The sequence below is a fragment of the Microbulbifer rhizosphaerae genome (assembly GCF_014191725.1).
Lineage (GTDB): Bacteria > Pseudomonadota > Gammaproteobacteria > Pseudomonadales > Cellvibrionaceae > Microbulbifer > Microbulbifer rhizosphaerae.
This window is the reverse complement of record NZ_JACHWZ010000001.1, coordinates 57,672-115,342: the sequence shown is the minus strand read 5'-3', so window position 1 is coordinate 115,342 and position 57,671 is coordinate 57,672. Positions and strand designations below refer to the sequence as shown.

The 57,671-nt window shown below is 57.4% G+C and carries 41 protein-coding genes, 1 other RNA gene and 1 pseudogene (2 of these 43 cut by a window edge); 12 read left to right on the top strand and 31 right to left on the bottom strand.

Going from position 1 to position 57,671, the window contains the following annotated elements:
* The 5 genes from FHS09_RS00350 to FHS09_RS00330 form a co-directional block, all read left to right on the top strand.
* Positions 1 to 1,296: the 3' portion of an SIR2 family protein gene (locus FHS09_RS00350; protein ID WP_183455561.1), read on the top strand. 138 nt of this gene lie to the left of the window's left edge; only the last 1,296 of its 1,434 coding nucleotides appear in the window; its start codon lies beyond the left edge, outside the window; the stop codon is at positions 1,294 to 1,296.
* Positions 1,297 to 1,299: 3 nt separating this feature from the next.
* Complete coding sequence (locus FHS09_RS00345) at positions 1,300 to 1,782, top strand: TIR domain-containing protein (protein WP_183455560.1); 483 nt, start codon at positions 1,300 to 1,302, stop codon at positions 1,780 to 1,782.
* Between the two features lie 89 nt (positions 1,783 to 1,871).
* The gene (locus tag FHS09_RS00340) at positions 1,872 to 2,420 is read left to right on the top strand and encodes a toll/interleukin-1 receptor domain-containing protein (RefSeq protein ID WP_183455559.1); all 549 of its coding nucleotides are present in this window, start codon (positions 1,872 to 1,874) and stop codon (positions 2,418 to 2,420) included.
* 767 nt (positions 2,421 to 3,187) lie between these two features.
* Positions 3,188 to 3,652: a hypothetical protein gene (locus FHS09_RS00335; protein WP_183455558.1), complete on the top strand. Its 465-nt coding sequence runs from the start codon at positions 3,188 to 3,190 to the stop codon at positions 3,650 to 3,652.
* Positions 3,649 to 3,954, top strand: a complete 306-nt coding sequence (locus FHS09_RS00330; protein ID WP_183455557.1) for a hypothetical protein — start codon at positions 3,649 to 3,651, stop codon at positions 3,952 to 3,954. Before FHS09_RS00335 ends, FHS09_RS00330 begins: the two co-directional genes overlap by 4 nt.
* 135 nt (positions 3,955 to 4,089) lie before the next feature.
* Here FHS09_RS00330 and FHS09_RS00325 read toward each other — a convergent pair whose 3' ends face one another.
* The 8 genes from FHS09_RS00325 to FHS09_RS00290 all read right to left on the bottom strand — a co-directional run bounded on the left by FHS09_RS00325 (position 4,090) and on the right by FHS09_RS00290 (position 9,662).
* Positions 4,090 to 4,287 (bottom strand): hypothetical protein, encoded by a 198-nt coding sequence (locus tag FHS09_RS00325; protein WP_183455556.1) that lies wholly within the window; start codon positions 4,285 to 4,287, stop codon positions 4,090 to 4,092.
* 35 nt (positions 4,288 to 4,322) lie between these two features.
* Complete coding sequence (ureG, locus tag FHS09_RS00320; protein ID WP_183455555.1) at positions 4,323 to 4,961, bottom strand: urease accessory protein UreG; 639 nt, start codon at positions 4,959 to 4,961, stop codon at positions 4,323 to 4,325.
* 138 nt (positions 4,962 to 5,099) lie between these two features.
* The gene (locus tag FHS09_RS00315; protein ID WP_183455554.1) at positions 5,100 to 5,774 is read right to left on the bottom strand and encodes an urease accessory protein UreF; all 675 of its coding nucleotides are present in this window, start codon (positions 5,772 to 5,774) and stop codon (positions 5,100 to 5,102) included.
* Complete coding sequence (gene ureE / locus FHS09_RS00310; protein WP_221191706.1) at positions 5,755 to 6,207, bottom strand: urease accessory protein UreE; 453 nt, start codon at positions 6,205 to 6,207, stop codon at positions 5,755 to 5,757. Before ureE ends, FHS09_RS00315 begins: the two co-directional genes overlap by 20 nt.
* Positions 6,208 to 6,380: 173 nt before the next feature.
* Positions 6,381 to 8,096 (bottom strand): urease subunit alpha, encoded by a 1,716-nt coding sequence (gene ureC, locus FHS09_RS00305; RefSeq protein WP_343057355.1) that lies wholly within the window; start codon positions 8,094 to 8,096, stop codon positions 6,381 to 6,383.
* On the bottom strand, positions 8,093 to 8,425 hold the full coding sequence (locus tag FHS09_RS00300) for an urease subunit beta (protein WP_183455553.1): 333 nt from the start codon (positions 8,423 to 8,425) through the stop codon (positions 8,093 to 8,095). The genes ureC and FHS09_RS00300 overlap by 4 nt, the downstream gene beginning before the upstream one ends.
* Positions 8,426 to 8,435: 10 nt before the next feature.
* Positions 8,436 to 8,738 carry an urease subunit gamma gene (locus FHS09_RS00295; RefSeq protein ID WP_183455552.1) on the bottom strand — a complete coding sequence of 101 codons (303 nt, stop codon included), beginning with the start codon at positions 8,736 to 8,738 and terminating at the stop codon, positions 8,436 to 8,438.
* Between the two features lie 27 nt (positions 8,739 to 8,765).
* Positions 8,766 to 9,662 carry an urease accessory protein UreD gene (locus FHS09_RS00290; RefSeq protein ID WP_183455551.1) on the bottom strand — a complete coding sequence of 299 codons (897 nt, stop codon included), beginning with the start codon at positions 9,660 to 9,662 and terminating at the stop codon, positions 8,766 to 8,768.
* Between the two features lie 669 nt (positions 9,663 to 10,331).
* Between FHS09_RS00290 and FHS09_RS00285 the strand changes: the two genes are divergently transcribed.
* Together FHS09_RS00285 and FHS09_RS00280 are read left to right on the top strand one after the other, a co-directional pair.
* Positions 10,332 to 11,813 carry a pectate lyase family protein gene (locus FHS09_RS00285; protein ID WP_183455550.1) on the top strand — a complete coding sequence of 494 codons (1,482 nt, stop codon included), beginning with the start codon at positions 10,332 to 10,334 and terminating at the stop codon, positions 11,811 to 11,813.
* A gap of 371 nt (positions 11,814 to 12,184) precedes the next feature.
* Positions 12,185 to 13,858 (top strand): acyl-CoA dehydrogenase family protein, encoded by a 1,674-nt coding sequence (locus tag FHS09_RS00280; RefSeq protein WP_246394196.1) that lies wholly within the window; start codon positions 12,185 to 12,187, stop codon positions 13,856 to 13,858.
* A 318-nt stretch (positions 13,859 to 14,176) separates the two neighbouring features.
* Here the strand turns inward: FHS09_RS00280 and FHS09_RS00275 are convergent, their stop codons facing one another.
* The 8 genes from FHS09_RS00275 to FHS09_RS00240 form a co-directional block, all read right to left on the bottom strand.
* A complete protein-coding gene (locus tag FHS09_RS00275) occupies positions 14,177 to 16,054 on the bottom strand; it encodes an integrin (RefSeq protein WP_183455548.1) in 1,878 nt (625 codons plus the stop codon).
* A 178-nt stretch (positions 16,055 to 16,232) separates the two neighbouring features.
* Entirely contained in the window at positions 16,233 to 18,155 is a 1,923-nt protein-coding gene (locus FHS09_RS00270; protein WP_183455547.1) for an FG-GAP repeat protein, read from the bottom strand.
* An 888-nt stretch (positions 18,156 to 19,043) separates the two neighbouring features.
* Positions 19,044 to 20,057 carry a helix-turn-helix domain-containing protein gene (locus tag FHS09_RS00265; RefSeq protein WP_183455546.1) on the bottom strand — a complete coding sequence of 338 codons (1,014 nt, stop codon included), beginning with the start codon at positions 20,055 to 20,057 and terminating at the stop codon, positions 19,044 to 19,046.
* A 420-nt stretch (positions 20,058 to 20,477) separates the two neighbouring features.
* The gene (locus FHS09_RS00260) at positions 20,478 to 20,840 is read right to left on the bottom strand and encodes a SirB2 family protein (RefSeq protein WP_183455545.1); all 363 of its coding nucleotides are present in this window, start codon (positions 20,838 to 20,840) and stop codon (positions 20,478 to 20,480) included.
* A complete protein-coding gene (locus FHS09_RS00255) occupies positions 20,840 to 21,277 on the bottom strand; it encodes an RrF2 family transcriptional regulator (RefSeq protein ID WP_183455544.1) in 438 nt (145 codons plus the stop codon). The genes FHS09_RS00260 and FHS09_RS00255 overlap by 1 nt, the downstream gene beginning before the upstream one ends.
* A gap of 12 nt (positions 21,278 to 21,289) precedes the next feature.
* The gene (locus FHS09_RS00250; protein WP_183455543.1) at positions 21,290 to 22,474 is read right to left on the bottom strand and encodes an NnrS family protein; all 1,185 of its coding nucleotides are present in this window, start codon (positions 22,472 to 22,474) and stop codon (positions 21,290 to 21,292) included.
* The gene (locus tag FHS09_RS00245) at positions 22,474 to 22,857 is read right to left on the bottom strand and encodes a DUF454 family protein (protein ID WP_183455542.1); all 384 of its coding nucleotides are present in this window, start codon (positions 22,855 to 22,857) and stop codon (positions 22,474 to 22,476) included. Before FHS09_RS00245 ends, FHS09_RS00250 begins: the two co-directional genes overlap by 1 nt.
* Positions 22,858 to 23,052: 195 nt before the next feature.
* Positions 23,053 to 23,124, bottom strand: a non-coding RNA gene (locus FHS09_RS00240) — sX9 sRNA.
* Positions 23,125 to 23,234: 110 nt separating this feature from the next.
* Between FHS09_RS00240 and ytfE the strand changes: the two genes are divergently transcribed.
* Both ytfE and FHS09_RS00230 read left to right on the top strand, forming a co-directional pair.
* Entirely contained in the window at positions 23,235 to 23,903 is a 669-nt protein-coding gene (gene ytfE / locus FHS09_RS00235; RefSeq protein ID WP_183455541.1) for an iron-sulfur cluster repair protein YtfE, read from the top strand.
* A gap of 1 nt (position 23,904) precedes the next feature.
* Entirely contained in the window at positions 23,905 to 26,286 is a 2,382-nt protein-coding gene (locus FHS09_RS00230; protein WP_183455540.1) for a nitric-oxide reductase large subunit, read from the top strand.
* Between the two features lie 140 nt (positions 26,287 to 26,426).
* Here the strand turns inward: FHS09_RS00230 and FHS09_RS00225 are convergent, their stop codons facing one another.
* Positions 26,427 to 27,203: an ATP-binding protein gene (locus FHS09_RS00225; RefSeq protein WP_183455539.1), complete on the bottom strand. Its 777-nt coding sequence runs from the start codon at positions 27,201 to 27,203 to the stop codon at positions 26,427 to 26,429.
* Positions 27,204 to 27,442: 239 nt separating this feature from the next.
* Between FHS09_RS00225 and FHS09_RS00220 the strand changes: the two genes are divergently transcribed.
* Together FHS09_RS00220 and FHS09_RS00215 are read left to right on the top strand one after the other, a co-directional pair.
* Positions 27,443 to 27,829, top strand: coding sequence for a BlaI/MecI/CopY family transcriptional regulator (locus tag FHS09_RS00220; protein ID WP_183455538.1), 387 nt, complete (start codon positions 27,443 to 27,445; stop codon positions 27,827 to 27,829).
* Positions 27,822 to 29,246, top strand: a complete 1,425-nt coding sequence (locus FHS09_RS00215) for a M23/M56 family metallopeptidase (RefSeq protein ID WP_183455537.1) — start codon at positions 27,822 to 27,824, stop codon at positions 29,244 to 29,246. The genes FHS09_RS00220 and FHS09_RS00215 overlap by 8 nt, the downstream gene beginning before the upstream one ends.
* A 332-nt stretch (positions 29,247 to 29,578) precedes the next feature.
* On the opposite strand, the gene FHS09_RS00210 is transcribed toward FHS09_RS00215, so the two are convergent.
* The 6 genes from FHS09_RS00210 to FHS09_RS00185 form a co-directional block, all read right to left on the bottom strand.
* On the bottom strand, positions 29,579 to 31,468 hold the full coding sequence (locus FHS09_RS00210; RefSeq protein WP_183455536.1) for a hypothetical protein: 1,890 nt from the start codon (positions 31,466 to 31,468) through the stop codon (positions 29,579 to 29,581).
* A gap of 3 nt (positions 31,469 to 31,471) precedes the next feature.
* Positions 31,472 to 32,614 (bottom strand): PD-(D/E)XK nuclease family protein, encoded by a 1,143-nt coding sequence (locus FHS09_RS00205; RefSeq protein WP_183455535.1) that lies wholly within the window; start codon positions 32,612 to 32,614, stop codon positions 31,472 to 31,474.
* Positions 32,607 to 38,114 carry a DEAD/DEAH box helicase gene (locus FHS09_RS00200; protein ID WP_183455534.1) on the bottom strand — a complete coding sequence of 1,836 codons (5,508 nt, stop codon included), beginning with the start codon at positions 38,112 to 38,114 and terminating at the stop codon, positions 32,607 to 32,609. The genes FHS09_RS00205 and FHS09_RS00200 overlap by 8 nt, the downstream gene beginning before the upstream one ends.
* Positions 38,111 to 39,082, bottom strand: coding sequence for a hypothetical protein (locus FHS09_RS00195; RefSeq protein ID WP_183455533.1), 972 nt, complete (start codon positions 39,080 to 39,082; stop codon positions 38,111 to 38,113). Before FHS09_RS00195 ends, FHS09_RS00200 begins: the two co-directional genes overlap by 4 nt.
* A 2-nt stretch (positions 39,083 to 39,084) precedes the next feature.
* A complete protein-coding gene (locus tag FHS09_RS00190) occupies positions 39,085 to 40,977 on the bottom strand; it encodes a hypothetical protein (RefSeq protein ID WP_183455532.1) in 1,893 nt (630 codons plus the stop codon).
* A 62-nt stretch (positions 40,978 to 41,039) separates the two neighbouring features.
* Positions 41,040 to 42,302: a DNA cytosine methyltransferase gene (locus tag FHS09_RS00185; protein WP_183455531.1), complete on the bottom strand. Its 1,263-nt coding sequence runs from the start codon at positions 42,300 to 42,302 to the stop codon at positions 41,040 to 41,042.
* A gap of 563 nt (positions 42,303 to 42,865) precedes the next feature.
* On the opposite strand from FHS09_RS00185, the pseudogene FHS09_RS00180 reads away from it, so the two are divergent.
* Positions 42,866 to 43,147 (top strand): annotated as a pseudogene (locus FHS09_RS00180) (M23 family metallopeptidase); the annotation flags it as partial.
* A gap of 92 nt (positions 43,148 to 43,239) precedes the next feature.
* Here the strand turns inward: FHS09_RS00180 and FHS09_RS00175 are convergent.
* From FHS09_RS00175 to FHS09_RS00140, 8 genes are all read right to left on the bottom strand, one after another.
* Entirely contained in the window at positions 43,240 to 45,243 is a 2,004-nt protein-coding gene (locus FHS09_RS00175) for an aminotransferase class I/II-fold pyridoxal phosphate-dependent enzyme (protein ID WP_246394195.1), read from the bottom strand.
* A 260-nt stretch (positions 45,244 to 45,503) separates the two neighbouring features.
* Complete coding sequence (locus FHS09_RS00170; RefSeq protein ID WP_183455528.1) at positions 45,504 to 45,908, bottom strand: NUDIX hydrolase; 405 nt, start codon at positions 45,906 to 45,908, stop codon at positions 45,504 to 45,506.
* A gap of 122 nt (positions 45,909 to 46,030) precedes the next feature.
* The gene (locus tag FHS09_RS00165; RefSeq protein WP_246394194.1) at positions 46,031 to 47,074 is read right to left on the bottom strand and encodes a phospholipase A; all 1,044 of its coding nucleotides are present in this window, start codon (positions 47,072 to 47,074) and stop codon (positions 46,031 to 46,033) included.
* A 111-nt stretch (positions 47,075 to 47,185) separates the two neighbouring features.
* On the bottom strand, positions 47,186 to 47,914 hold the full coding sequence (locus tag FHS09_RS00160) for a hypothetical protein (RefSeq protein WP_183455527.1): 729 nt from the start codon (positions 47,912 to 47,914) through the stop codon (positions 47,186 to 47,188).
* Positions 47,915 to 48,042: 128 nt separating this feature from the next.
* Complete coding sequence (locus FHS09_RS00155; protein ID WP_221191704.1) at positions 48,043 to 48,663, bottom strand: nitroreductase family protein; 621 nt, start codon at positions 48,661 to 48,663, stop codon at positions 48,043 to 48,045.
* A 24-nt stretch (positions 48,664 to 48,687) separates the two neighbouring features.
* Positions 48,688 to 50,355: a cyclic peptide export ABC transporter gene (locus FHS09_RS00150; protein ID WP_183455526.1), complete on the bottom strand. Its 1,668-nt coding sequence runs from the start codon at positions 50,353 to 50,355 to the stop codon at positions 48,688 to 48,690.
* 161 nt (positions 50,356 to 50,516) lie between these two features.
* Positions 50,517 to 54,338 carry a non-ribosomal peptide synthetase gene (locus FHS09_RS00145; protein WP_183455525.1) on the bottom strand — a complete coding sequence of 1,274 codons (3,822 nt, stop codon included), beginning with the start codon at positions 54,336 to 54,338 and terminating at the stop codon, positions 50,517 to 50,519.
* Positions 54,335 to 57,671, bottom strand: the end of a protein-coding gene (locus FHS09_RS00140) for a non-ribosomal peptide synthetase (RefSeq protein WP_183455524.1). The gene runs 5,831 nt beyond the window's last position; 3,337 of the gene's 9,168 nt are visible here — the last part of the coding sequence; its start codon lies off the right edge, out of view; it ends in the stop codon at positions 54,335 to 54,337. Before FHS09_RS00140 ends, FHS09_RS00145 begins: the two co-directional genes overlap by 4 nt.

Sequence of the window (57,671 nt, the reverse complement as noted above, 5' to 3'; positions counted from 1 at the left end):
AATGAATTAAGTTTGGATATAGACGAGGAGCAAGATCTAGTTGGGGTAGCTCAGTTTTATTTGAATGAAAATGGGCGTAACCGCATAAGCCAGCAGTTAATGGATGAAATCGCAACTGCAAAGCAACCTACTGAGAATCACGAAATACTATCTCGATTACCGATAAAAACATATTGGACGACAAATTACGACAAGCTGATAGAAAAGTCATTGGAAAGTGTTGGCAAAATTGTAGATGTAAAATATACGAACAATCATTTGGCCACAACAAAGAGAAAAAGAGATTCAATCGTATATAAAATGCATGGCGACATAGATCATCCTGACATAGCTGTTCTAACAAAAGATGACTATGAAAAATATCCACTAAAAATGAAGCCCTACATAACCGCTTTGTCGGGTGATCTTGTTTCTAAAACATTTCTATTTGTAGGTTTCAGTTTCACTGATCCGAATCTGGATTACATAATGAGCCGGGTAAAAGCTTATTTTGAGGAGCATCAAAGACAGCACTACTGTATTTTCAAGCAATGCAGTAAAACTGATTTTGAGAATTCTCAACTTTATGAGAATGCCAAAATCAAACAGGCGTTGCTAATAAAAGATCTTTCAAGATTCCAAATAAAAACAATACTGGTTGAAAACTACTCTGATATTACTGAAATATTAAGAAGGGTTGAGCGGGCTTATAGACGTAGAACAATTTTTTTATCCGGTAGTGCCCATGAATTCACGCCATTTAACCAAGTAGATGTAGAGTCATTTCTTTGTCGCTTGGGTAAAGTCCTGATTGAGAGAAATTGTAAAATATCCTCCGGTATTGGCTTGGGTATTGGTAATGCATTTATAACGGGTGCGATACAGGGAGTATATGCCCATCACAACGGGTATATTAACGACTATCTAATAATGAGGCCTTTTCCACAGCATATAGAAGATAAGCAGTTAAGAGATGAGACTTGGAGAAAATATAGATATGAGGTTATAGGGTCTGCTGGTATCGCCATATTTTTTATGGGAAATAAATTTGAAGATGGCGATATTGTACTGGCAGATGGCGTTAGAAAAGAATTTGATATAGCCCGTGAATTAGGATTGGCATTAATCCCTGTAGGAAGTAGTGGTCATATGGCAAAGGAGCTTTGGATCGAAGTGATGGCGAATGTGTCGCAATATTATGACGAATCCAATACAAGCCTGATTGAGGCGATAAATGATCTCGGTGCTGATGTAGAAAAGCCAGAGCAGTTGATTTCGAAAATTGTTAATGTAATTGATTTAATGTCAAAGGAGTAAAAAATGGCTAGGAAACCGGTATTCTTTAGTTTTCACTATGATAACGATGTTATGCGAGTCCAACAAATTCGCAACATCGGTGCTCTTGAGGGAAATACACCTGTATCAGCTAATGATTGGGAGACGGTAAAAAGAGGTGGTGACGCAGCGGTAAAAAAATGGATAGATGACAACTTTAAATATAAACAATGTGTAATTGTTCTTGTTGGTGAGGAAACTTCCAATCGTCCATGGGTGAAATATGAAATAGAAAAAGCTTGGAATGACGGAAAACCAATATTTGGTATATTTATTCATAATTTAAAATGTCCACGAAATGGTGTTAGCCGTAAAGGTAAAAATCCATTTGATAATTTCAATTTTAAAGATGGGAGGGCGCTATCTAGCGTAGTTAAATGTTATGATCCTTCTACAAATGACACATATAACTATATAGTTAAAAACATGCAAGGCTGGGTGGATGCAGCGATTGTTCAAAGGGAATGAATTGATAAAAGATAGTTCTTAAAACTATTTTTTTATCTTTGTTGAATTTCGTATAGTCATGTTCATATAAGAGCGATTATGGATGAAATATGGTAGATTTTGTAACATTTAATGATCTTAAAAGATTTAATGACGATCTGACTATAAATGAGCAGGCGATAATTAAGTCCCGATCTAGCTCAAGATCTAGCAAGGATACATTTCTATCACACTCATCTAAAGACTCAGAATATTTGCCTGGTGTCGTTAAACTACTGGAAAACCATGGAGCCTCTGTTTATTGTGATTTAGGAGACGAAAGCCTCCCTGAAACCCCAAGCACAGAAACAGCAAAAATAATTAAAAATCAAATACATGAAAGTCGTCGATTGATTGTGCTTGTCACTACGAATAGTAAAGATTCTAAATGGGTTCCTTGGGAACTTGGAATTGGAGACTCTAGGTTATCGACAGCAAATGTCGCTTTGTTTCCTGCTGCTTCATCTAGCTATGAGCAATCTTGGGCTAAGCAAGAATACCTTGGTCTGTACAGGCATATCGTTTGGGGAAGAATTCAAGGGGAACCAAAACCTTTATGGATGGTTTATGATCATCACGCAAATACAGCCACTAAATTATCCGAATGGTTGAAGGGATGACTGCACCTAACGAGTGGGTGAGGCTGACCCGGTACTACGCTGCGCTCCGTCCCGGCAGCTTACCAAAGGCGTTATACGCATAGAGAGCTGAATGTCATTTTTAAAGAAACTCAGATTTGATCTTTGGATAAAAAGAAATCTGGCAAGAAGAATTGCCGGCCTGTTTCGGCGTGGAAAATTTTTTAAGGCCTGCGCAACGGTATTGACTTTTCCTCTGATAAATGTATTTCTGATCTCATTTTTTTGAATTACGCAAAAGATAAACCTTATGTAAGTAATCTTGGCTTCAATATTGAAGTGGTGCGGATATCGCTTCTACTGATACTGAGCGTAATAATCCTTTCCAAGAGTTCATACTTCTGCTATGCGAAAATAAAGAAATATAGGACGCGGTTGTGAGCTTATAGGAGGCGCGTATAACAAGACCAATCACGCAGATGTCAAATTTCCCGCATAAATGACTGCAACAAATTCGCCACTAGTGTTGGCGGCGTTAGGAGGCCAAAACACGGGCCACATCTTCCGGGGACTCTCCCTCCTGAACGGCGGTGATGCCTTGCTTTCGAAGCTCTGTCAGCTCCGTATGGCTCAATCGACATGCATCTGTAATTTTTATGTGAATATTGTACAAGGACAGAGTTTCATGTTTAAATAATTATGAGGCAGTTAATAAACCATAGCTTCTACAAGCTGAGGTCCATATCGTACAACAATGCCAGCCAAGGCGACGTTAGGAACAATTAGCTTATCGAAAATATAGGGAAAAAATGGAACAATTTAGGATAATTCAAGATATTCGAGAGTATGTTAAAAGTTTAGATACTTTTTTCGCTAGACCTACGACGAGAGGAGATCATCCAACTTTATATATGGATGATAAACAGGGGAAGACGTACAATAATATTAGGGAAAAAGACTACCTTTTCTCGCAATGTAAAAATTGGGTTTTGCCACACTCTCAGATGGGATTGTCATTTTCCGCCAAATGGCAGCATTTAAAAGATAAATACAAGCTTAAGAAGAAATGGTCATCTGGAAACCCTGTGGATGTGCATTGGGTTATCGAGAATTGCAATGTCCCAAAAGGTCTAAAATTTGTTATAGACGAAAAAGACAAGGAGCATGCATTTCTCACAGTCGAAGAAAGAATGACGACAACCCAGTTGCGAACCAAGTTATTGGAATTGGCGGATAGAATGTCTGTTATAAGGGAGGTTCAAGACGCACTATGATTAATTATCGTTTTGAAAAAGAAAAAGAAATTTCCCTGCATTATGCTCATAAGCTAGGAAATATCGAGGCAGTTAATATTCTAGTCAAAGGTGAGGCTTCCAACTCAGAAGAGGCCGTAATTTTGGCGAAGTTTTTCTGGTTGATGGTTGATTCTCTTATAGAAGATTCAAAAAACTCTATAGAAGTTTGCGGGGAAGTCAATTTAGAAGAGTGGAGTGAGTGTTTATTCAACTCTTTCAGAGCGTATTTTAAATCCAGTGGTTTTAGCTCGGAATGGGATTCAGAGTCCGACATGGCCTAATCGTTCAACTAGGCAATGCAATCGACGGCTAAGTTTGTGCACTTTGTTGTGCTGTCGCTACGCTCCATTATTGCGCAAAAAGCGCACAAACTTATCCGCAGTTGATTGCGGCATTATGTGAAGATGGCAGTATTGCTAATCGCGATCTCTTTTGCGCTGCCGGTGCCAGAAAATCAACACGGCACCGATCGCCAACGGCATCAGCAACCACAGCAGATGATGCAATTCATGTATGGGGCCGGGAGGAGCATGGCCTTCGTGTGCCCAGCCGAATACACAGAAGCCTGCGGAAAACAGCGCTAGTAGTGCGGAAAAAATATGCTTGTTGGTCATTGTCGATCTCTCTGCCGGAGTTGTTGAAAAGGAGCCTAAGCCGTCAATGCCGGTTTGTCGTCCAGCATGCCCTCGCGGACAATAAATTGGATGATGTCCTGCAGCCCCTCCCGGGACTTCAGATTGGAGAACACGAATGGCTTCTCGCCGCGCATTGCTTTCGCATCGCGGTCCATCACTTCCAGTGAGGCTTCTACCAGGGGCGCCAGGTCAGTCTTGTTGATAATCAGCAGGTCGGAACGGGTAATACCCGGCCCACCCTTGCGCGGGATCTTGTCACCGGCGGATACGTCGATGACGTAAATGGTAAGGTCGGACAGTTCCGGGCTGAAGGTTGCGCTCAGGTTGTCGCCACCGCTCTCCACGAACACCACATCCAGATTGCCGTGGCGGGCCACCAACTCGTCGATGGCCGCCAGGTTCATGGATGCGTCCTCGCGGATCGCCGTGTGCGGGCAGCCGCCGGTTTCCACGCCGATAATGCGATCGGCGCTGAGCGCTTGGTGACGGGTGAGAAACTGGGCATCCTCCTGGGTATAGATATCGTTGGTCACCACGGCGATGTCGTAGTGGTCGCGCAGGGCCCGGCATAGCTCTCGCAGCAGTGCGGTCTTACCCGAGCCCACCGGTCCGCCCACGCCGACCCGCAGGGTTTGGCTGTTGGCCTGATTCATATTTCCTCCACAATATTTCTTGATCGATCATAACTACTCTCCCCCGTTTGCGGGGGAGGGGGGCTTTGATCAGGCGCCCCCTCTCCCTAACCCTCTCCCCCAAAGGGGGAGAGGGGACTGTTGGAGCAAGTAGTCCAATCAGGATCGAAACAACCGGGTGTACATGTGTTCGTGTCGCGCACTGGCGATGGCCAGTGCCGGCAGTCCACTGCCCAGTTCGCTGTCATCCAGACTACGCGCGCATTCGATGGCGGCGGGCACCTGCAGTTGCAGTTCTCCCAACAGTTTTTGCGCCTGGGTCTGGCCCAGGGGTACCAGCTTGGTGGCCGCGGCGACCTGGTTTTCCAGCCAGGACCACACCAAGCCGGCCAGCGCCGCATTTTTGTCGATCTGCCAGTGGCGGGCAGCCAGCGCGAACGCGGTAACGAAACTTACCTCCGTCTCCGCCAGCGGATCGGGGACTTCCAGCTGCGCCAGCAGGCGCATCAGCGCATTGCCGGTAGCGGTATCGGTCAGCAGCAGTTCCCGGGTTTCCCGGCATGCCAGCGCGTAGCGGTTCCAGTAGCGCAGCCGGTCCATCGCGCCCTCTTCCAGCGCCTCGTAGCAGCGCAGCAACAATGGGCAGTCCACCCGGGCCAGGCCGTGGCGCAACTGCAATTCCAGCCATGCGCGGGTTTCCTCCGCGCTGCGCACCCAGCCGGCGTCGACGGCGTATTCCAGCCCTTGGGAGAAAGCGTAGCCCCCCACCGGCAGGCTGGCGCTGGAGAGTTGCAGCAGCCGCAGCAGGCCCGCGTCAGTGGTGGTGATCGCCATGGCTGTAGGCGCCGGACTCGGGGACGAATACGTCTTCTTCACGGATCAGGTCGAGGCCCAGCTGCACGAGCATTTCCTCCAGCACGTGGTCCGGCTTGATGCGCAGCCAGCGTTCGCCCACCTGCAGTTTCACGTGGCGGTTACCCAGGTGGTAGCAGGCGCGGCTGAAGGTCAGCCAGTCGTCGCTGCGGGCGGTGGTCACGGCCTCTTTCGCTCCCTCCACCAGGATGTGCCTGCCGCAGGCGCTGCGCAGTACCTCGCCCACTTGCAACGGCTTGCCGCGCTCGAGGAATATCCGCACTTCCTGCCCCTCGCTCGATTGCACCCGCAGCCGCCCCTTGTCGCGCTGCAGGTGGTCGAGTACCACGCGCACGTCGATGGTTGGGGGCGTTTGCGTGTCGAGGCGTTGGTAAATTTCCAGCATGGTGTTCATCTCTCAGGCAATTCTTTACAAGTAACTACTTGCGCCCTGTAGGAGCGGGGGGGGGGACGGCCATCCGCCCATGCCCGCGAACAGAGGCCGATCGCGGGCATGGCCCGCTCCTACAGGGTGGTTCCCTTGAACCGGTGCGGGTTCCCTGTGGGTGAGTAGTTACCTCTATCACATCAGAACAGGCAGTAGCGCTGCGCCAGCGGCAGTTCGCTGGCGGGCTCACAGGTGAGCAGTTCACCATTGGCACGCACCTCGTAGGTCTGCGGGTCCACGGTAATTTCCGGCAGCCAGTCGTTCAGCAGCATGTCGCTCTTGGTGATTGCGCGGGTGTTCCGGCAGGCCACCAGGCGGCGATGCAGGCCGAGGGCCTCGCCGATGCCGGCATCCAGCGCAGCCCGGGAGGTGAAGGTCACGGAAGTCTTGGCCGCGGCAATCCCCAGGGCGCCGAACATGGGCCGGTAGTGCACCGGCTGCGGTGTGGGAATCGAGGCATTGGGGTCGCCCATGGGCGCCGCGGCGATCATGCCGCCCTTGAGGATCAGCGATGGCTTGATGGCGAAAAACGCCGGTTTCCACAACACCAGATCCGCGAGCTTGCCCACTTCGATGGAGCCGACCTCATGGGCGATACCGTGGGTGATGGCGGGGTTGATGGTGTACTTGGCCACGTAGCGCCGCGCGCGGAAATTGTCCGCGCCCTCGGTCGCGCCGCGCGCATCCTCGGCCAAGCAGCCGCGCTGCACCTTCATTTTGTGCGCCGTCTGCCAGGTGCGGGTGATCACCTCCCCCACCCGCCCCATGGCCTGGGAATCGGATGCGATCATGCTGAAGGCGCCGAGGTCGTGCAGTATGTCCTCCGCGGCGATAGTCTCCTTGCGGATACGGGAATCGGCAAAGGCGATGTCTTCCGGAATACTGGTATCCAGGTGGTGGCACACCATCAGCATGTCGAGGTGTTCATCGACCGTATTGAGGGTGTAGGGCCGCGTCGGGTTGGTGGACGAGGGCAATACATTGGGCGAGGCGCAGGCCTTGATGATATCCGGCGCGTGGCCGCCGCCGGCGCCCTCGGTATGGTAGGTGTGGATGGCGCGGCCCCCGAAGGCCTCCAGGGTATCGTCGACGAAACCGGACTCGTTCAGTGTGTCGGTGTGGATCGCCACCTGCACGTCGTAGCGCTCGGCCACGCCCAGGCAGTTGTCAATCGAGGCCGGCGTGGTGCCCCAGTCCTCGTGCAGCTTGAGCCCGCAGGCACCCGCCTGCAGCTGCTCTTCCAGCGAAGCCGGCAAACTGGCGTTGCCCTTACCGAGAAAGCCGAAATTCATGGGCAGGCTGTCGGTGGCCTGCAGCATTTTGCCGATATTCCAGGGGCCCGGGGTGCAGGTGGTGGCATTGGTGCCCGTGGCCGGCCCGGTGCCGCCGCCGATCATGGTGGTGACGCCGGACATCAGCGCCTCTTCCACCTGTTGCGGGCAGATGAAGTGGATATGCGCATCGATACCGCCGGCGGTGAGTATGGAACCCTCGCCGGCAATCACTTCTGTGCCCGGGCCGATGACGATATCCACACCATCCTGTACGTCCGGATTGCCCGCCTTGCCGATGCCGGCGATGCGGCCGGCCTTGATGCCGACGTCGGCCTTGACCACGCCCCAGTGATCCAGGATCAGCGCATTGGTAATCACCAGGTCCGCGGTCTCTTCAGAGCCCAGCTGGCTCTGCCCCATACCGTCGCGGATCACCTTGCCGCCGCCGAATTTGACCTCGTCCCCGTAGCGGGTGAAGTCTTTCTCCACCTGCAGCCAGAGTTCGGTATCCCCCAGGCGCACCCGGTCACCGGTGGTGGGCCCGAACATCTGCGCGTAGCTGTGCCTGTCCATGCGGCTCACGACGGCTGTACCTCCGCAGTTTCATCCAACTGTCCCATGACTTCGGCGCGGAAACCGTAGACCCGGCGCGCGCCGGCGTAGGCTACCAGTTCCACCTCGCGCCCCTGCCCCGGCTCGAAACGCACCGCCGTGCCGGAGGCAATATTCAGGCGGAAACCGCGGGCTTTTTCCCGCTCGAACCTGAGCGCCGGGTTCACTTCGTAGAAGTGGTAGTGGGAGCCTACCTGCACCGGCCGGTCGCCGGTGTTTTCCACTCTCAGGGTCACGGTCGCGCGCCCCGGATTGAGTTCGATGTCGCCTTCGGCGACCTGTATTTCCCCTGGAATCACTGCCGCCTCCTCAGGTAATCGGGTTGTGCACCGTGACGAGCTTGGTGCCGTCGCGGAAAGTGGCTTCCACCTGCACTTCGTGGATCAGCTCACTGACGCCATCCATGACCTGGTTTGCGCGCAGGATTTCCCGGCCGTAACTCATCAGCTCAGCCACCGTTTTGCCGTCGCGGGCGCCCTCGATAATTTCCATGGTGATCAGCGCCACCGCTTCCGGATAGTTCAACTTGAGCCCGCGCGCGAGGCGGCGCTCGGCCAACAGCGCCGCGGTAAACACCAGCAGCTTGTCCTTTTCTCTCGGCAGTAATTCCATAATTCCCCCAACAGATAACCGACAGGTTCAGGTCGACCAGATGCGCGGCGGGCAGGCCTCGCGCCCCAGCAGCGGGGGCCGCAACAGCGCCCAGAGTCGCGCCAACAGCTGCCGTACCGCAAAGGCGCAGCGGCCCAGGCAGCGCACCACCTGGAATTCCCCCACCGCTGTGATCGCCCCCAAACAATCCGGTGCGGTTTCCCGCAGCAGGGTGCGGCACTGCGCCAGCACAGATTCGTCCGGCGCCCGAGCGAAGGGGCCCATTACTAACAGGCCGGTGACGGGAAAGCCGCGCAACCCGGCCGCCGCCGATAGCAGGTCCGCCCCTGCGCCGTTCTGGTCAAGGTCGAGGCGCTCCACAAACAACGGCAGCCCGTCGCGGCGGATTTCCAGCCGCTGGGTCAACGCACCCGCGCCGAAACTTTCACCACAGGCCGGCAAACCCAGCGAGGTGATCTCCCAGCCGGCAAAGCGGCTCTCCCCGGTGAGTTCCACAACTGTGTCCAGGCGTCCATCGGCTCCCGGGTAGACAATATTTTCCAGCGGCAGCCATTCCAGCGAACTGCCCGCCGCGAGCCGCAAGCGGACCTCCTGGCACTGCTTCAGTCCGTCGCCGCGGGCCCGGTACACACGCCCGGCGCCGGTGGTGGTCACCAATGCGCGCGCGCCGGTCTCCGCCTGCACCTGGATATTTAGTTGGTCCCCGGAAACCAACCCTCCCGGCGGGTGCAGCAGGTAGACGTGCGCCAGGTCGCGTCCCTCGGGGTAAAACGGCTTCTGCACATACAGCGGGCCGCGATGGCGGCTGTGCGCGAGCCGGCATCCGCCCCCGGATTCCTGGAACCTGAGATCCAGCCCCGCGTACCAGCGACTGTCCACAGCGGGCGGAATTTCCGGTCTTTTTGCAAGCGCGAGCTGGTTCATGAAAATCGGTCACACACTGCGAATACACCCAGGCAAACAGGATCAAAATCGTTGCGGCAGGATATAAACAAGAACAGGCAAGAATGGGTATGCGTCAATTGACGTAGTTTCTTGCGCCCGACACCCGAAGCTGCCGCACCCTGCTGGGGGCCCGGATTCACTTGGTATGAACAAGCTCTTTGGCAGGAACCCCGGAAGTTTCCCGGTCAAACGCACCATATTGGTATTACAGTGCCGAAATAGTGCACAAACTCAGGTTTACTTCCGCGTCAGAAAAACTCTGTTCCCCAATGCCCCAAACGTCACAATAAAAATTAAAAACTTTCTATTTCAACGAGGTAACGGCCAGAACCGTATTTTCGTATCAATTTAATCGGCCACAAAATACCCGATTTGGTAAAACCACCCGGTTGCGCACCAAAAAAGTTCATGCAAATATTGTCATACCATATGACACTCAAAGTCATATTGGTCAGGCAATGCTGCCATACCCATTGCCCGGCAACGTGAGCTGAACCCGGAAGTGCCGGCAGACGCAGATTCGGTGATTCGTTTTCCAGGGGGGATTCAATTTGAATTTCGCGCGGTACAAGGCCCCTGCAATCCAGGCCCCGGGACCGGCTCTTTTCACTTAAAAGCCGTATAACGACAAGGACGAGAGAATCAGCGATGAAAATTCCATTCCACAACACCCCATTGCGCGGCTGGCTGTTTGCCCTGATCGCGCTTTTATTCACCCTGCCCTCCGGCGCGCTGGCGCAGCCGGAAGGCTTCGCCAACCTCAACGGCGGCACCACCGGCGGCGCCGGCGGCAGCTCGGTGACCGTGAACAACGGCACCGCCCTGCAGAACGCCATCAACAATGCCTCCGGCCCCATCACTATTTACGTCGACGGCACCATCACGCCGGGCAATTCCTCCGACAACAAGATCAATGTGAAAGATACCTCTGATGTATCGATCATCGGCGTCGGCAGCCGCGGTCGCTTGAATGGTATCGGCATCAAAATCTGGCGCGCCAGCAACGTGATCATCCAGAACCTGACCATTCACCAGGTGAACATAGGAGACAAGGACGCCATTAGTATCGAGGGACCGGCCAATAATATCTGGGTGGACCACAATGAAATCTACGCATCCCTCAATGTCGACAAGGACTATTACGACGGCCTGCTCGACAGCAAACGGGGCGCCCAGTACATCACCATTTCCTACAACTATTTCCACGACAGCTGGAAGGCCTCGCTGCACGGTTCCTCCGACAGCGACAGCGGCAACCGCTATATCACTTTCCACCACAACCGCTGGGAAAACATCAATTCCCGCGCGCCGCTGTTCCGCTTCGGCTACGGGCATATTTACAACAACTACTACAACAATATCGAAAGCACCGGCATCAATTCCCGTATGCGGGCGCTGCTGCGGATCGAGAACAACGTGTTCGAGAATTCGCAGAACCCCCTGGTGTCTTTCTACAGCGCCGAAATCGGCTACTGGGACGTGCGTGGCAATATTTTCAACAATGTGCGCTGGGTGAGCGGCGACGGTGTCACCGCCGGGCCCAACGTCTCCTCTACCACCACCTATGACCCGCCCTACGGTTACAATCTGGATTCCGCCAGCAGCGTCAAAGACCGTGTCATCGCCTGCGCCGGCGTCAACAAGGGTTCCGATTGCGGCTCCGGTGGTGGCGGTGGCGGCGGCGGCAACAACGGCACCGTCAACGGCACCTACCGCATAGCGCCGGTCCACAGCGGCAAGACCGTCGACGTGGCCTCCTGCGGCTCCAGCGGCGGCACCAATATGCAGCAGTGGAGCTGGCTCAATAACAACTGCCAGAAGTTCAACATCACCCCGGTGGACGGCATCTGGCACCGCATCTCACCGGTCAATGCCCCGGCCATGGCCCTCGATGTGGACTCCTTCTCCACCAGCAACGGCGGCAATATCATGCTGTGGGAATATTTGGGCGGATGGAACCAGCAGTTCCGTTTCCAGGGCGCCGGCAGTGGGCGCTGGCGGATCATCAACCGCAACAGCGAACTCTGTATGGACGTGTCGGGTGCTTCCAGCGCAGACGGCGCCAATATCCTCCAGTGGACCTGTATCGCCGGAAGTACCAATCAGCAGTTTGAGTTGATTCGCCAGTAGCCTTCAGCTTACATGCGCGCCAGTAACCACTCGCCCCATCGAGACTCGGACAAGAGCACCAGAGTCTGATGCGAAGGCGCTGATACCGGGGGAAGTTTGCGGGACTGTTGGCGAGAGGGACCTCGCCGACAAGCCTACAGGGATGTATTCACGGCGTGTCCCGCAAACTTCCCCCGGTAGCAGGGCCGCCCAGACCTTTCTTACTGGCAATAGCGGGAAAAACAGAATCCAAAATTGGATGATGCCGCAACCACCGGCGTCACTTTTGGGCAAGACCGGCGCCAGCCCATCTCACTAGGATGTCCCGGAGCGGTGATGGGACTACCCTTTCACCGGAGCCACTGCCTGTTGAGATGCCAGCGAGAATGCCAATGTCCGATAAAACACCGCCATCCGAATTCGCCTATACCCACAAGGTTTTCAACCAGGTGCCCCCCCTTACCGGCCACAATCTCTACGCCGGCGACGCGGCGCTGCGTGAAACGGTTGAGCACAACGGCGGCCATTGGGCGGAGGACGACCTGCAGCGCTACGGGGAAGTGTGCGGGCGCCCGGAGATGATCGAGCGGGGCTATCTGGCCAATGAATTCAAACCCATCTTCGAAAGCCACGACCGCATAGGCAACCGCATCGACCTGGTGCGCTACCACCCCACCTACCACCAACTGATGCAGCTGGCCCTGTCCGAGGGACTACACAGCGCCCCCTGGACCGATCCCAAACCCGGCGCCCACGTGGTGCGCGCGGCCAAGTACTACCTGCACAGCCAACTGGAGGCCGGCCACGGCTGCCCGGTAACCATGACCTTCGCCTCGGTGCCATCCATCAGGCTGAACCCGAAGTTGGCGGAGGAATGGCTGCCCAAGGTGACCGCCCGCGGTTACGACTCCAGCAACCGGCCGCACACGGAAAAGTCCTACCTCACTATCGGCATGGGCATGACCGAAAAGCAGGGCGGCTCCGATGTGCGCGCCAATACCAGTACCGCCACACCGGTCGGCGACGGCGCCTACGAGCTGGTGGGCCACAAATGGTTTATGTCCGCGCCCATGTGCGACGCCTTTTTGATGCTTGCCCAAGTGGAGAAAGGAGAGACAGCCGGCGGTCTCAGCTGTTTTCTGGTCCCCCGCTGGCGCCCGGACGGGACGAAAAACCCGCTGCAAATACAGCGACTGAAAAACAAATCCGGCAACGTGTCCAACGCCTCTTCGGAAGTGGAGATGCGCAGCGCTTTCGGCTGGCTGGTCGGCGAGGAGGGCCGCGGAGTCAACGCCATTATCGAGATGGTCGCGGTCACCCGCTTCGACTGCATGATCGGCTCCTCCGCCGGCCAGCGCCAGGCCGCGCTACAGGCGATCTACTACGCTGGACACCGCGACGCCTTCGGCAAAAAACTGCGCGACCAGCCGCTGATGCAAAATGTGCTGGCGGACCTGCAATTGGAGGTGGAGGGGTCGGTGGCCATCACCATGCGCACCGCCCGCGCGCTGGATCACCTGGACAAGGAGCAGGAAAAACTGCTGATGCGCCTGGGCACCGCGGTGGGCAAATACTGGATCTGCAAGCGCACTCCGCACCACGCCTACGAGGCCATGGAGTGCCTGGGCGGCAACGGCGTGGTGGAAAACTTTATCACCGCGCGCCTGTACCGCGACGCGCCCATCAACGCCATCTGGGAGGGCTCCGGCAATATCCAGGCGCTGGACGTGCTGCGCGCCATCGAAAAGACCCCTGCGGCGCTGCTGGCCTGGTACGACGAACTGGAACGGAGCGCCGGCGCCGACTCATGCCTGGACAGCGCCATCGCCGGGCTGAAAAAACAGATGGCGGACATGGACGACCTGGAATACCGGGCCCGCCACCTGGTGGACCAGATGGCACTGACCATGCAGGCCCACCTGCTGGTCCAGGGAGGCAACAGCGCGGTGGCGGAGGCTTTTATCGCCTCGCGACTGAAAAACACCGGCGCTCACAACACCGGCTGCCTGCCGCGGGGATTGGAGATCGAAACCCTGATCGAGCGCGGCGACCCGCTCTCCGTTTAGTTTTTCCTGTAGGAGCGGCGGGCGGCCCTCCGCCGTGGGGCGAGCGCCAGGGATGGTGCGAGTCAGCAGGCTTCCCGGCATTCCGAAACATCGATCGCGGCCAACGGCGGAGGGCCGCCCCGCCGCTCCTACAAGTTGGACACTCCGTCCGATTGAGAAAACCGATTATTCCCAACTCAAGTTTCGGGGTTCGCGGAACCAGCTTTGGTGCTATTGAGTAGGGCCGCACCCTGTGGGAGCCAGCCCTGCTGGCGAAAAATGGCGTTGCCATTTAGCACTGTCTTTTCGCCTGCAGGGCAGGCTCCCACATTGAATGAATTAATAGAGGTAGACCGCACCGCTACCTTCTGCGGAGTTGTCGGCCTGGTCACCGTTGATGCCGGTGGCGGAACTGTCTTCCCAGGTAGCACCTACCGCTAGGATGCCGCCATCCGACGACAGAGCGAGGTTGGTACCAAACTGATCATCCGCCTCAGCGTTCGAGGCCTTGATATACGACTTCAGGGACCAGACACCAGCACTTTGGGTGAACAGGTACACCGCACCACTGCCACCTGCGGAGTTGTCCGCCTGGTCGCCATTAATGCCGGTGGCGCTGCTATCCTCGCCGGTTGCACCTACCGCCAGGGTGGCTCCGTCGGCCGACAGTGCGAGGTTGAGACCAAACACATCAATATTTTCCACATTCGAGGCTTTGATATAGGCCTGCTGGAACCAGGTATCGCCGCTTTGGGTAAACACATAGACGGCACCACTGGCATTTGCCGAATTGTCCGCCTGATCGCCATCAATACCCCCGGCGCTGCTGTCCTCGCCACGGGCACCTACCGCCAGGACGCCGCCATCGGCCGACAGTACAAGACTGGAACCAAACTGGTCGCCTTTCCCCGTGTTCGAGGCTTTAATGTACGCCTGTTGGGCCCAGGCACCACCGCTTCGGGTGAACATATACACCGCACCACTATTCTCCGCGGCGTTATCCGCCTGGTCACCACCAATGCCGGTGGCCGAGCTGTCCTCCTGGGGGGCGCTTACTGCCAGGAGGCTGCCGTCTGACGAGAGAGCAATCTTTTTACCAAACTGCTCCACACTTTCAGTATTCGAGGCCTTTATATAGGCCTGCTGGGCCCAGGTATCGCCGCTTTGGGTGAACACATACACCGCCCCGGCGGCGGTCGCCAGGGAGTTCGTTTGATGGCCATCAATACCGATAGCGCCACTGTTCTCGAACGGTGCACCTACCGCCAGCGTGGTGCCGTCTGGTGATAGCGCCAGGCCTTCGCCAAAATAGTCACCCTCCTCAGTGTTCGAGGCCTTGATATACGCCTGCTGGGCCCAGGTATCGCCGCTTTGGGTGAATACGTATACCGCGCCGGCCCGAGAAGCCGAATTGTCCGCCTGATCGCCATCAACGCCGGTGGCGCCGCTACCTTCCCGAAGTGCACTTACCGCCAGGACACTGCCGTCTGACGACAGGGTGAGGCTGGTGCCAAACTCATCGCCCTCTTCAGCATTCGAGGCTTTGATATAGGCCTGCTGGGACCAGACACCGTCGCTGTTGGTAAACACATAGACCGCGCCAGCGGCGCTATCCTCCCAGACGGCGCCCACCGCCATCACACGACCGTCCGCCGACAGGGCGACCTGGTTGCCGAACCCGTCGCCAGCCTCAGTATTCGAGGCTTTGAAGTACCCCACCGCCTCGGCCAGGAAGCCGGTTACAAACATTTCATCGGAATCGGTACAGCCCAGGCTGTTGCAGGCCTGTAGGATGTAGCTTGCGTTTACCCGCTGGGGTAGGGAGACCGTCAGGTTATGTTCGGTGCTGTCCGCCGGGATCACGGCCACCTCGCCGTAACCGGACACGCCATCGGGGTTTTCCAGCAGGCGGTATTCTGTTTCCTCAGACACATCACTCCAGCTGAATGCGAAGGTTTTCGTGGCTGTGGGGGTCAGGGTGGCCGCTGGTGCCGGTGGAGCAGCGGTTACTGGATCTTCGCCACCGTCATCCTCTCCTCCGTCATCCTCTCCTCCGTCATCCTCTCCGCCAACATCTTCTCCGCCGACATCCCCGCCACCGACATCTCCACCACTACCGCTACCGCCGCCACCGCCACCGCCACCGCCACCGCCACCGCAGGCGGACAGAAAAACCAGGCATAGGGCAAGAAGACAGATACGTTTTATCCAGATCACGAGTGTTTCCTTTTAATGGTTTTATGTAGTGCATTCCGAAAGCCGCGGATTCGACAAATCGAATGGCGCACCGAAGGTGCAGTGACAGTCGACCGCATGGGTATTTTGATGAGCCGATCAAGGTAGGTATGGGGCAGGCCTGAACCTGCCCCCGTTTTCTTACCGGTCAATGAATGAATTAATAGAGGTAGACGGCGCCGCTACCTTCTGCGGAGTTGTCGGCCTGGTCACCGTTGATGCCGGTGGCGGTGCTGCTTTCATCCCATGCACCTACCGCCAGGACGCTGCCGTCCGACGACAGGGCGATCCCGGAGCTGCCGAACAGGTCACCCCCCTCGGTGTTCGGAGCCTTAACATAGGCTTGTTGGGACCAGGTGCCAGCGTTTTGACTGAACAGGTACACCGCACCACTGGAATCTGCGGAGTCATCCGCCTCGTCGCCATTAATACCGGTGGCGCTGCTATCCTCAGCCTCTGTGCCTACCGCCAGGACGCGGCTGTCTGCCGACAGCGCGAGGCTAGCACCGAATCGGTCAAACTCCGCTGCATTCGAGGCCTTGATATACGCATGCTGGGACCAGGTATCACCACTTTGGGTGAACACATACACTGCCCCGGCGAAGTCAACGGCGTTGTCCGCCTGATTGCCATCAATGCCGGTGGCAGCGCTGTCCTCTCCCGTTGCTCCTACCGCCAGGACATGGCCGTCAGACGACAGCGCAAGACTGCTACCAAACCAGTCGTTTTCCTCGGGGTTTGAGGCCTTGATATACGCCTGCTGGGACCAGGTGCCATCGTTACGGCTGAACACGTACGCCGCGCCACTGTTGGTCGCTGAGTTGTCCGCCTGATTGCCATCTATGCCGGTGGCAGCACTGTCCTCGTTATTCGCACTTACAGCCAGGACATTGCCGTTCGACGACAGTGCGACCCTGTGACCAAAATAATCCGACTCCTCGGTGTTCGAAGCCTTGATATATGCCTGCTGGGACCAGGTATCACCACTTTGAGTGAACACGTACACCGCACCGGAGGCGGAAGCGGAGTTATCCGCCTGATTGCCATCGATGCCGGTGGCGCTGCTATCCTCTGCATAGGCACCTACTGCCAAGGTACTACCGTCGGCCGACAACGCGAGGCTGTCACCAAACTCATCACTTTGCTGGGTATTCGACGCCTTGATATGCGCCTGCTGGGACCAGACGCCAGCGCTTTGGGTGAACACATACACCGCGCCACTGTTGAATGCGTTGCTACTCTCGCCACGGGCACCTACTGCCAGAACGCCTCCATCGGCGGACAGTGAAAGACTGACACCAAAAAAGTCCCAATGTCCCGGGTTTGAAGCCTTGAGATAGGCCTGCTGGGTCCAAACACCATTGTTTTGTGTGAATACGTACACCGCGCCGCTGTATTCCACGGAGTTATCCGCCTGGTCACCATTGCTACCGGTGGCGCCGCTATTCTCCTGGGCAGCAGCTACGGCCATCACACGGCCATCCGCCGACAGGGCGACCTGGAATCCGAACAGGTCATCAGCCTCGGTGTTTGAGGCCTTGAAATACCCCACAGCCTCGGCCAGGGAACCGGTTACGAACAACTCGTCAGAATCGGTACAGCCCAGGCTGTTGCAGGCCTGGAGGATATAGCTTGCGTTTACCCGCTGGGGCAGGGAGACCATCAGGTTATATTCGGTGCTGTCAGCCGGGATCACGGCCACTTCGCTGTAGCCGGAGTCGCCATCGGGATTTTCCAGCAGGCGGTATTCGGTTTCCTCAGATACATCACTCCAGCTGAATGCAAAGGTTTTCGTGGCTGTGGGGGTCAGGGTGGCCGCTGGTGCCGGTGGGGCAGCGGTCACTGGATCTTCGCCACCGTCATCCTCTCCTCCGTCGTCCTCTCCTTCGTCGTCCTCTCCTCCATCGTCCTCTCCTCCATCATCCTCTCCTCCATCATCCTCTCCTCCATCATCCTCTCCTCCGACATCTTCTCCGCCGACATCCCCACCGCCGACATCCCCGTCACCACTACCGCCGCCACCACAGGCGGAAAGAAACATCAGGCATAGGGCAAGAAGACAGATACGTTTTATCCAGATCATGAGTGTTTCCTCTTAACGGTTAATGTAATGAATTCCGAAAGCTGCGGATTCGACAAATCGGAAGGCGCACCGAAGGTGCAGTGACAGTCGATCGCATGGGTATCTCGATAGGCCGATCAAGGTAGGCTTGGGCAGGCCTGAACCTGCCCCGATTCTTTTCCGGTCAATCAATGAATTAATAAAGGTAGACAGCGCCGCTGTGCGGCGCTGAGTTGTCGACCTTATCCCCGTTGATGCCGGTGGCAGAGCTGTATTCCTGGAAAGAGTCGACTACCAGTACGCCGCCGTCCGGCGACAGTGCGAGGCCAGAGCCAAACTGATCGTCCGCCCCAGCCCCCGGCAGAGATAGTAGTGCTTCAAATTTGGCTCTAACTTCAAATTTGACTCTAAATACACAACAATTTTTTCACAAAAAATGCACCCACATAAAGTGAACTCATTGCAGGCAAGCTAACCAATACCAGCTTCAGATTAATTCAAAGGGAAACTTATCAGAGATTTGCGAGTCACTTTCTTCCTGGAGTGCTATTAATAATAAAGGCGCGCCGTAACTACTCACCCACAGAGAACCCATGCCGGTTAAAGGGAGCCTGCTTGTAGACCTTATGGATGGCAATGCTTATGAAATAGGCAGCAATCCATGAAGCCCGAGGGATTGGTCAATATTTGATCCGAAAGAAAAAGCCTTTTTTCTCAAATAGTTGCAGTGCAAATGCAATCCATATCAGGAGCCTGCTTGCAGGCGATCAAATCGCCTGGAGCGAGTTGGCGCAGCGAAGCTGCCCGAAGGGCCGAGCACAGGGATGTGCCCGGTAAATGGCTACGGAGTTCTGTTCTTATTCGCCTGCAAGCAGGCTCCTACAGGGGGTGAGTAGTTACAACGCGTCTTCATATTGCAATATTAGATATATCTTGCCACTGGAGATCAGTAAGGGAATCAGATAGTAGAGGGACGTATATTCTCAAACAGAAGTGAGAAATCTGCTCCGCAGTCAGCTCAAGGCTTTGATAAACGTATACTTTTTTATCTGGTTCTCTACCCAAAAATCGGTCATAGACATCTTTTAAAAAGGCGCCCTCAGGCATCATTATCATCGGTCGTTTAGTGTCTATTTTGTAGCCGCTTTGAGGAAACCAGCTGTAAAGAATCTTATTTATCGTATGCTCACTGAGAGGGCCCTGGTGAAAAAAACGTGCATAAACCCCGCCTTGAATAGCAACCTGCTTTAATGTTGAATTTTTCACCTTTCGAATATCATCAACCAGCAACATTGCCAAAAAATTTTTTTGGTTACTTGCGTGTTCAATTTTATTTATGTCAGAGAACGAAAGCGCAAAACGTTCCAGCTGGGGCCTGGTATTAAAGGACGCATCTAAAGATTTGCAAAGTTTCTTAATTGCATCCCAAACGGAAGGGTCGGATTTCTCGTTGAGATTCGTTGCAGAGTAAGCTGCTAATGCACTACAGGGCATCACATTGACTAACTCTTCTTTTATATTCGAGCAAATTCTATTTACGCGAAATTGATTAAAAAAAGGCTCGCTGCCATAGTAGGTTTGTCTATACCGGGTTGGAGTGAGAGAATAATACTTCTTGAAAGCCTTTAAAAATCCAGTCTGAGTGACAAATCCTGAACCAATAGCAATATCGTTTATTTTTTCCTGAGTTTGAATAAGCTTGTTGCTCGCATTCAGAAGCCGAACTCTTAGCAGGTATTCCGACCATGTTTCTCCAGTCACTTCACTGAATAGCCGTTGGAAATGGAATTTAGAGTAGTGTGAAATTTCACTTAAAATGTTAACGTCTAATTTTTCAGCGTATTCTTGTCGAATATAGGTAATCGCGGAGTCTATACTAACTCTCTGGCGGACAACATTTTTAAAGTCCTTTCTGCGAGGCATATTAATCTCTTCGATATGAAATTATTTTCATATGCACAGTATATCAGGTCGGAATTCCATGTAAAAGGATAAGGAATCAAACCCTATAAAGGATAGTTAAACATCCATATAATCAACTTCTTATGGAAGCTCTGAATAAGTAACCTTTCGTCATTCCGACGAAGGCCGGAATCCAGCAGCCCCAATGAGTCCCAGTAGCTGGTTCCCGACCTTCGCCGGGATGACAGATTGTTCAGGCCTTCCCTAAGTTAAGATTAGGTATTAAGGAAGAAGACAGTGAGCAATGAGAAAACGCAAAAAATCCCTTACCGAGGGAGAAAAGCAGTTCCTTCCCATGTCTGGAGAAATTGACCCGAAAGAGGGCAAGGCGCGGCGAAATGCAATTCCGCTAAGTTAGGTGGGGCAAATATCAGGCCATAATCAGACCGGCTTCAGCACCGCCATCAAAACCACTCCACCCACCAGGCACAGGGCCAGCAACCCGTAAAGCATACGGTGAGTGGCATCGGCCGCTTTCATGGCGCCGATGCCGGCACCGATATAGCCGAGGATCAGTATCAGCTTGACCATCAGCCAATTCGCCTGCAGCGGGGATAGCCGGTAGAGGACGGCGAGGCTGATGCCAGATAACAGCAACAGTGTGTCAATCAGGTGCGGGGCGGGCTTGATCCATCGGGCCTGGACAAACCCTGCCTCCATCTGCCGGCCCAGAAAACGCAGAATGAAAAAGCTGATGGAGATCACTACCAGGGTAATGTGCAGGTGTTTGAGCAAGAAAACCATCAGCCTATCCTCAACAAGCGCACCATGTGCTTTGCTTTGCCTTGCGGCAACAGGTCCGCCAGGGTGTATTGATCCAGCACCTTGAAAAAGGCCTCCAGCGCTTCGGCAAACATCCGCTTGAGTTCGCAGGCGGGGGTGATCACGCATCCCCTGCCGTTGCTGAAGCATTCGACCAGCGCCAGGTCCTGCTCGGTGTCCCGCACCAGGTGGCCGAGATTGATGTCCTCGGGTCTGCCGGCCAGGCGCACGCCGCCGTTTTTGCCGCGGATGGCGGTCAGGTAGCCCTTGTTATTGAGATCCTGCACCACTTTCATCAGGTGATTTTTGGAGATGTCGTAACTCTCGGCAATCTCGCGAATGGTGGCAAGCCCCTCGCCCTTGAGCGCCAGGTACATCAGCACACGCAGGGAATAATCGGTATAGCGGGTGATATGCATGGTTCAATCTCGTTATCCGGGGCGGCCATCCGCCCGGGGGCCGCTCAGTATCGGCCAGTAAAGTGCCACAAACAGGCCAAAAGCCAGGACCCAGGCGAGCGCCGCCAGGAACAGTCCCAGGCGGAAGTCGATGACCTGCGCAGCGACCAGCAGGCGAAGCAGCGCGGCAGCGGTGATCGCCAGGTAAATCCACAGACCGAAAGGGATCAGCTTCAGCGGGCGTCCGGTGTGGCCCACCGCCACGCGGGTCATAACCCCCAGCAGCAACGTGCCGATGGCCCCCACTCCCAGGGTGTGCTGCCAGACGCTGTCCGGCAGGAAACCGGTGAGCATCGCCAGCGCCCGCAGCATCAGGCCCAACACAATCCAGGCATAGGCCAGGTGCAGAATCCATAACAGGGGCTCTTTGCGTACCCGCCAGCCCGCCCAATGCCAGAGACGCAGGCCGTTGCCCAGGGCCGCTATCAGGACCACCAGGCCGGTCATCTTTTCCGGCGCGCCCAGCGCATCCAGAGGGATCAGCAACGCGATGGAAATCAGTGCGATGCCCTCGATCCACACCGGGCGGGCCACCCAGTCCGGAGAGCCCCCGTGCATGCGCAGCCAGTTGGCGGAAAAGGCCGGAATAATGCGCCCGCCAATCACCGCCATCAACAGCAGGATCAGGTCAAAGCCCAGTTGTTCACCGGTGTTGAGCAGGCCGGTTCGCCCACTGGCAAAGCCCAGGTGCATCAGCAGGTTGCCGATAAACAGCAGCGTGAGCACCGCCACCAGCACCAGGTTGCGCCGGTTGTTGTGCTGGACCAGTACCCGCAGGAGGTAGAGCGCCAGCACCGGCAGAAATGCCAGGTCCACCAGCGCCACCAGCCAGGCCGGAATCCAGGAGGCCAGCCACATAAACACCCGCCCGGACAGCCACAGCAGCACCAGTAACAGCAGGCGCCGGCCCCTGAGAGGTGGCGCACCGGTCCAGTTGGTGACGGCGGTCAGCAAAAAGCCGGCGATGGCAGCGGATACCAGGCCGTACAGCATCTCGTGGCTGTGCCACTTGAACGGCGACCAACCCAGGGGAAGCGGCCAGCCGCCGAAAAGAAATCCCATCCAGCCCAGTATCACCACCACCGCGTAGACGCCGGTAAGCAGGAAAAAAGGCCGGAATCCGTAAGCCAGCAGCGCAGGAGGTTGGGCGTTTTGCATCAGCGGACTCCCCGCGGCTGCGGACGGGTTGAGAGCCAGGCTCCCACCAGGACAAACAGCAGGCCGGTAAACAGCAGCACCCACTGGGCGGCGCCCAGCAGCCAGAGGCCCAGCCAACTGGTTGTCATAAGGCCCAGGGCTGCAACCTTGGCTTTTAAGGCCACGGCGCCCTGGCTGCGCCAGGCATGAATCGCCGGGCCAAATCGCGGGGACTCCTCCAGCCAGCGGCCCAGCCGGGGCGAAGCTTTGGGGGCGGCCCAGGCCGCCAACAGTAGAAACGGTGTGGTGGGGAGCAGAGGCAGTATGGCTCCCGCCGTCCCCAGCCCCAGGCAACTCCAGGTCAGACACAGCCAGGGCAGGCGCCGCAGTAGACTGGCGTTCATCGCGTACTTCCAATCAAATGATGCATTTAATTTATATCTTTGCGCCAGGCACTTCAAGGCCGTAGATGGAAGGGGCCTTGATCCAGATCAAGAGCCCACCCTCTTAAGATAACTATTGTTTGCATGTTTTAAAGATGCAAACACAATGCATCTTAAGGTTGCAGCCGATGGCGCGCCCAATTGTTATGGGACCGCTGAAAAACGTAGCGAGCGGGTGGCTGGTGGTGGCTGCCGGAGCGGAGGAAGCGGAGTGTACAAGTAGTACATGAGCATTGCGACCGGGCTGGCGCACCAGCACCGCCGGACGCCGCCAGGCGCACGCGCAGTAGTTTTTCAGGGGTTCCTTATCCGATAGATCAGCCTCGAGGAGGAACTTCATGAATACCCTGGATCAACCCCTGGGCCAGCTTGCGCGTCAGATTCCAGGCGCTACGGCGGTGTTTTTTGCCTACCGCCTGGATTTTTGTAATGGCGGCAAGCAGACCCTGCGCGAAGCCACTGCCTACAAAGCATTGGACGCAGAAGCCATAGCGGCGGAGCTGGATGCCCTCATAGGCCAGCCGGAAACAGAAAACTGGGATCGGGCACCGAGCGGCGCATTGATCGAGCACATACTCACCCGCTATCACGAGTACCACCGGCAGCAGTTGCCCCAGTTGATACACCTGGCGGCCCGGGTCGAGTCAGTACATCGCGGCCACCCGGAATGTCCCGCCGGTCTGGCGGATCATCTGGAACAGATGTTTGCTGAACTGGAGAGGCATATGCAGAAGGAGGAGGAGATTCTCTTTCCCATGATCATGCGGGGCATGTCGGCCATGGCCAGGGCGCCGGTGGCGATGATGCGCCATGAGCACCACGACCACGTCCAGGCTCTCCAACAGATCAACAAATTGACCCGGAATCTGACCTTACCCAATGGGGCCTGCAATACCTGGTACGCACTTTACCTGGGGCTCGCCACACTGGAGCGGGACTTGGAGGAGCACATTCACCTGGAAAACAACCTGCTGTTTGAACGTATCGATGGACTAGGGGGACTCTGACATGGGCCAGTATCGCAAACTCTGGTGGACTCTGATCGGCATTTTGGCCGTCACTTTCGCACTCCTGGGGTACGTCGGAACGGAAGTGTATCGCAAGGCACCGCCCATCCCGGGGCAGGTGGTCACAGAAAATAATCAGCTGTTGATGACCCGCGACAGCATCCTCGACGGCCAAACCGCCTGGCAATCGGTGGGTGGAATGCAACTGGGTTCCATCTGGGGCCACGGCGCCTATCAGGCACCGGACTGGACGGCCGACTGGCTGCACCGGGAGCTCAACGCCTGGCTCGATCTGGCCGCCGGGGATGAATACGGTGTGGACTATGCGGACCTGGACGGGCGCCGGCAAAACGCGCTCCAGTACGAACTGAAAACCGCCTACCGCACCAACACCTATCACGCCGATACCGATACCCTGGTGATATCCGAGCGGCGTGCACAGGCCATAGCGCAAACGGCGGATTACTACAGCCGCCTGTTCAGCGATGCCCCGGAACTCCAGGGCACACGCGAGAACTACGCCATGAAGGAAAACACCCTGCCCGACCGCGAGCGGCGCGAGCAGATGGCTCAATTTTTCTTCTGGACCGCCTGGGCGGCAGCCACCGAGCGCTACGCCGATGGCGCCACCTACACCAACAACTGGCCCCACGAACCGCTGATCGACAACAAGCCGACCGCGGAAAATATCGTCTGGTCCATTGCCAGTGTGGTTCTGCTGATTGCCGGGGTGGGCTTGCTGGTGTGGGGCTGGGCCTTCCTGCGCAGGGAGGACGAAGAGGAACTCCCTGCCCCCGCAGAAGATCCCATCACCACCTTCGCGCTCACCCCTTCGCAAAAAGCGCTGGGCAAGTACCTGTTCGTGGTGGTCGCACTCTTTACCGCACAGGTGTTTCTCGGCGGCTTTACCGCCCACTACACGGTAGAGGGGCAGAGTTTTTACGGTATCAATGTCTCCGAGTGGTTCCCCTATAGCCTGGTGCGCACATGGCATATCCAGGCGGCGCTGTTCTGGATTGCCACCGGTTTTCTGGCGGCGGGCCTGTTCCTGGCGCCCGTCATCAACGGCGGCAGGGACCCCAAATTCCAGAAGCTGGGTGTGGACATCCTGTTCTGGGCACTGATTGTGGTGGTGGTGGGTTCTTTCGCCGGCAACTTCCTGGCCATTGCCCAGATCATGCCGGCCGAGTGGAACTTCTGGCTGGGCCACCAGGGTTATGAATATGTCGACCTGGGCCGCCTGTGGCAGATCGGCAAATTCCTCGGTGTTGCTTTCTGGCTGGTACTGATGCTGCGCGGCATTGGACCGGCACTGCGCCAGCCCGGTGACAAAAACCTGCTGGCGCTGCTGACCGCCTCCGTAATTGCCATCGGTCTCTTCTACGGTGCCGGGCTGGCCTACGGCGAGCGCACCCACATCTCCGTAATGGAATACTGGCGTTGGTGGGTCGTTCACCTGTGGGTGGAAGGTTTCTTCGAAGTCTTCGCCACTGCGGCCCTGGCCTTTATCTTCTGTAGCATGGGGCTGGTATCCCGCACCATGGCGACCGCCGCAAGCCTGGCATCAGCCTCGCTGTTTATGCTGGGCGGCGTACCGGGCACTTTCCACCACCTGTACTTTTCCGGCACCACCACTCCGGTGATGGCCGTTGGCGCCACCTTCAGTGCGCTGGAAGTGGTGCCGCTGGTGGTACTCGGTTACGAAGCCTGGGAGAACTGGCGCCTCAAGCACGCCGCCCCCTGGATGCAGAACATCAAGTGGCCGCTGCTCTTCTTTGTCGGGGTCGCCTTCTGGAACATGCTGGGTGCCGGTGTCCTCGGCTTTATGATCAATCCGCCCATTTCGCTCTACTATGTGCAGGGCCTGAACACCACGGCTACCCACGCCCACGCCGCGCTCTTTGGAGTCTACGGCCTGCTGGCACTGGGCTTCACGCTGCTGGTGCTGCGCTATATCCGCCCGCAACTGGTGTTTAACGACAAACTGATGAGCATCGGCTTCTGGTGGTTGAATATCGGCCTGGCGATGATGCTGTTTACCAGCCTGCTGCCGGTCGGCGTCATCCAGTTCCTCGCCAGCGCCTCCGAGGGCATGTGGTATGCGCGCAGCGAAGCCTTCCTGCAAAGCGATCTGCTGCACAACCTGCGCTGGGTGCGCACCATTGGCGACGTGGTGTTTATCGTCGGCGCCCTGGCGGTGTGCTGGCAGGTGGTTAAAGGGCTCTTCTTTCCGGATGCGTCCGAACCCGTCGGAGCGGAATCCGGTGCCCAGACTTACGCACTCGCCTATGCGGAATCCGATCAGGCGGCCAAAAGCGAGAATGTCGACAGCGCCTGTTGTGGAAACTGCGGGGGTAACCACCAAGCAAAACATAACCTGTAAAGCTAGACAGGTGCTTAACGGCACCTGTTTTTTCTCAAGTGGAAACAGGAGAATTCGGAAAACCCGATCGCGGCCATGAGCGGATGGCCGCCCCGCCGCTCCTACATTCTTTCGCTCAAACGACGGTATACCCCCTATACCTACCCATCCGCGCAATAGCTGAGATAAAACTGCTCCGCTGTGCGCCCGCTGTGATTGGCTCGCAACATCGCGAACTGTTTGGCGGCGGTGTGCAGCGCTTCGCGGTCGCCTTTGTAGTCGGCGAAATAGCGGTCGACGATTTCCAGGTAGGTGGGCCAGTCTGCGGGATAGAAACTGAGCCAGAGGCCGAAGCGATCCGCCAGGGAGAGGGTTTCCTCCACGCTGTCGCCGTAGTGCAGTTCGGTGCCCACTATCCGGGTCTGCTCGTTGTCCCGCAAATCTTCCGGCAGCAAATGGCGGCGGTTGGAGGTGGCGTAGAGCAGGACGTTTTCCGGGGGCAGCTCAAGGGAGCCGGCGAGTACTGTCTTGAGGCCCTTGTAGCGGGAATCCCCCTGCTCGAAGGAAAGATCGTCACAGAAGAGGATAAATTTGTAGTCCCGCGCGGAATCCGTATCCAGCAGGTCGACGATTTCCGGCAGGTCGTCCAGGTCCGGCAGATTCACCTCCACACAGCGCAGGCCGGCGGTGCCGAATTCGTTCAGCAGCGCCTTGACCAGGCTGGACTTGCCTGTGCCACGCGCACCCCACAACAGGGTGTGGTTGGCGGGCTCGCCGCGAAGGAATTTCCCGGTATTTTCCAGCAGTTGCTGCTTCTGGTGGTCGATGCCCACCAGTTGTTCCAGGCGTATAGGGTCCAGGCGGCGCACCGGTTTCAGGCGGGCGTGTTTGGCGCGCCAGATGGCGGCGGGGGTGTTCTTCCAGTCGAGTGTTTGCATAGTTTGCGGGTGTTTTGTCCTCTACTTGCTGTAGGAGCGGCGGGGCGGCCGCTTCTACATTCAGAGTAACGCGGTAAAAAATTATTTCTTGTCCGGGGTCTTTTTACCGCCTTCCTTCACCACCCGCAACATCGACTCGTCGGAGCGGGAAATCAGGCCGTGACTCCCTTCGGCGACACAAGTTGCATACATGCGACATCTGTCGTACATTAATCCCATCAGTCACAAGGCAAGTCCTCATGAATCAGCAACCCTCGGCCTCGGAGCTGGCCATTCTCAAGGCCCTCTGGCAACAGTCACCTCTCAGCGCCCGCGAGATCCACCAGCAGGTTGAAGAGCAACTGGGCTGGTCCTACTCCTCCACCCGCAAGACCTTGGACCGCATGCAGGACAAGGGCTTGTTGCAGGCCTTCGAAGTGCATGGGCTCAAGGTATTCGAGGCCAGGGCGGACAAGGTCAAGACTCTGGCCGCCTATGCCCGGGATTTCGCCGAGCGGGTGCTGGAGATCAAGGGGCCGCTGCCGGCCTCCTTCTTTGCCGGTAGCGAGCTGCTCAGCGAAGCCGAGTTGAAGGAACTGGAAGCGCTGCTTGCCACTGGAGGAAAAAAGGGAGGCGAAGATGACTGAATGGCTTGCCCAGTTGGCCCTATCCAGTCTGGTCTCCCTGGCCATCGGTGCCGCGATGCTGGGTATGCTGGTGCTGCTGGCCCGTCGCCTGGACTGGCTGAACGGCTGGCGCGAGCCCTGGTTAGCCGCCGCTGTGCTGACCTTCGCCAGCTTTTGTCTGGGTTTCCTGCCCGTCGTGGAAAAGGCTCCGACCATCAAACTAAGCCTGCCGGCACTCACGTCGCCATCCCCGGTTAGCCCCCTTGTAGTTGAACTCGCGTCGGAAACGGATGGCACAGCTTTCTTTTGGCAATGGGGGCTCCTGGCGTGGGGCCTGATCTCGGCCCTGGGCGCCACCATCAGTCTGGCCCGTCTGATGTTGGGCCAATGGCGGCTGACCAGGTTAGTGAGACAGGGCAAGTCCCTACCGACAGAGGGCGAGCTGGCCCGGCACCTGGGGGTATTGGATGCACCGAAAGAACTGAGACTGGTGTTGGTGGAAGAGCGGATCTCTCCCTTTGCCACGGCCCTGCCAAAACCGACCCTGGCGCTCAGCCAGTGGGCTCTGGACAATCTGTCTCTTGAGCAGATCCGCCTGGTGGTGCGCCACGAGTTGGAACACTTGGCGCGGCGCGACCCCCTGGCGGTGCTTGGTCTGCAATGGATGACGGCCCTGTTGTGGTTCAACTGGCCGCTGAAGGCACTGGCGAAACGGGCAGTGGACGCCCTGGAGCAGGGCTGCGACGAACAGGTACTCAGAAAAGAAAGCCCGAATCGGCGAAGGGCCTACGCAGAGGCAATGCTGAAGGCCCTTCGCCAAACCGCGACAGCTCACGGCAATGATCCTGTCGCGGCCTTCTCAACGCAAAACAAGAGGAGCTTTACCTTGAGAATCCGTCATATTCTGAACGGCAAACAGAGCGCCCGCAAGGGCTCCAACAAAGCGCTATGGTCCATGACCCTGGCCGGCGGCGTCCTGGTGCTGGGCCTGCAGCCCCAACTGGCGCTGGCCGGCAAGGTCGCGGAAGCCTTTATCAATCCGCTGCCCGAGGCCAGGGTCACCTCCGGCTTCGGCATGAGGCCCTGGCCCATCAAGGACGCGGAATTCAAGAAGAAGCGCCTGCACCGGGGCATCGACCTGGCTGCACCCAGGGGCACCCGGGTACAGGTGCCCAAGGCTGGAGAGGTCACCTTCTCCGGCACTATGGGGGCCAGTGGCGAGGTGGTAATCATCGACCACGGGCAGGGCGTGGAAACCCTCTATGCGCACCTGGACAAGCGCCTGGTGAACAAAGGCGACAGGGTCGAGCGGGGCCAGATCCTCGGCTTGGTGGGCAGTACCGGCAAGGCCACCGGCCCGCACCTGCACTGGGAATTGCATCGGGACGGCAAGGTTGTGGACCCGGCCAGCCAGGTGCCGGTGCTGGCGGAGCAGTAGAGGAAACCAAGGCGCCCCAGGGCGCCTCTTTCGGTCGGGCCGGAAGGGTTCGATGCGGCCCGTCCACGGATTCGCAGCGAACCCGGCAACCACATAGATCATCCCTATTATGTGCAATCAATCGGATATCACATGAGAAAAATTATTGTCTTATTTATAATAATGCTTTCTTCTTCTAGATAGTTGTCGCCTCCGCTTAATCGAGCAAATCAAGACAGGAGGTATCTATCGCATCCCCAGCCCGATAGCTATTCTCAGCATCCCATCCCAGCAGACCTTGCCAGACCTGCCGCATGTATGGCGGCACTTCTGAATATCTTAACTTTGAATTTTTATAAATTTTCTTCCTTTGCGTCTACACAGAGGTTCTGAGTAGGGAGTTCCGTACCAGATATACAGCCCTGCGAGACCAATACACTCCAGGCAATCGGTGGAATGGCTTGCTCGTGTTGTAGGCGAGTCTTGATTCTCATCGTTGCAGCGTTAGGAAAACCGACGCCTTCGAGCAGAGACTCGATCGCTTCAACATCCTGATGGCTTATCGCCTTATCGGTAGAGTCTGCGGGTAAACTCAGCAATGATAGTGCAATATGTCGTTCCTTGGATTGTCGCGCACTAAGGGGCGTACGGAATTTTCCGCTTGAACGCAAAGACATTCCGATGAGCGCCTCATCCTCGGGCTCCACGAGAGCGATAGTGGGCGACAACTCATCGGATTCCAGGGGATAACCGAGAGTGAAATCACACTTAACTTGACTGTCGATTGTTCTCATTTCAAAGGATAGTCGACGGCCTCCATAGACAACAGTATACGGGTTAATCGGAAACGACATTCCGCGATGAAGTTGTCCAAAAAACTGTCCTACCGACATTGTCTCATCATTGACTTGAATATCGACGTGATGAGCCAACTTTTTTCCACCTACGGATAAGGCTCGAGGACAATAAGGACTCAAATACTGCTTTTTCCGACCATCGATAAGCAGCCCGCCCTCCAAACTCAAAGCCTGAATTCGATCCTTTTCATCGAAGCAAAGCTTCCCTGCCTTATACCATAATGGATGAGCTGGATTGGTATCCAGCGTATATAAAAAGGCTAGATACCCTCGCGGCAACACACATTCAATGGCTGATAAGCCCTCGTTCGGCAACATCACTTTCTGAAGGATATAATCTACAATTTTAATCCTGTCTTCCTGACAAATGATTAAATAAGTTTCGCCCACCGATAGTGGTTCTCGCCCACCAACAGTGGTAAACCTGTTATCACTTTCGACAAGCAGCAACATCTTGTTATCACCACAAAAAGTGAGAACCTGCTGAGCTGTTCGTGAGATTTGTTCGACGCCCTGCTCGTCCACATAGTACAAATGAATTTTATCATCGGAAAAAAAATCAACTGTACGATAGGCCACAAACTTGGCCGACCGCGAGCCACTCTTGACTTTTTCTATCGGTACGTGTACCGGTGTATTTTGAGCAAAATCCAGCAGCTGGTGTGAGAGGCGAAGCCTGCGCGCACCATCACGCGCAGCAGTGTTGACAATCGATTTTGCCCGACCAGGTAATACCGTGCGATGATTAAGTAAAAAATGGAAAGCATCAGCCAGTGTCGTGATATCCGCAAATGCATCCGGCGAGCTCTGTTGAAGCCGACACAGATCGTCCTTAGTCAACATTGCTTGAGAAATTGGATACTGGCGATGCACATTGCGCCCAGTCCCTTTGGCAAAGGTGATACTGTGCTGACCACCTCCGGGAACACGCTTAATTTCATTGCTTAGCGTTTTCCAAATACGATCAAAATCACCCTGTATGAAAGGGTCGCTTGAGAGGTTACCGTCTACGTCAATGCCTAACAAATCCCTTAAGCGCGGGAAATACGCCTCTTCAGTGAAACTTCTATCACGCATCATCAGCTCTACGGCGAGTACTTCAAGAGCCACAAAGCAAATCGCATTAGATAATCCATTATCATTACGTACAAATGTTCGCTCCAGAAGGGCAGCTTTACGCCCCTCTAGTCTAAACAGTTGTCGACATGCATACTTTAGACTATCAACTGGATCCACCTGACTGAGCGGATTCTCCTCGCGTAGGAATTCATGTAACAGGTACTGGTCGACAGCAAAATAGACGGGACGACCGTGTTGCACCTCAGGCTTAAAATATGCCCATAATTTTTGAGCCCATCGCTCGGGAGACCAGCGTCCTTCATTCATGGCTCATCCAATGGGCAAAATTTGTGTCTCAAAGCTACACGCTGCTGCATTCGCACCGGGTGTCGCATGAACATTGGTCACTATCACTGCCTGACCGGGTCTATCTTCCAGTTGAGGAAACCAAGTTTTCGGCACACGAGTTAGTTTAATCGTCGCCCCCGGCCTGCCAAAACTGTGCTGCTCGCTGCGCAAGGTGATGGTGACGCCTGTGCGCCGATTTTCTTGCCATGAGCCTTCTTGGTACCCCCACAGAATATGTCGTTTTTGGGGTAAGGGAATGACCTGCAATTGATCACGATAGGCGCCGCACCAGGGTTTAGCTGCGCAGGTCGAGCAGGCCTCTTCGCTCGGTTTTGCAAAGGCCGAGGCATCATGACCTAAATTCGCGACCTGCCGGTTGATATCTTCTAGTAGGTGCTGCATGTCATTCAATAATTGACTCGCACGAGTTTGCTGCAAAACAACCCTGTGGCGCTTACCGTTTGAGACCAAGTATGCTAGATGAGGAAACACGCCCCACCGTTCCTCAATAAGCGCAGCATACACCTGTAACTGCGCCACATACTGCTCATAATAGGGGCTATCGGTGATCTCTCGCTTTCTCCATTTATAATCGATTAAAGTGATGTGATCACCTCGCCGAATAATGAGATCTGGTCGTCCAGCTATACGACTGTCCGTTGAATACACATCGTACTCTGGGAAAAATTGAGGTTTATCGGCCGGATCGACCGGGGATGTCGACGAACGTCGCGGAACTTCAGCGACGGCCGACAACACCGTACCGTAGTCCGGCCAGCTCGCCACCGAATCATAACGATCACCGCCACCTCGTTGTGTAAACTTGGCCGTAACCGATTTGCGCGCCGCTTCACACAACGCGTGAAGCTGAGCTGGCTCAGGCCAACCGGTTTTCTTAGCCTGTTCAGAGATGCGTGCGAGGGCTTCATGTAAGATTTCCCCTAACACCGCCCGCCTGGAAGATAACCATACTACAGGTAGGTTTGCAGGCGTGGTAACCACGTGCAACGGGAATAAGCCCTTGAGTCGACACTGATTGAGTTCCTCAAAGCGCCAATATGACATGCGAGACAGTGGACGGAGGTTCGAAACCGCCACTGTTTCGAATACCGATTGATCAGCCACGTTTTATCGCCCCACTGATGTGGGTCAGCACGGTATTCGGCGTGCGCTCAAGGTCATATAACGAATAGAATATACAGTTCTTTCCTCGATAGTACTGCTCAACCTCCAATTTTAAGGTCTGTGCCCCAGGACTACCTTCATCGATCAACGGATGAAGTGGGTAAAGGACGGTGTTTTTGTCAGACCAATTGATGACTGTCGTACCGCCGTAGGAACTCTCCTGGAAACCCGTCTGGCCGACACCTTGCAACAACGACACTAGTCGCTCAGATATATTGGATTGCCAATGAGGCGCAAATTCCAAGAACGAGTGATCCGCATCTTTTATCACGGCCAGTAAATCCAGTGCTAGACGCCAGTCCAGCCCCTGATGATGGAAACGATTGTGATAATTTCTCAAGCACTTCGGGCAGCTAGTGCGGCAATGCCGCTGGTGTTGGTTTGACAGGAACAGCGGCAGTAAATGTGAGTCGACAAAATCAAATAATTCGTCAACAGCCTGAATCGACGCATAGGAGGAGCAGTAACCCGCCCCATTATCCAAAGAATCAGCCACATATATTCGAAAACGCGGTGCTTGGCCCACATCACGATTACCACCATCATACAGGACACCCACCGAAAGTTCGGACGGTTCGATATCTTCCCGGTAAGTAATGGCATTGCCCAATAACGTAGCCAAAGAGAGAAACGCCGAGCGGTAACGCGGTGGCGGCATACCTGCGCTCGGCATCATCTCCTCAGGCAGCGATTGTGCTGACATCATCAATACATCAGTCTGCCTCTGAGTTGTTAATGCAATGGGGCCTATACTTTGAGACTCAACGTTATCCCTTGGCCAGGCGCGAATATTTCGGTCCGCACGTACTTCCTCTGCGATATAGGCTCCCGGGCACGAGGCAGTTGGCTTCGCACGATGAAATGTAAATCCGGCATAATCGTTAGTATTGGCCTCCACGATCGTGCACGTCCGGGAAGCCGCTTCGTAGTTACGTGCCTCCACAACATCATCGGCCTCATGTATCCCCACGGGGTATTTAACCAGATTGGCAGACTGCTTATTCAGAATGCCGTTGTAAGGTTTAGTTCCGTCCACATCGGCGACAAATGCCGGCGGCTCCCACCCCGCATAGGAATGTACTTTGTCGCCGGCCTCGCCGCATTCGTCACAAGCATCAACGCGTGTGAGCGCGATCGTACCGCAGTTTTCGCATACCGTGAGGTCCACCGGATTAACCGGGTCCTGGCCAACAATGTGTCGGCCCGCCCCAGAGCGATCCATGGTTGGCCACCAAACTCCCACTGATCGGAAAATCATTTTGTCCTTAATGATCTCAGAACCTGGGGAGTATTCGCTAATCGCAATAGAACGACCGCGATCAATCACGCCGTATTCGATCGGAAAACGCTTTCGATTCGGGGCGACGTTGGGTTCGGCGTGCACCAAATTAGAGACACGTATTGGCATACCAAATAACGGGAAATACCCTTCCAAGGACATAACTTCGCTCAACGCAAATTCTTCCCCGTAGTGATCTATCCATCCCCCAAGCGCCGGCAGTAAATCCTGCCTAATACGAGCAATCAGCCTATCAATCAAAGCGGGCACATCGGATTTGCGCCCTTGGCCCACCAAACTCATAAGACGTTGTGAAATCGTCTGTCTGTGAGCGTCGAAGGCTTGCAGAACATGATTGTGGTGATCACGCATTTGCCTCAGGCTACCAAAGCGGCCCGTAGTGGCGCCACCGCTGACGCCGCCCGCCGGGAAATACGTCTCTACCATTGCGCGTTCTGCATCAAAGACTGTAAAAAAGGCAAGCTTCATCGCCGCCCGATCAAGGATCACTTGACTGTTGAGATCAATCATCGGACTAGTGGCTTTTTCACAAACCATCAAATAGCGGTTGGCAAAGTAATACTCATCGTGTTTCATACCCTTACACAGAGTCACTGATAAGGACAGACGATCGTTGCGTCTCCCTGCCCGTCCAACACGCTGCTGGTAATTAAATCGCCGTGGAGGCATGTTTCCAAGATAAATTGTTTTTAATTCACCAATGTCAACACCTGCTTCCATCGTCGTGGTGACACTCAGGAGATCGACGCCGTAATATCGCTCAAGCTTATCAGTTGGTAATTGATGGCGGTCGGAACGCAAATATACATTTTGAAAAGCCAGTTGACGCTTACGCTGGTCTTTTTTATCGGTGTGCCCAATGAGTTCCTCACAGCGCAATGCTGACAAGACACTTTTTCGATCTAAAAAGGCTGTATAGTAATTGTCGGTATCATGTAATTTTTCGATCGGGGCTTCCTCCAGTCGGCCATTACACACCGAGTTATACCGGATCCTGCGACAACGTTTACTCTCGGGCGCCAAATTAACCGACCGACAATTTTCGCAAATCCAATAGGTTGACTCGGCCTTCTTAATGTATAGTTTTGTTGTATCGAGAACAAACACATCATTAATAAGCCCCAAACCTCGCAACATATCTTTGAGCTTATCAGAAACCATTCTCGGGCTCGCCAACGTCTGAATCGAGCGATAATGTGGCTGAATAGCATTGACAAAATAATTGGGTAACTGATCTGTTCCATCGCCGCTCTCAGGCCGTGTGCGATACCATGAAGCGATAAACCGAATCACTGTATCGATCAGGGCAATATCATTAGCGTCTTTGGGAGCATCGGGCCCATAGCGATAAAAGGTTAACCAACCGTAACCCAGCGACTCAAAATCCCGACCCAGTGAATCGGTGATAATTTTTCGAGCCTCTTTCTTTAAACGTGCTTTAAAATCACCCCGTACGTGATAACGTTCATCTTGCTCCTCGAGCGAGGCTGGCCACAACGATTCGTCATAGACCTCATACCAGTCAAATCCACCCTTCTTGTAGAACCCGCCTGGGTTGATCCCTAGTGATACTAGCTCATCCTCTACGTCCCCGATAATAGACTCAAAATGGCGCAAGTCATCACGCCCTTGCGCGATCAAGTCGTCGACTTCTCGTACTTTAGCTGGGTCTGCCTCCTCTTCTTTTAGTACAGCGTAAATATCAAGAGCTAGTTCTCTCTTTTTCTGATAGAACCGCGTCTTACGCATTTCGCTAAACGACTTGTGGTTTACCGTGTAAACAAAATCGCGTATTTCTTCTGCCGGGATTGACGATTCACCCAGGTGTTTCTCCAGCAAAGTTCGAACAACGTCTCGATAATGGTTATATTCCAAGTCCGCTGACAGTAACGCTGCGTCGCGGCGACTATCACTGAAGGTAACTAACTTGGCGTTGCTGCTTGCATCGACATCGCGCTGTGTCGCAACTATTTCCTCGCACAACATTTGATGCAGACGATTGTAACCAGTACCCATAGTGCGAATCGGTGAATTAATTTGATCCCCGCGATTAGCCCAATTAGCCTCACACGCAGGGCATGTCGACGGAAAATCCTCCTGCCCATTGATCAAATTAAAATTTCGTGCCCATACCTTCGCCCAACATTGATCAAGTGGTCGATTTTGATGTGTGTTTTCGTCGACCTGACCGGTGCGGCCGTTAAACCAAACCTGCCTCCAGTTATCCCTTGGCGTAAATGATTGGGTTCCTTCTGCGGTCGTAAATAGAAACTGTGAAATAGCGTTTCGATCGGCGCCGGTGATGTCAACAGGTACATCATTACTGACAAATATCCCCCTATTGGACGGCGGTATATAGCCGCGGTAGTATAACTCACCACAGTCCTGGCAATAGCAGGACTCCATCGTGAGCACATTATGTGTCGGACAATATGGTGTACCCAGCTCATACAAATCAACGCTCTGTAACCGCCCCTCGGTGAAGTTCATCGAACGCATCACCCCGCTCAAATAACGGACAAACAGATGCATACGAAGTTTGGTGTGAGAGCCGTTTAGAGGGCCAGACTCACTGGTGAGCAAATTAATAAGCCCCCTAGCGGCAAATTCATTCCCACCAAATACCCGTTCACTCACGGAGGATATGGAGATAGGTGGTACATCAACCGCCATGCCTTCAAAGTGAGCGCGTTTTTCCAATGCGGATACTTCCGCCAACGAATCGACAATCGGAAGTGTATTCAAGATCTGTTCATCCGATTCCGAGTCGGCACCTACAGCCTCCGCCAAGGCCTGCAGCGCAGCCTCGCAATCCGCGTCTGTTTGTTCGCTCCTTTCAAAATCCTCAAAAATCTCAGATAAATCGCGAATCTGTTGTATGCCACCGGTTGAGTAAGGCTCGACATAAACTGCGCCACCGATGGTCTTGAAACAACGGCGTGAACGATCTGTACCAAAAAAATCACTCAAAAACGGCGGGTCTGCTGACTCATTCTCTGCTGGTGCTACCGAGGCGGATGTCGCAATAATTCTGAGCTGTGGGTGATCGGGGTGTAAGCCTATGCGCTCCAAAAACGTTTTCAATGTGTAGGAGATTTCCGTTCCTGCCGTTCCACGATAACTGTGCAACTCATCGACGACCAAATAAAATACGTTATCTGGGTCGCTGCGCAGCCACTGCCCCGTTTGCTCAAACAGTGATTTCTCTTCTTCACGGGTCAGCATAATCCCCAGCATGCTGTAGTTGGTGATTAAAATGTCTGGTGGAAAATCCTGCATGTCCCAGCGAGTCAGTAACTCTGCACCACCCGAGCGCTGAACCCGAAATCGTTCTGAGGCGTCAATCTCCTCGGCAATCTCTGATATCTCCGACAGCCCTTTTGCACATTCTTTGAGCCGCGCCCGGTCTTCTGATTGTCCCTTGCCGAGCGTGGCGCCGTTGTACTGACCAAGATAAACCCGATTACCTCTGAGTTCCGAGTTAAAAAAGTCATCGGCCGGTTCACTGTCAAAAATTTTGCGAAGCCCTTCCACCTGGTCCTGAACCAGAGCATTAAGAGGATAAAGCATTAAGGCTCGAAGCCCGGACGTGCGGCTTTCGCCTGCTCGAGCAGGATGATAAACCGGGGGAGAGGATTTCCACCACAATCTCGGTCCTTGTGTAGTGTGGCCTAACCAGCCGGGATTATGACTCTGACCTTCTACGGCTTCATGAAGCAATTGAGCAACCAGGGGCGCTAAAAAGCAAAAGGTTTTACCGGATCCTGTACCTGTCGTGACCACCACATTTTCTTTACGCAAATAGGCGGCGGTCACCGCCTCTATCTGGTGCGAATAAAGCGCGTGTGTGCCAAAACCATTTTCAATCATGCTTTGCAGCCGATCCCGCCCCTCGAGTGACAAAGACTTTGTAATTGTGGTTTTTTGACTCAAAAAATCCCAGAAGGATAATCCAGAGGACTTATAGCGATCCATTATCTCGAATACGGGCTTGCGAAACATTGGTCCGTTTTCATCATCTAGGACAAACTGCTCACGCGCCTTATTAAAGGAATCGGAGTTCGTCAAATAGGCAGTATTAAGGTAAATTCGCAAACGCTCTTTGATCGAGCCATAAACCTGTGTCAGTGTGGAACTCATAAAGCGCACTCCGTTAGATTCAGTGAGGTCTTTTCGCTCAAAAGGCTCACTGTGGCATCTTCCATGCCTCCATAGATTCGATAGCCAGGCTTTGTAAAGAGTGGCAAAGTAAACTGCTTGGCCATCAACAACCGTTCAATCAATGTCGGAAACATAAGCCAACTCGGCATGGCTAATAGTTGATTTGCTCGGTCCCATAGACCGTTAATAGGTTGTTTTAACAAAAAACTCGCCAAAACCGTAGACCACTCGGGACACTCAATACGCACGATATGATTTAGGGAAACTACAACAAAGTAGTCATATCGTCCCCCAATGCGCTGACAGCGAATTAAGCCTGAGTGGATAAGATCCTGCTCTCCGACAGGCCGCCATGCAGGGAGCGAATCTTCAAAATTAAATCTCTCTAGCTCTACTTCATCAGGTAAACGTTCTACCGCTTGCGTGTGAGCATTCACCACCGAATCCAAGGCTGGTAAGTTTTGAACGATCTGCGCGGCGGGATCGACGAGGTATTGAATGTCGAGTTCATTTGCAACTTGATTGGCTTTTTTCTCACTCGATCGCGCCCTTGCAAAATGAGGATACATAGCAATATCTCGAGGTACTGATGCCGGCTGATAACCGGTAGCGTGCCAAGTTATTTGTTCTTCACCGATAGCAGCATAAAACGCACGAGTCAGGAGTCCACCGCCAACACACACCACGTGTTTGTCATTTTGTTGCCACAAGTAGCCAGATCGCGTCTGCCAGGAGAGGTTTTCTGTGCGTCTGGTGTCAATGTCCACCAAACCGACTGCATTTAGAAAGCGAACACTTCGGCGTCGCCAGCGCGCAAGCTCTTCATCCGGAAGTGATAATCCAATGCAACGCAATGAGGCATGAAAACTGCGCACAAGTTGGTGATAGCTACCTTTTTGGTGGTAGCTCAAAAGGTCATAGAACAACCCTATCACAGAATTATGCATCATTAATATGCGTATTTATCGCCTGCTTCAATGAGCGCCAATTCGAACATTGACTCCGCGTCCTCTTCACCGTGCTTTGCACGGCACCATAGCTTCGCCGTATGATAGATCGATGCTAAAAGCGCCTCACTGGGTCCCATTCTCTCTTTGAGAGACGCATTGAGTCGCTGCGCCAAGTATTGCGTTTCACGGGGTATCGGTTGCTGGTCTGAGGCGCGCCAAATTTCCGCTAAATCAGATGACACATCGGGGGCTAACCGCCATTGCTCGACCAATTTTAGCGGTACAAAAGTATTTCCATTCGAGTCAAATCCAACACGCACTTCTTCTATATAGGTTTTGAAGGTTTTCAGTCGCGCTTTATGATTTTCCATATCGTTCGCTGGAATTGCAACCCCATATCGTAGAATATCAGGATAACCGTTTAAGATGTTCGGCTCGGAACTCACCAGAAACAGCTTGTGTAGTGATGGGGAGCGTTTAGCCATCTCGTTAAATCGGTGCAAAAACGGCAACAGATAACATTGCACCAGCGCCACATCGAACAGTTCAATGATAATAAATCTCGGCGTGAACGATGACTCAAGCAACGCATTCACGCCCGAGGCCCAATCGTTCTCTGACAACCAATGGGGGCTTGCAATCAATGATAAGCACTGTTTTCTCCACCCCAAGGTCGAAACCCACGCATCCAGTAACTCTCTATTTTCGAGAATAACGATTGGAGATTCTAAAAATAGTTTGTGGTAAATGTAAGATTGAAGGGTATCAACATACAGGTGGTACTCTTTCCCTAAGGTAAGCGTGTAATGCGCCGTAAATTGATCTTCACTGGTTAATTTCGTGCTTCCTTTAGGCGCTTTGGGCGTACTAAATGATACTAGTGCAGGTCCAGGCATTGACTCCCCAAGGGGTAATTCATCAATTCGAGTATTTACCGCCTCCATCTGCGCCTCAAGTGATTCTATTGATATTTTCATCTCGCGCGTCGTTGCCCGCAACATTTGGAGCGTTTTACGAACACCGATTAATTCAGCATCAACTCGGGATAAACCAATGTGCAGGCGCTCATTGATCACTTCTGCATTCGGTGAATGCTTCGATGCACAATGCGCCTGAGTATTAGCTATCTCCTGCTGAATAGCGACTATTTGCTGTTCGAGCTGTTTTACTTGCTGTTCACTGGACGAAGATTTTTCGAGTCGTGGTTGTGCCGGTTTAGGTTCTGGCTTGGCCTCAAATTGCGCCTCGAGTTCCTTAATGCGAGCCTGCAAGGACTCAACGGCGAACTGCCCTTGCTCTACATTTGCCACCAATTGATCAATCTTACGATGATCGTCTCGAATGACATCCAACAATACATCTGAAGCACCATTTTTAAGCTTTTTAGTCTCTTGAATCAGGTAGTCATTATCTTTCAAACCAAATAGATCATAAAACTCAAACAGCACTTCAGTGCTAACAGACCATGTAAGAGATGCTTCAAGCATAACGTGCATTGCTGCTTGCTCTTCTGCTTCTTCCAAGTCTACCTGCAACAAGCCATACAGTGATTTATCGGTATCACGAATGTATTCTACAACTGCTAAACGATACAATTCCCAGCATAAATTGGTGTATCTGTGACTAGGATCTTGTATGGTAGAAAGTATTCTTTCGCTGGCCTTTCTCTGATGAGTTGGTGTCCCTGGACGAAACCCTTTAATTGGGAATTTTCTTTCGTATTCTGAAAAAGCTTTATTGGCCTTTGGGCTATAGTTAATAATCAAATCTCGCCGACTTGGGGGAGAAGCCCCTTCTTTAACATTGATTGATGCGACGCTCTCACCCGACTCCAAAAGCGTCTGCCGAATTCGACTTGCCTCTTCCTGAGAAATAGGTTTTCTCATAAACATGGACAATAAGTTCGTCCGCTTTTTTCGGGTGCTTCGCTCTTTCTTTGCTCGCCGTTGTGCCACTAGGTTTTCGCCCTATTTTTATCTCTTACTTCTTTTACACCAGGCCCATATCCTTCCCCAGGGTGAGGAGCATGATTGCCTTGGAGCAATTGATAGCATTTGAGTACCGAACGCTGCCGTTCAGGCTTTGGACAATCAATGCGGTGCTTGGGTAGGAATCGTGATTCAATACACACCGACTCTTCAAATAGCTGTTTACGAATTTCAACGCCCAAAAGATGGCTGATTGCGGGCGGTACTGCATTGCCTATTTGTCGATGTGCATCTCTATAACCCCCAACGACCTCATAGTTATCAGGGAACGTCTGCAATCGACAAAGCTCGCGAATCGATAGCTTACGATTTTTCCAATGAAACGGACCGGTGGCAGGCCCTGGTGCGGCTTGAATCGTCCACGATGGTCTATTTTTTGCTAGCTTCAGTAAAAAAGACCAATATCGGGTACGCCAACCAAAAAGTGGTAAGCCACCACTTTTATCCGTGTGCCATTGGTAATTTTGACCTTCTGGAATACTCGATAGTAATCCCGCCCACTTTCCGGTCGGTAGTAACCCATCGTCTTCGGTATTTTCCAGATCACCGATTGAATCCCACGCCGTCGTGTAACGCGAAAGTACGTTTTCTGCCTGTTGCTCAGCAGAGAGTTCTGGTAGATGGGTTGGTTTTGGGAGGCTGAACGCCGGGCCAATGCGGGAGCCCACGACAAATATCCGCTCGCGCATCTGTGGTACACCATAATCCGCACAGTTGATGGACAATACCGACAAATGATATTTACAAGCATGTGATCTATTGATGCGCCGGAGTTCTCTATGAAGAAGTTTCAGTCCTTCATCTTTGCCTGCATAGGCAAGACCTTTAACGTTTTCAAGGATAAATACTTTAGGTAAAGCACAATCAATGACATTCAAATAAGCCTTTAACGTAGATGCCCGAGGATCTTTCAGCCTCTTAGCGCCGCCAGAGGCCCAGTATCCAGATTTAGAGAATGGCTGGCACGGCGGTCCTCCTGCGATGAGATCCAAACTGCCTTTTGAGCGAACCTGCGCTTGGGTCAACAATTCTTCAGGTTTTACCGCCGTGATGTCACCCTGTTTTGAAAGCGTCCATTCAGGTCGATTTTTAGATAGTGTCTTCTGGCAAACTGAATCTAATTCAACGCAAAGAGTGGTCTTAAATCCAGCACTTTCAAGCCCTAGATCCAGGCCTCCGGCCCCGGTAAATAGGGAGAGAGATGTATGGTTTCGGTTTTCTTTTTTCATCCTTTTTGCGCTTTCTCTTACTTCATTATTTTCCTGACTTAGTATTTCGGACATGCTGAGCAAGAATTAACACGCCACCATGTACAATGAACAAACCTTCTATGTTTTAGCCGAGCTAACCCGTAACCGCCGAACAAGTGAAATTGCTTCGCCTCAAGTTATAATCGAATCTGGTGTCTGAAGGTTTGAAAAGAAGTGGCATATCTGATTGATTTGTTGCCGCCAAACATGTCAATCAAGGGATACACCGCCATTAGTAAGAGTACCGTTGTTGAGTTCGCCCGTCGAGACGAGACGGCTGACCCACTGACGAGCTGCTGCAGGCCGTGGAGGCGGAATTGGCCGGATGAGCACCGGGAGGGCCGCCTTGAGGATAGCCCGGCTACCGTGGTGCATAACGGCCACCTGTCCGAATGCGACATTCAAACTGGGGGAGCCTTCATAAATCCCCTGCCCGAGGCCAGGGTCACCTCCGGCTTCGGCATGAGGCCCTGGCCCATCGAGGACGCGGAACATAAGAAGAAGCGCCTGCACAAGGGCATCGACCTGGGCGCGCCCAGGGCACCCGGGTACGGGTACCGGGGGCCGGAGTGGTCATCTTCTCCGGCGCCAAGGGGGCCAGTGGCGAGGTGGTGATCATCGACCACGGGCAGGGTGTCGAAACCCTCTATGCCCATCTGGACAAGCGCCTGGTGAACGAGGGCGACAGGGTCGAGCAGGGCCAGATCCTCGGCCAGGTCGGCAGTACCGGCAAGGCCACTGGCCCACACCTGCACTGGGAGTTGCGCCGGGACGGTGAGGTGGTGGATCCGGCCAGCCAGGTGCCGGTGCTGGCGAAGCAGTAGAGGAGACCGAGGCGCCCCTGTTCTGTTCGACGCACAGGGGTCCCTCTGTAGGAGCGGATGGCCGCCCCACCGCTCCTACAGGGGGGATTGACCTACTTGGAAACGCTTTTCTTCCGCGACTTCTTCCCGCCGCCCTCCCCGTCTTCTTTCACCACCCGCAACATGGGCTCATCGGAGCGGTAGATCAGGCCGTGAATCTCGGTGGCGGTCTGGCCCTGCAGCAGTTGCTGGAGGAACTGCACTATCTGAGCAGAGATCTCCTGGCCGGGGACCAGTACCGGGATACCCGGGGGATAGGGCACGATTTCATCAGCACTGGTGCGGCCGATCAGATTTTTCGTGGCCGTCACCCCGTTGTCCATCAGCGGCAATTCCTCGGTGTCGGCGAAGTAGGCATCCGCCGGCAGGCAGGTGAGGCGGGTGAATTCCGGCAGGCGACGCGCTGTGCCGGCCTGGGGACGTTTACGGGGGTGTCGCGCCAGTTGCTTGAACGCGTGGATCAGCCGCAGCAGTTTGCTCTCGGTACTGCCCAGGGTCACCAGTACGCTCACGGTGTTGTAGGTGGTCTTTTCCACCTGGATGCCGTACTGGTCGAACAGTTTGATCTGCATCTCCTTACCGGAATAGCCGCTCGCGGAGATATCGACGGTGACCTTGGTGGGATCCAGGCGGATATTGTCCCCGGCCAGCGGCTCGGGAATCAGGTCCTCGCGGGTGAGCGCGCGGAAAACGCCGGTGGCGTCCACTTCCCGACGCAGGGTCTCCACCATCTGCAGGCAGCGCTTCAGGCAGGCGTAGCCCTCCATAGCCATCTGTTTGCGCGCCACATCGAGGCTGGCGATCATCGCGTACTGCGGGCTGGTGGAGGCGTGCATATTGAGGTTTTCACGGAAGCGGAACTCGTCGAAGTCCGGGTCCTGCACGTGGATCATGCTGGCCTGGGAAAAAGCCGAGAGCATCTTGTGGGTGCTCTGGGTCACGTAGTCAGCGCCGCACTCCAGGGCGGTGGGGCGCAGTTCCGGATGGAAGTAGCCGTGGGCATACCAGGCTTCGTCCACCAGCACCTTGACGCCGCGCTCGTGGGCGTAGTCGATAATCGGCTTGAGGTCATAACGCAGGCCGTCGTAGGTGCAGGAAGTGATCACCAGCAGGCGCGCGTCGCCGTGCTCGTCCAGGGCCTGCTCGATATCGGCGCGCTTCACCGGACCGTAGATACCAAATTCCGGGTGCAGGACCGATTTGAGGTACACCGGCTCGCAGCGGTTCATCACTATCGCGTGGTGTACCGACTTGTGGCAGGCCTGGTCGACGATGATCTTGCCGCCGCCGCCGAGGATCTGCTGGATCACCACCTTGTTGGCGGTGGAGGTGCCGTTGGTAAGGAAGAAGGTGTGGCGCGCGCCGAAGGTCTGCGCCGCCAGATCCTGGGCCTCCTGGATGACCGAGTGGGGCTCCAGCAGGCTGTCGAGCACCTGCACCGACACCGACAGGTCGGTGTTGAATACATGCTCTCCCATAAAGCGGTAGAAATCCCCCACCCAGGGGCTGTTGCGCAGGCTGTCGCCGCCGGAGTGGCCGGGGGTGTGCCAGGCGTCGCGGGCGGAAAACACGTATTCCTTCAGGGTGTCGGCAAAGGGGGTGGAGGCGCGGCGGGCGATAAACGCCTGCACCAGGCGGAACATCTGGTTGAAATTGCCCTCGCGGCGGTCGAAGAGTTCATCGAAACGCTGGCGCACGGAGACAGAGATGGTGCAGCCCTGGGCGTCCGCAGAGGAACCCTGGGCCACCAGGAAGACATTCAACTGGGCGCGCAGGCCGTGCAGCCGGTCCACCAACTCCTCCGCGGCGGCCAACTGGTCCGGGGTGCTGCCACCATCCACAATCAGCGCCTGCAGGTTGTCCTCTTCGCGCAACAGTTTTTCCACCGCACCGGGCCTGGTGGCCTCGAAACGCAGGCCGAAGGGGTTTTCGTGCTGCGCGGCGGTGGCGTTGAGGGCATCGACCCAGTCGCCGGCGAGCTGCCGATCGGCACTCACCAGGGCCACACGGCACTCCAGTGGCTGGCGGCGTTCACTCAGGTTGCCCAGATCAGGCATTGTCAGTTCCAAACCCATAATTCTTATCCATCAGCATAGCCCGGATATTTCCCGGAACTATCGTCTAATCAATTTAACTCTTTGATTTTATTTGGTTTTTAAGACTTCACGGCACGGGAAAACCCATGCACTGCGGGTGCAAAGCCAGGGGGCAAATACTAAAGGAGCCGGAGGGGGAATGCCTCAGCCGGATAGTATTTAGCGATAATTGCCAAATGGCGGGGAGAAAACCAAATCCGCTGTCGCTGAAGGCAGTTAAATTAGAACTTTGCGCTTCTCACCCGGCCGTCGAACCGAAGGCATTCTTCGACGCGTTGGCGCTGTACCGGTGACAGCGCCGACAGCGGGAAGTAGCGCAGTTCCGAGTGCTCGTCGGACAGCGCGATTGCGCCCTCGTCGCTAAAGTGGGCGCGAAAGATAAACACGTGGGAATTGTAGACCCGGTGGTAGTAGATACCACTCAGGTAATCGATGCGCACCGCGCGACCCAACTCCTCGCGGCACTCGCGCAGCAGCGCCTCGTGGATTGTCTCACCGGGGTCCAGCGCGCCGCCCGGGAGCCCCCAGCTCTTGTCCGCGTATGTGGCGCGCAGCTGCAGCACTTCGCCCACCTCATTGGTGATCACAGCGTGGGCGCTTAGGCGATAAGTGTCTTCGAATCCCATGGTTCCTTCAAACTTTAGAGGGTGGCTGTAGTTCAGGGACCATCGATCAAAAGTACAAACAACGCGATGCGAAAGGCCTGATGCCGGTGGCCGTTTGCGGGACCGCCACCGCCGCCAATCCCCTAGAACCCCTGGGCCAGCTCTATACCAACCCCCAGCGTCTGCACCGTTTCATCGTAGTCGATCAGGCTTTCACCGTAACCGTTGAAGTATTTCACGTAGCCGCGCACCCGGTTGCCGATGGGGAAACCCCAGTTCAGCTCCACAGCGCCGCGAATGTCGGAGCGCAGGTTGTTGCGCAGCATCATGGTCACACTGTGGGTGGGCCCACGGTATCCGCCCCTCAGTTCGAAGTGCCCCAGGTAGGCTTCGATATCCGGGTTGTCGTCCTCCTCCGGATCCTCGGGGATGCGGTACCAGGGTTTGAAGGAGAGGAAATAGCTGTCCCGCTCGAAGATAAAATGGGCGTAGATGCGGTTCCAGCTGCGCGAGAAATCGCCGCTGCGGCCGTTGGACTGGTGGTTGACCGCCAACTGGTTGGCCACGTTGCGGAACCCCAGCAACTGCCAGTCGTTGAGCCAGGTCATGATCAGCTCCGGCTCATGGTTGGTTTCGCGAAACGGCGACGAGTCGTCGGAATTATAGGCCTGCCAGAAGCTGCGATTGGTGTACGCCAGGCTCATAAACGACGCCTGGCCGAGAAAACCGCGCCACACCGGCACCTGTACCGAGAACTGGAACTGGATTTCCACCGGGTCCAGTTGAATAGTTTCTGCTTCCCGCCCCTCCAGCCCGGCGCGGTCGGGCGAGGGGTTGTACACCGCCGGCAGCAGGTAATTGGGTTTGTGGGAGGCGAGGGTAAAGGGGTTGTTGGCGGCGTCGCGAATCGCCTGGGCGCGCTCGCTGACGCTGGGCTCACCGGCGGGAAGTACCTGTTCCGGCTCCGGCCCGCTCACCGTGGCAAATATCGGCCGCGGCTCGCGCTCCGACGGATCCCGCCGCGCCTCCTCCGAACAAAAGAGACGCATCTCTTCCAGGGTAGTGTCGGCGGGAGCCACCAGCAATTGTTCGCTCAGGCATACTTCCTCGCGCTCCTGCGGGGTCAGCGCCTCTTCCTCTTCCGCTGCGCCCTGGGGTTCCGGTTCCTGCGCCCAGGCAAGGCCCAAAATAGAGAGCCATAAAACAACGCTGTGAAATAGCTGGCGGCGCGACAAAACACTCTCTCCCTGCTGGCCGGTTGCGCCGCAAGCTTACACCGCCGGGAAAAGTTACCGCAATCAGTGGGTCGCGATACCCGCCAGTTGCGGCGACCACTCCAGGTCCCGCAGGCGAACCTGCCACAGGCGGCCGGTGCTGCTGGGCCAGTCGTAGCCAACCAGCAGGCCGCGACCATCCACATAGCAGTGGGCGTCGCGCTCCGCCTCATCGCCGTGGTAGACGTAACCGCTCACTCCCGTACCCAGTTCCTGGGCGCCCTGGGTGGCGGCATCGCCGGCCATGGGCCTGGCACTCCGGTGGCTGACCCGCGGCGCCAGCAGTTTGCCCCGCTGCGAGGGATCGACAATATCCGGCATGACCACCTCGCAGCCTTCCCGGAACTGCCGCAGTTTCAACAGCAGCGGCCCCATAAAGATCCGCATCAGGGGGAACAGCAAGCGCCCCCGGCCTTCCAGTTGCGCCTCCTGGGGCCCGTTGGGGCCTGTCCAGTGCGCCTCTATGGGGTCACCCATTTCCGGCGCCGCCTTCTCGGCAGTGAGTAATCGGTAGTGGGCCCTCACCTCATCCACCTGGTCGCGCCAGTGGATACGGCACTCGCTCACAAAGCCCGCGCTCAACAGCGCGCGCACCTCGATCCCGAAGCCGTCTTCACCCACCAGCCGCCGGCTTACCAGCAGGCGCCGGCCCAGCCTGTCGTGTCCCAGTTGCCAACTGTCCTGGACCGGCATCTCGCGTCCATCGCAGCTGTATTGGTAGCGTCCCTGCGCCAACGTTTCGCTCAATTTCATGGCGAACCTCCTTGATTAACTCGCGCAGCAAGTTGCAGTACGCGGAGACAATCGCTGCAGCAAGTATTGCACAGGAGAGGGCTTTACGCCGGGAGTAGGAAGCGGCTGATTGTCAGTGGTTAGTGACCCTAACCACCGTCCCAGGGACGCAGGCCGGCGGCCTCCCATTCCCAGGTCACAGAGGTGAAAGAGCGGCGTTTGCGCGGGCGTATTTTTACCGGCTCCGGCGTGCCCACCGACAGTACGCCCACTACGCTGTCCTTCTCCGCCAGGCCCAGTTGGCGCCACACCAGCGGATGCTGTTCCACCGTGTGCCAGATGGCCCCGTAGCCCAGGGCGTGAATCGCCAGCAACATCTGCTGGCAGGCGGCAGCGGCGGACATCTGCTGCTCCAGAACCGGTATCCGGTGGCCGGAAACCACTTCGGCGCAGACAAAAATCATCATCGGCGTATCGGCAATTTCCTCGACGAAGGCCCGCAGGTCCGCATCGCTGATATCGCGGGATGAATAAATTTCCCGCACCACTTCGGAGAGATCGCCCATCCCCTGCCCGCGCACCACGACAAAACGCCAGGGTTTGAGATTGCCGTGGTCCGGCGCCGACATGGCCGCCTGTAAAATGGTTTCCAGTTCCTCGTCCCCCGGCACCGGATGGCGCAGCAGGCTGCGCACATAGGAACGCCGGGTAAGCAGTGCCTCAATGGCATCCATGGCAGGTCGCCCCCGGCCCTTTTCGATCAATGACATAACTTCCCTTCAATAGCTTTATTTTTACCGCGCCTCCGACACGCGGTCGTGTGAAACTTTCGTTTGCAGTTCGCCGGCAACCCAGGATACAAGCTTCCCGCTGTCCAGCTTGTAGACCCGGTCCGCCAGGTGGAAGTAGCGGTCGTCGTGGGTGATGGCGATCACCGTCTTTCCGGCCGCTTTCAGTTCCGGCAGCAGCTCGCGATAAAACACCTCGCGAAACACCGGGTCCTGGTCCGCCGCCCACTCGTCCAACAGCAGCACGGGGCGGTCCTCCATATACAGCAGCAGCAGCGCCAGTCGCTTGCGCTGCCCTTGGGACAAGGCAGTGGTGGACAGGCGACCCGCCTGCACGCGGACCTTGCCGTCCAGCGCCAGACGCTCCAGGTAGTGCTCCACTCGCGCGTCCACATCGCTATCCCGCCCCCGCTCGTCCAGCACATCGGCAAACAGATAGAAATCGGGAAAGATGGTGGCGAAATAGCCCCGGTGGTCCGGGGCGCTGAACTCGTCCAGGGACACGCCGTTGAGGGCCACACTGCCCTCGCCAGGCAGGTAGAGGCCGGTGAGCAGCTTGCCCAGAGTGGACTTGCCGCTGCCGTTGCCGCCCACCAGGAAGATGAGTTCGCCGCGGCGAATGCGCAGGTCCAGGGGCCCCAGGTGAAAGCCCGGCTCTCCGCCCACGCCCGGATAGTGGTAGCCGGCCCCCTCCAATGCCAGTTCCCGGAAAGGGGGCAGCGGCCCGCTGCTGTCGGGCCCGGAGTAATCCTCCGCCCGCCCCAGCTCCAGGCGGTCGATCGCCCCCAGGGCGACGCGGCCGCGGATCACCGCGGGCACCGCGTCCAGGATGGTGGCGATGGGCGTGCGCAGGAACATGGTCGCCAGCACATAACCCACCAATACCTCCCGGCTCACCAGACCCAGGGCGGTGCCTGCGAAGAACACCGCCCCCAGCAACAGGAATATCAGCGCCGTGGTCCAGTTGAGGTTCACCGCCCAGAGCGCCTCGGCGCGGGTGGCGGCGCGCATCGCCTCTTCCGCTGCCGGCTGCAGCCGCTGCAGGTACAGGTGACGCCGCCGCGGCCGGCTCAGCCCCAGTTCGTTGCGCCCCTCAACGGCCGCCTCGAACTGCTGGAACAGGGTGTCGTCCAGTTGCCGCACCCTGCGCATCAGGCGTTTGACCCGCCCGCCGAGCAGCACATCGCCCCAAATCGCGAGGGCAATCACCACCTGGGTGACCAGGAACAGGGTCAGGTCCAGCCACGCCAGGTAGGCCATGCCCGCAATCAGCAGCAGGCCGTTGTAGACGGCGATGGGCAGTTGCTTGAAGGCGGCGGCGACCACGGTGATATCCCGGGTGAGGGCGTTGTAGACCAGGGGCGCGCCCAAAGACTCTAGCCGTTCCAGCGGGGTGCCCAGCACCCGCGCCACCAGTTGCAGGCGCAGCCGGTACACCAGCCCCTGGCCCAGGCGCACCAGCAGCACCTGGGCGCAGACGCCGCTGGCAAACACCAGCGCCACCAGGCCCCCGAACAGCCCGAGAGCTGCGCCTGTGTCGGCCATGCCGCTCTCCAGGGTGCGGTTGATCCAGGCGATCAGTCCGATGCCCGCCGCCGCGCTCAGGGCGCTGGCCAGTATTGCGAGCATGAGTTGCCAGCGCACCGGGTGCAGTAATGTCGTTATCGATTGCATATTCCTTGTCCCTTCTGCCGGCGTGCGGCCCTCTCCCCCAACCCCTCTCCCGCAATCGGAAGAGGGGAGCTATTTTTTCGCGCCCTGTAGGGCGGGCAAAGGAGCGCAGCGACGTGCCCATCGCCCGAGGCCTTGATGGGCACGCTGGCGCTTTGCCCATCCTACGAAACCGGGAATCGGCTTTCCGCCAGCCGTTCCAGAAGTTGGCAGTGGAGTTCCGCCGAGGCCGGGATGGAGAAGTGGTCCGACTCCAGGACCCCGCCCCACACCGGCCGGCGGCTGTAGGGCTGCCAGGCCTCCGGATTGCAGGGTCCGCCCCGGCAGGCCCACACCCACAGCGGCACGTCCACCCGGGGCAGCGGCGCAGCATACATCAATTTCTTGAACGCCCAGCGGGCCGCCACCCGCTCGCGAATCCAGTTCGCCGGCACGCCGCCCCCCAGGGCCTCGAGCAGGTCGGGGCGGGACAGCGCCAACTCCGCGCCGGCGGCGTAGTCGCAGCCGGCGATCTGCCCGGCCAGCGACCGGCGGCAGCCGTCCGGCAGCGCTATGCCCCGGGTCTCGCAGTAGTGATCCAGGTCCGCCAGCAGTTGCCCCGCCTCGTCGCCGGCCCCCTGCAGGGTGTTGCCGGGATCGTAGTCGAGCAGCACCAGCCCCTGCACCCGGAACCCCCTCGCCTGCAGTTTTCCGCTCAGCAACAGCGCGAGGCGCGCCGCCAGGCTCCAGCCCACCAGCACCAGCGGGGTATCCCGCAGGGACTCCGGTACCGCCGCCACATAGTCCTCCAGCAGCCGCTCCAGGCAGTCGGGATCACTCTCGTCCGGGACCGCGCTGTCCGCCGCCAGGCCGTAGAGGCTCACCCGACCGCGCAGCGCGTCGATCAGCGGGCGCAGGGGCAGCAGGTGGCCGGAGACGGCGTGCAGCACCACTACCGCCGGGCCCTCCGGCACCTCGCCATAGCATTGCCAACGCCGCGGCTCCGGGTCGCCGGCAATAGTCGCGGCCAGCGCGCGCACCGTCTGTGCGTCGAACAGCAGGGTGGTCGGCAGCGCCCGCTGCAGGCGCTCGCGCAGACGCGCTACCACCTTGATCGCCGCCAGGGAATGGCCGCCGATATCGAAGAAATTGTCGGTGACGCCGATATCCTCCCGGCCCAGCAGTTCCCGCCAGACCGCCAGTATCGTCCGCTCCAGCTCTCCTTCCGGGGGAACCGGGGTGCGGCTGCCGGCCCGCCGCACCAACCCCGCCAGGGCCCCGCGGTCGATCTTGCCGTTGTCCCCCAGGGGCAGTGTGTCCACCGGCAGGATACGGGCCGGGACCATATAGTCCGGCAGTTGCCGCGCCAGGGCGGAGCGCAGCCGTTCGGCGAGACCGTCGTCCGGTGGCGCCGCCAACAGCGCCACCAGTTGCGCCCGATCGCCCTCACCGTCCACCAGCGCCACCGCCCTGTCCGTTCCGGCGGCCGCGCACAGGGCGCGTTCCACCTCTTCCAGCTCGAAGCGAAAGCCGCGCAGTTTAATCTGATTGTCCCGGCGGCCGAGGACGCGTATGGCGCCATCGGACTCCTGCAGCGCCAGGTCGCCGGTCCGATACAGCCGCCCAGCGCCGAAGGGATTCCCGATATAGGCCGCGGCGGTGGCCTCGGGGTTGCCGAGATAGCCGCGGGTGACTCCGGGGCCGCCGACCCAGAGTTCCCCCGCCTGTCCCCGCGGCACCGGCCGCCCGGCGCCGTCCAGCAGGTGAATGCGGTTGCCACCGATCGCCGAAGTCAGCGCGGTGTCGCCACCGACGGGGTTTAACTCGGACCAGAGCACTCCCACAGTGGTCTCAGTGGGCCCGTAGTGGTTGAAGATACGGCAGGCCGTGTCGGTGCCCGCCAGCCGTCGCAACAGCGTCGCGCCCACCGATTCGCCCCCCAGCACCAGCCGCTGGCGCGGCAGCAGAGCGGCGGCATCCTGCCCCTCGATCAGCGCCTCCAGGTGCGAGGGCACTATCTTCAGCACGTCCAGGGGCCACTCCGCCTGGTAGGCGGCGAAGGCCCGGCCGTCGGTGGCCGCGGCCCTGTCCAGCAGGTGCAGGCAGCCGCCGCGGACCCAGGCGGGGAAGAGCACCGTATTGCCCAGGTCCGCCACCAGGGACGACACCAGGCCGTAGTGCCCGCCGGCGGGCAGCGCCAGGGCCTGAATCGCCGCCTCGCAGTAGTGATTCAATTGGGCATTCTCCACCTGCACCCCCTTGGGCCGGCCGGTGGACCCGGAGGTGTAGAGCACATAGGCGAGATGCTCAGGCAGCCGGGCCACCGGGCGTAGCGCCGCCGACTCCCCTTCGGCGGTGGGCCAGTCCAGTATTTTCCAGGGCCCCGCCAGGCAGTCGCCCTTATCTTCCGCCAGCAACACTGCCGGCTGTGCATCCTCGAGAATATTCTGCAGGCGCGCGGCCGGCTGTTGCGGGTCCAGCGGCAGGTAGGCGGCCCCCGCCTTGAGCGCCGCCAGCATGGCGATCAACGCTTCCGGCCCCCGCGGCAGGCACAGGGCCACAATCCGCTCCGGCCCGGCGCCGGCGGCCTGCAGGGCGGCGGCCACCCGGTCGCTGGTATCGTCCAGCTCGCGGTAGCTGTATTCCCGCGAACCGCAGCGCAGCGCAGCCCGCCGCGGATGGCCGGCGGCGGAGGCGCGGAAGCAAACGATGATATCCGCGGCGCGACCCACCGGCTCGCGGGGCTCCAGCGCCGCGCTGCCTTCGTCGTCGAGCAGCATATCCAGCTCAGCCAGGGGCGCGCCCGGCCGCTCCAGCGCCAGTTCCAGCAGGCGCAGCAGGCGCGCCAGCAGCCGGCGCATCTGCCCCTCCCGGTAAAGCCCGGTATCGAACCACAGGGACAGCTGCCCGTCCCCGCTGTCGGTGCAGACCGCCTGCAACAGCAACTCGCAACCGCCATCGAGCGTATCGGCCTGCAGCGCCCGCCGGTGCGCCTGGCGGCGCCAGCGGAACCCCGCCTGGCGGCTGGGCCGCCACAGGGGTAGCAGTTCCGGAAGGCTCGCGTATTCCTGCCAGTCGGCCAGCTCAGCCAATTGCGCCGACAGCTCCCGGACCAGGCCGCGCAGTGCAACCCGTTCGGGCAGTTGGCAGGCCAGCGGCAACAGCTGATCGAAGAGCCCAAGGCTCCCGGCCAGTTCGCCGTAGTCCTCCCGGCAGTCGTGGCAGTGGCCCAGTTGCAGACCGTCGCGGCCGGTGAGCCGACCCAGCAGCGCGATCCAGGCCGCGAGCAGCGGCACCGGCTCGGCGCAATCCCACTCTCCGGTCAGATCCGCAAGCCGCCGCTGCAATTCGGCGGGAAGCGGACACTGTACCCACCCCGGTTCGCCGCCCGGGGAGCCATAGACCTCCGGCAGGCGCCCGCCGGGCAGGCGGTCCAGGCCCTGGTTGCGCCAGAACTGGGCGCCCTCGCCCGTCTCCCCGTCCTCCCGTTGCAGCTCGCGAATCCAGGACACATACTCCCGGTACTGCATCGGCGCCTCGCCGGTATCCGCTGCGCCGCGCGCGCAGGCGTCCAGCAGTTCATCGCGCAGTCCCAGCAGGCTGGCATCGTCCACGGAAAGGCTCGGCAGCCCCAGCAGCAGGCGGCTGCCGCCGCGATGGTCGCGATAGAGCCAGGCCACCAGGTCGGGCCGGCTGTCGGCGGCGGCCGCCTCCGCCCGGCAGCGCCACACCTGGGGTTCCACGCCCTCCTCCGCGCCACCAGTGCGCCAGTCCAGGCGCAGTTCCCCCGGTTCCAGCACCAGTTGGCGCAGTCCGCTCCAGCCCTCCGGCTGGCGGTAGCGGGTGCGCAGGGCCTCGTGGCGGGCCGCCAATTGGCGCAGGGCCGACTCCACCGAGGCGGCGTCTATTCCTTGCCCCAAATCGAGCCAGACCCAGCGCAGTGCCGCCGGGTCGGCCAGGGCTTTCTGTTGCGGTGAGAGGGGGTCGCCGCCGGTGTCGAGATTCACGATTGCACCTCCTCGGTTTCCCACTCCCGCGCTTCTTCCCCGTCCGGCGGCGGCGCCTCCACCTCGTCTCGGCGGTAGAGGTCGCCCATGGCCACCGCGATGCGCCGCTCCCCCTCGAAGGGGTCCCGGGCGTGGGCGGCGAGCATATTGTCCAGCATCACCACGTCTCCCCGGCGCCAGTCGAAGCGCACCGCGAAGCGCTCGTAGGCATCGCTGATCAACGCGATCGCCTCCGGCTCCAGAGGCTCGCCGTCGCCGTAGCAGACGTGCCGTGGCAGCCGTTCCTCGCCGCCGGCGGCGAGCAGTTGGGCGCGCACGTCGTCGTCGAGAAAGGCCGGGTGGTAGAGCTGGATCTGGTTGAAGAAGCTCAGCTCGCCGGTGACCGGGTGGCGGATCACCGCCGGCCCCCGCTGGCGGGTGTGCAGGCTGTCCCCTTCTCCCCAGTGAAAGCGGATGCCGCCCTCCCGGCAGATGGTCTCCACCACTTCCCGGCTGTCGGTTTTGAAAAAGTGCTGCCAGCTCACGTCGATGCGCCCGTCGAAATTGCGGATATACAGCAGTTGCTTGCGCTGCAGCTTGTCCCGCAGCCAGCCGGGCAGCGCCCGGTACAGCTGGCGGCAGTCGACGACCGGGGTGGCCCCGCCCACAGCTGCCGGAAGTTCGCAATAGAACCATTGACGCCGCGGCCAGCGGTGTTGGTGGGCGCTCTCGTTGTGGAACAGGATCATGCGGTCCGCGGGATAGGGGGTGGAGCGGTAGATCCTCTCCCCCACTTCCTTCTTGGGCAGGTCGCCGTACTGGCCGTAGAGCTCCGGGTAGAGGGCGCGGCAAAAGCGCTCGAAGTCCACCGCCGTGGGCAGATGGAAGCCGCGGAACAGCAGGCCACCATGGTGCCCCAGCCACTGCTCCACCCGCTCCCGGTTGGCGGCGGCCCAGACGGCCGGGTCCAGGTCAGGATCGCGATTCTCTACCAGCAGCGGGAAGGCCTGTCCCTCCCGCAGCGGGCGGCTCTCCACCGTTGCCGCCGCTGACGCCGCGGCGGCCGCGGGCCGGCGCCGGAGTTTGCCCAGCTTTGACAGTTTGCGCTGCTTCTGCGCGGATGAAGTCATGCTCTCCTCACCTCCGGGGTGCAGATCGAATTCGCTCAGGGGAGTATCCGGCGCGGCCAGGGCCTGGCTCAGCAACCCGCACAAGCGGTCGCGCAGGCGCTCGATGGTCTCGCGCCGGAACAGGCTGGGCCGGTAGACCCAGCGCATCTGCAGCGCCTCCTCCGTCTCGCTGGCGAAAAGCGCCATGTCGAATTTGGAGTGGTGCTGGGCGCCGGGTCGCGGGGTCACCTCGATACCCGGCAATTCCCGCCGCTGGCGGGGGGTGTTCTGCATTACCAGCAGCGCCTGCAGCAGCGGGTGGGTGTTGCGCTGGCGCGGCAGCCCCACGGCCTCCACCACCCGATCGAAGGACACCTGCTGGTGGGCGAAGGCGTCCAGGCACACCTGGCGCACTTCCTCCAGGTAACCGGCAAAATAGGCCTCCGGCCGCGGCTTCAACCGCAGCGCTATCAAGTTGACGAAGAAGCCGATCAGGGACTCGGTCTCCGCCGGTTCCCGGTTGGCCACGTCGGTGCCGATTACCAGGTCGCGGCTGCGGGTCTCCCGGTGCAGCACCAGGCCCAGGGCCGCCAGCAGCAGCATAAACAGGGATACCTGCCGCTCCCGGGCGAAGTCCCGCAGGGCCCGCCACTCGGCGCCACATAGTTGAAAGTCCACCCCGTCGCCGCGGCCGTCGTCCCGCTCCGGCCGCGGGAAGTCGAATGGCAGCGCCAGTTGCGGCGGCATACCGGCCAGGGTCCGGCTCCAGAAGGACAATCCCTCCCCGGACTGCGTCCGGCGCGCCTCCGACTGCTGCCAGGCGGCGTAGTCGACATACTGCACTGGCAAGGGCAGGAGTGCCTCGCCGCCGTAGCAGGCGATCACCTCGTCCAGCAGCAGTGCGGTGGACCAGGCGTCCGAGGCGATATGGTGCTGCACGAACTGGCATACGAAATCCTGCTTCCCGCGCCGGTAGAGCCGCACCCGCAGCGGCGCCTCCCGATCCAGGTCGAAGGGGCGGCAGGCCTCCTGCGCCAGCCGGCGCTCCAGCCCGGCCTCGCCCTCCCCGGCGGGCAGCTCGATTTCGGCGAAGTCCACCGGCAGGGCGTCGTGTATGCGCTGCACCGGCTCGCCGTCCGCGGGCTGGTAAGTGGTACGCAGAATTTCGTGGCGGGCGCTGACCTGTTCCAGCGCGCTGCGCAGCGCGGGCCCGTCGACGGGCCCGCGCAGTTCCACCGCGAAGGCCATATTGAAGCTGGCGTCCGCCGGGTCCAGTTGCTGCATAAACCACAGCCGGCGCTGGGCATCGGACAGGGGCATATCCCCGTCCCGCGGCACTGGGGTGATTTCTTTCCGGGTGACGGTCGCGAGGGCCTCCGCCTGGCGGGCCAGTACCGGCCGCTCGAAAAAGGTCTTCAGGGGCAGCTCCAGCCCACGGGCGCGCAGGCGCGAGCGGACCTGGGCGGCGCTGAGGGAATGGCCGCCCAGGTGGAAGAAGTTGTCGTCCGCGCCCAGTTCAGCCACGCCCAGCACCTCGCGCCAGATCTCCGCGAGCAGTTGCTGGTCCGCGGTAAGCGGCCCGCCGGCGACGGTGCCGGCGGTTTCACCCCCCGCCTCCGGCAGCGCGGCCCGGTCCACCTTGCCGTTGCTGTTCAGCGGCAGGGCCTCCAGCGTCCGGTAACGGGCGGGCAGCATATACTCGGGCAGATGGGTCGCCAGGTGCGCGCGCAGGGTCCCGGGGTCGACCTCGCAACCGTCGCGGTTCACCCAGTAGGCGGCCAGTTCGCCGGACCGCAGGGCCACCGCCGCCTGGCGTACCGCCGGGTGCCGTTGCAGCGCGGTCTCTATCTCCCCCAGTTCCACTCGAAAGCCGCGCACCTTGACCTGGCTGTCGGTGCGCCCCAAGTATTCCAGCCCGCCGTCCGGCAGCCAACGGACGCGGTCGCCGGTGCGGTAGAGGCGGCCGCCGTCGCCGGTAAAGGGGTCCGGCAGAAAGCGTTCCGCGGTCAGCCTTGGGCAACCGGAGTAACCCCGTGCCAAGCCGAGGCCGGCGATATACAGTTCCCCGGCCACGCCCGGCGGCACCGGATTGAGCTGGGCGTCCAGCACATGGCAGCGGTTGTTGAGCAGCGGGTATCCAATCGGGTGCACCGCTGTCTTCTGTTCTTCCGTCACCGGGCAGCAACTGGACCAGACGGTGGTCTCGGTGGGGCCGTAGACGTTGAACGCCGCCCGCGCGGCCCGG

Coding starts and splice junctions, on each gene's coding strand:
- FHS09_RS00345 (WP_183455560.1), top strand. CDS start 1,300: ATGGCTAGGAAACCGGTATTCTTTAGTTTTCACTATGATAACGATGTT.
- FHS09_RS00340 (WP_183455559.1), top strand. CDS start 1,872: ATGGTAGATTTTGTAACATTTAATGATCTTAAAAGATTTAATGACGAT.
- FHS09_RS00335 (WP_183455558.1), top strand. CDS start 3,188: ATGGAACAATTTAGGATAATTCAAGATATTCGAGAGTATGTTAAAAGT.
- FHS09_RS00330 (WP_183455557.1), top strand. CDS start 3,649: ATGATTAATTATCGTTTTGAAAAAGAAAAAGAAATTTCCCTGCATTAT.
- FHS09_RS00325 (WP_183455556.1), bottom strand. CDS start 4,287: ATGACCAACAAGCATATTTTTTCCGCACTACTAGCGCTGTTTTCCGCA.
- ureG (WP_183455555.1), bottom strand. CDS start 4,961: ATGAATCAGGCCAACAGCCAAACCCTGCGGGTCGGCGTGGGCGGACCG.
- FHS09_RS00315 (WP_183455554.1), bottom strand. CDS start 5,774: ATGGCGATCACCACCACTGACGCGGGCCTGCTGCGGCTGCTGCAACTC.
- ureE (WP_221191706.1), bottom strand. CDS start 6,207: ATGAACACCATGCTGGAAATTTACCAACGCCTCGACACGCAAACGCCC.
- FHS09_RS00295 (WP_183455552.1), bottom strand. CDS start 8,738: ATGGAATTACTGCCGAGAGAAAAGGACAAGCTGCTGGTGTTTACCGCG.
- FHS09_RS00290 (WP_183455551.1), bottom strand. CDS start 9,662: ATGAACCAGCTCGCGCTTGCAAAAAGACCGGAAATTCCGCCCGCTGTG.
- FHS09_RS00285 (WP_183455550.1), top strand. CDS start 10,332: ATGAAAATTCCATTCCACAACACCCCATTGCGCGGCTGGCTGTTTGCC.
- FHS09_RS00280 (WP_246394196.1), top strand. CDS start 12,185: ATGTCCGATAAAACACCGCCATCCGAATTCGCCTATACCCACAAGGTT.
- FHS09_RS00270 (WP_183455547.1), bottom strand. CDS start 18,155: ATGATCTGGATAAAACGTATCTGTCTTCTTGCCCTATGCCTGATGTTT.
- FHS09_RS00265 (WP_183455546.1), bottom strand. CDS start 20,057: ATGCCTCGCAGAAAGGACTTTAAAAATGTTGTCCGCCAGAGAGTTAGT.
- FHS09_RS00260 (WP_183455545.1), bottom strand. CDS start 20,840: ATGGTTTTCTTGCTCAAACACCTGCACATTACCCTGGTAGTGATCTCC.
- FHS09_RS00255 (WP_183455544.1), bottom strand. CDS start 21,277: ATGCATATCACCCGCTATACCGATTATTCCCTGCGTGTGCTGATGTAC.
- FHS09_RS00250 (WP_183455543.1), bottom strand. CDS start 22,474: ATGCAAAACGCCCAACCTCCTGCGCTGCTGGCTTACGGATTCCGGCCT.
- FHS09_RS00245 (WP_183455542.1), bottom strand. CDS start 22,857: ATGAACGCCAGTCTACTGCGGCGCCTGCCCTGGCTGTGTCTGACCTGG.
- ytfE (WP_183455541.1), top strand. CDS start 23,235: ATGAATACCCTGGATCAACCCCTGGGCCAGCTTGCGCGTCAGATTCCA.
- FHS09_RS00230 (WP_183455540.1), top strand. CDS start 23,905: ATGGGCCAGTATCGCAAACTCTGGTGGACTCTGATCGGCATTTTGGCC.
- FHS09_RS00225 (WP_183455539.1), bottom strand. CDS start 27,203: ATGCAAACACTCGACTGGAAGAACACCCCCGCCGCCATCTGGCGCGCC.
- FHS09_RS00220 (WP_183455538.1), top strand. CDS start 27,443: ATGAATCAGCAACCCTCGGCCTCGGAGCTGGCCATTCTCAAGGCCCTC.
- FHS09_RS00215 (WP_183455537.1), top strand. CDS start 27,822: ATGACTGAATGGCTTGCCCAGTTGGCCCTATCCAGTCTGGTCTCCCTG.
- FHS09_RS00210 (WP_183455536.1), bottom strand. CDS start 31,468: ATGAATGAAGGACGCTGGTCTCCCGAGCGATGGGCTCAAAAATTATGG.
- FHS09_RS00200 (WP_183455534.1), bottom strand. CDS start 38,114: ATGAGTTCCACACTGACACAGGTTTATGGCTCGATCAAAGAGCGTTTG.
- FHS09_RS00195 (WP_183455533.1), bottom strand. CDS start 39,082: ATGCATAATTCTGTGATAGGGTTGTTCTATGACCTTTTGAGCTACCAC.
- FHS09_RS00190 (WP_183455532.1), bottom strand. CDS start 40,977: ATGTTTATGAGAAAACCTATTTCTCAGGAAGAGGCAAGTCGAATTCGG.
- FHS09_RS00185 (WP_183455531.1), bottom strand. CDS start 42,302: ATGAAAAAAGAAAACCGAAACCATACATCTCTCTCCCTATTTACCGGG.
- FHS09_RS00175 (WP_246394195.1), bottom strand. CDS start 45,243: ATGCCTGATCTGGGCAACCTGAGTGAACGCCGCCAGCCACTGGAGTGC.
- FHS09_RS00170 (WP_183455528.1), bottom strand. CDS start 45,908: ATGGGATTCGAAGACACTTATCGCCTAAGCGCCCACGCTGTGATCACC.
- FHS09_RS00160 (WP_183455527.1), bottom strand. CDS start 47,914: ATGAAATTGAGCGAAACGTTGGCGCAGGGACGCTACCAATACAGCTGC.
- FHS09_RS00155 (WP_221191704.1), bottom strand. CDS start 48,663: ATGTCATTGATCGAAAAGGGCCGGGGGCGACCTGCCATGGATGCCATT.
- FHS09_RS00150 (WP_183455526.1), bottom strand. CDS start 50,355: ATGCAATCGATAACGACATTACTGCACCCGGTGCGCTGGCAACTCATG.